At 65.6% G+C, this 55,052-nt stretch carries 62 protein-coding genes (3 of these 62 running past the window's edge); 35 read left to right on the forward strand and 27 right to left on the reverse strand.

Going from position 1 to position 55,052, the window contains the following annotated elements; genetic code table 11:
• Positions 1-11, reverse strand: partial view of a DNA mismatch repair endonuclease MutL gene (mutL, locus tag PHA81_RS10805; protein WP_273836780.1) — the 5' portion only. The gene continues 1,654 nt to the left of window position 1, outside the view; only the first 11 of its 1,665 coding nucleotides appear in the window; it begins with the start codon at positions 9-11; the stop codon falls past the left edge of the window.
• Positions 1-2,784 carry the 5' portion of a DNA mismatch repair protein MutS gene (mutS, locus tag PHA81_RS10810; protein WP_273836781.1) on the reverse strand. 6 nt of this gene lie to the left of the window's left edge, so 2,784 of the gene's 2,790 nt are visible here — the first part of the coding sequence; its start codon is at positions 2,782-2,784; its stop codon lies off the left edge, out of view. The genes mutL and mutS overlap by 17 nt, the downstream gene beginning before the upstream one ends.
• Before the next feature lie 82 nt (positions 2,785-2,866).
• On the opposite strand from mutS, the gene PHA81_RS10815 reads away from it, so the two are divergent.
• The gene (locus PHA81_RS10815; RefSeq protein WP_273836782.1) at positions 2,867-3,469 is read left to right on the forward strand and encodes a GNAT family N-acetyltransferase; all 603 of its coding nucleotides are present in this window, start codon (positions 2,867-2,869) and stop codon (positions 3,467-3,469) included.
• 9 nt (positions 3,470-3,478) lie between these two features.
• Here PHA81_RS10815 and PHA81_RS10820 read toward each other — a convergent pair whose 3' ends face one another.
• The 4 genes from PHA81_RS10820 to PHA81_RS10835 all read right to left on the reverse strand — a co-directional run bounded on the left by PHA81_RS10820 (position 3,479) and on the right by PHA81_RS10835 (position 7,129).
• A complete protein-coding gene (locus tag PHA81_RS10820; RefSeq protein WP_005043806.1) occupies positions 3,479-3,973 on the reverse strand; it encodes a GNAT family N-acetyltransferase in 495 nt (164 codons plus the stop codon).
• Positions 3,974-4,051: 78 nt separating this feature from the next.
• Entirely contained in the window at positions 4,052-4,696 is a 645-nt protein-coding gene (locus PHA81_RS10825) for a metal-dependent hydrolase (protein ID WP_273836783.1), read from the reverse strand.
• A gap of 136 nt (positions 4,697-4,832) precedes the next feature.
• On the reverse strand, positions 4,833-5,183 hold the full coding sequence (locus PHA81_RS10830) for a PqqD family protein (RefSeq protein ID WP_273836784.1): 351 nt from the start codon (positions 5,181-5,183) through the stop codon (positions 4,833-4,835).
• 5 nt (positions 5,184-5,188) lie between these two features.
• A complete protein-coding gene (locus PHA81_RS10835; protein WP_273836785.1) occupies positions 5,189-7,129 on the reverse strand; it encodes an oligopeptide transporter, OPT family in 1,941 nt (646 codons plus the stop codon).
• A 141-nt stretch (positions 7,130-7,270) separates the two neighbouring features.
• Here PHA81_RS10835 and PHA81_RS10840 point away from each other — a divergent pair, with 141 nt between their 5' ends.
• The gene (locus PHA81_RS10840) at positions 7,271-7,981 is read left to right on the forward strand and encodes a helix-turn-helix domain-containing protein (RefSeq protein WP_273836786.1); all 711 of its coding nucleotides are present in this window, start codon (positions 7,271-7,273) and stop codon (positions 7,979-7,981) included.
• A gap of 211 nt (positions 7,982-8,192) precedes the next feature.
• Here the strand turns inward: PHA81_RS10840 and PHA81_RS10845 are convergent, their stop codons facing one another.
• Positions 8,193-8,696 (reverse strand): hypothetical protein, encoded by a 504-nt coding sequence (locus PHA81_RS10845; protein WP_273836787.1) that lies wholly within the window; start codon positions 8,694-8,696, stop codon positions 8,193-8,195.
• 154 nt (positions 8,697-8,850) lie between these two features.
• Between PHA81_RS10845 and PHA81_RS10850 the strand changes: the two genes are divergently transcribed.
• The gene (locus tag PHA81_RS10850; RefSeq protein ID WP_273836788.1) at positions 8,851-9,408 is read left to right on the forward strand and encodes a sugar O-acetyltransferase; all 558 of its coding nucleotides are present in this window, start codon (positions 8,851-8,853) and stop codon (positions 9,406-9,408) included.
• A 49-nt stretch (positions 9,409-9,457) separates the two neighbouring features.
• On the opposite strand, the gene hmgB is transcribed toward PHA81_RS10850, so the two are convergent.
• From hmgB to PHA81_RS10870, 4 genes are all read right to left on the reverse strand, one after another.
• The gene (hmgB, locus tag PHA81_RS10855) at positions 9,458-10,792 is read right to left on the reverse strand and encodes a hydroxymethylglutaryl-CoA synthase (protein ID WP_273836789.1); all 1,335 of its coding nucleotides are present in this window, start codon (positions 10,790-10,792) and stop codon (positions 9,458-9,460) included.
• A gap of 105 nt (positions 10,793-10,897) precedes the next feature.
• Positions 10,898-11,674, reverse strand: a complete 777-nt coding sequence (locus PHA81_RS10860; RefSeq protein WP_273836790.1) for a helix-turn-helix domain-containing protein — start codon at positions 11,672-11,674, stop codon at positions 10,898-10,900.
• Positions 11,671-14,118: an MMPL family transporter gene (locus tag PHA81_RS10865; RefSeq protein ID WP_005043830.1), complete on the reverse strand. Its 2,448-nt coding sequence runs from the start codon at positions 14,116-14,118 to the stop codon at positions 11,671-11,673. The genes PHA81_RS10860 and PHA81_RS10865 overlap by 4 nt, the downstream gene beginning before the upstream one ends.
• Before the next feature lie 10 nt (positions 14,119-14,128).
• Complete coding sequence (locus PHA81_RS10870) at positions 14,129-17,131, reverse strand: hypothetical protein (protein ID WP_273836791.1); 3,003 nt, start codon at positions 17,129-17,131, stop codon at positions 14,129-14,131.
• Between the two features lie 222 nt (positions 17,132-17,353).
• Here PHA81_RS10870 and PHA81_RS10875 point away from each other — a divergent pair, with 222 nt between their 5' ends.
• Positions 17,354-18,406 carry a hypothetical protein gene (locus tag PHA81_RS10875; RefSeq protein ID WP_273836792.1) on the forward strand — a complete coding sequence of 351 codons (1,053 nt, stop codon included), beginning with the start codon at positions 17,354-17,356 and terminating at the stop codon, positions 18,404-18,406.
• 64 nt (positions 18,407-18,470) lie between these two features.
• Complete coding sequence (locus PHA81_RS10880) at positions 18,471-19,250, forward strand: NAD(P)-dependent oxidoreductase (protein ID WP_273836793.1); 780 nt, start codon at positions 18,471-18,473, stop codon at positions 19,248-19,250.
• Positions 19,251-19,330: 80 nt separating this feature from the next.
• Here the strand turns inward: PHA81_RS10880 and PHA81_RS10885 are convergent, their stop codons facing one another.
• Positions 19,331-19,753: a universal stress protein gene (locus PHA81_RS10885; protein ID WP_273836794.1), complete on the reverse strand. Its 423-nt coding sequence runs from the start codon at positions 19,751-19,753 to the stop codon at positions 19,331-19,333.
• 152 nt (positions 19,754-19,905) lie between these two features.
• On the opposite strand from PHA81_RS10885, the gene PHA81_RS10890 reads away from it, so the two are divergent.
• Positions 19,906-20,331, forward strand: coding sequence for a helix-turn-helix domain-containing protein (locus PHA81_RS10890; RefSeq protein WP_005043842.1), 426 nt, complete (start codon positions 19,906-19,908; stop codon positions 20,329-20,331).
• A 211-nt stretch (positions 20,332-20,542) separates the two neighbouring features.
• Positions 20,543-20,962 (forward strand): hypothetical protein, encoded by a 420-nt coding sequence (locus PHA81_RS10895; RefSeq protein WP_273836795.1) that lies wholly within the window; start codon positions 20,543-20,545, stop codon positions 20,960-20,962.
• A 3-nt stretch (positions 20,963-20,965) separates the two neighbouring features.
• Here the strand turns inward: PHA81_RS10895 and gvpO are convergent, their stop codons facing one another.
• Both gvpO and gvpA read right to left on the reverse strand, forming a co-directional pair.
• Positions 20,966-21,472: a gas vesicle protein GvpO gene (gene gvpO, locus PHA81_RS10900; protein WP_005043846.1), complete on the reverse strand. Its 507-nt coding sequence runs from the start codon at positions 21,470-21,472 to the stop codon at positions 20,966-20,968.
• A gap of 126 nt (positions 21,473-21,598) precedes the next feature.
• Complete coding sequence (gene gvpA / locus PHA81_RS10905) at positions 21,599-21,931, reverse strand: gas vesicle structural protein GvpA (protein WP_273836796.1); 333 nt, start codon at positions 21,929-21,931, stop codon at positions 21,599-21,601.
• A 154-nt stretch (positions 21,932-22,085) separates the two neighbouring features.
• Between gvpA and PHA81_RS10910 the strand changes: the two genes are divergently transcribed.
• Genes PHA81_RS10910 through PHA81_RS10955 form a run of 10 tightly spaced genes read left to right on the forward strand, consistent with a single transcriptional unit; the run spans position 22,086 to position 27,392 of the window.
• Positions 22,086-22,715 (forward strand): GvpL/GvpF family gas vesicle protein, encoded by a 630-nt coding sequence (locus tag PHA81_RS10910; RefSeq protein ID WP_273836797.1) that lies wholly within the window; start codon positions 22,086-22,088, stop codon positions 22,713-22,715.
• Position 22,716: 1 nt separating this feature from the next.
• Positions 22,717-22,968 (forward strand): gas vesicle protein GvpG, encoded by a 252-nt coding sequence (gvpG, locus tag PHA81_RS10915; RefSeq protein WP_005043852.1) that lies wholly within the window; start codon positions 22,717-22,719, stop codon positions 22,966-22,968.
• Positions 22,965-23,438: a gas vesicle protein GvpH gene (gvpH, locus tag PHA81_RS10920; protein WP_273836798.1), complete on the forward strand. Its 474-nt coding sequence runs from the start codon at positions 22,965-22,967 to the stop codon at positions 23,436-23,438. The genes gvpG and gvpH overlap by 4 nt, the downstream gene beginning before the upstream one ends.
• A gap of 1 nt (position 23,439) precedes the next feature.
• Complete coding sequence (locus PHA81_RS10925) at positions 23,440-24,015, forward strand: hypothetical protein (RefSeq protein WP_273836799.1); 576 nt, start codon at positions 23,440-23,442, stop codon at positions 24,013-24,015.
• 15 nt (positions 24,016-24,030) lie between these two features.
• On the forward strand, positions 24,031-24,519 hold the full coding sequence (locus PHA81_RS10930) for a hypothetical protein (RefSeq protein ID WP_273836800.1): 489 nt from the start codon (positions 24,031-24,033) through the stop codon (positions 24,517-24,519).
• Between the two features lie 3 nt (positions 24,520-24,522).
• Complete coding sequence (locus tag PHA81_RS10935) at positions 24,523-25,491, forward strand: hypothetical protein (protein ID WP_273836801.1); 969 nt, start codon at positions 24,523-24,525, stop codon at positions 25,489-25,491.
• Positions 25,484-25,984 (forward strand): gas vesicle protein, encoded by a 501-nt coding sequence (locus PHA81_RS10940; RefSeq protein ID WP_273836802.1) that lies wholly within the window; start codon positions 25,484-25,486, stop codon positions 25,982-25,984. Before PHA81_RS10935 ends, PHA81_RS10940 begins: the two co-directional genes overlap by 8 nt.
• On the forward strand, positions 25,971-26,294 hold the full coding sequence (locus PHA81_RS10945) for a gas vesicle protein K (protein ID WP_005043861.1): 324 nt from the start codon (positions 25,971-25,973) through the stop codon (positions 26,292-26,294). The genes PHA81_RS10940 and PHA81_RS10945 overlap by 14 nt, the downstream gene beginning before the upstream one ends.
• Positions 26,287-27,126, forward strand: a complete 840-nt coding sequence (gvpL, locus tag PHA81_RS10950) for a gas vesicle protein GvpL (RefSeq protein ID WP_005043863.1) — start codon at positions 26,287-26,289, stop codon at positions 27,124-27,126. Before PHA81_RS10945 ends, gvpL begins: the two co-directional genes overlap by 8 nt.
• Positions 27,123-27,392, forward strand: coding sequence for a gas vesicle protein (locus PHA81_RS10955; RefSeq protein ID WP_005043866.1), 270 nt, complete (start codon positions 27,123-27,125; stop codon positions 27,390-27,392). Before gvpL ends, PHA81_RS10955 begins: the two co-directional genes overlap by 4 nt.
• A 35-nt stretch (positions 27,393-27,427) precedes the next feature.
• On the opposite strand, the gene PHA81_RS10960 is transcribed toward PHA81_RS10955, so the two are convergent.
• Positions 27,428-27,763, reverse strand: a complete 336-nt coding sequence (locus PHA81_RS10960; RefSeq protein ID WP_273836803.1) for a hypothetical protein — start codon at positions 27,761-27,763, stop codon at positions 27,428-27,430.
• 106 nt (positions 27,764-27,869) lie between these two features.
• Between PHA81_RS10960 and PHA81_RS10965 the strand changes: the two genes are divergently transcribed.
• The 3 genes from PHA81_RS10965 (at position 27,870) to PHA81_RS10975 (ending at position 29,090) form a co-directional block, all read left to right on the forward strand.
• Entirely contained in the window at positions 27,870-28,322 is a 453-nt protein-coding gene (locus tag PHA81_RS10965) for a hypothetical protein (protein ID WP_273836804.1), read from the forward strand.
• 43 nt (positions 28,323-28,365) lie between these two features.
• A complete protein-coding gene (locus tag PHA81_RS10970; protein WP_273836805.1) occupies positions 28,366-28,623 on the forward strand; it encodes a hypothetical protein in 258 nt (85 codons plus the stop codon).
• A gap of 194 nt (positions 28,624-28,817) precedes the next feature.
• Positions 28,818-29,090: a hypothetical protein gene (locus tag PHA81_RS10975; RefSeq protein WP_273836806.1), complete on the forward strand. Its 273-nt coding sequence runs from the start codon at positions 28,818-28,820 to the stop codon at positions 29,088-29,090.
• A gap of 16 nt (positions 29,091-29,106) precedes the next feature.
• On the opposite strand, the gene PHA81_RS10980 is transcribed toward PHA81_RS10975, so the two are convergent.
• The 6 genes from PHA81_RS10980 to PHA81_RS11005 form a co-directional block, all read right to left on the reverse strand.
• Entirely contained in the window at positions 29,107-30,030 is a 924-nt protein-coding gene (locus PHA81_RS10980) for an EamA family transporter (RefSeq protein ID WP_005043880.1), read from the reverse strand.
• A gap of 29 nt (positions 30,031-30,059) precedes the next feature.
• A complete protein-coding gene (locus PHA81_RS10985; RefSeq protein WP_273836807.1) occupies positions 30,060-31,493 on the reverse strand; it encodes an oligopeptide/dipeptide ABC transporter ATP-binding protein in 1,434 nt (477 codons plus the stop codon).
• A complete protein-coding gene (locus PHA81_RS10990; protein WP_273836808.1) occupies positions 31,490-32,764 on the reverse strand; it encodes an ABC transporter ATP-binding protein in 1,275 nt (424 codons plus the stop codon). The genes PHA81_RS10985 and PHA81_RS10990 overlap by 4 nt, the downstream gene beginning before the upstream one ends.
• On the reverse strand, positions 32,764-33,780 hold the full coding sequence (locus PHA81_RS10995; protein WP_273836809.1) for an ABC transporter permease: 1,017 nt from the start codon (positions 33,778-33,780) through the stop codon (positions 32,764-32,766). Before PHA81_RS10995 ends, PHA81_RS10990 begins: the two co-directional genes overlap by 1 nt.
• Positions 33,777-34,766, reverse strand: coding sequence for an ABC transporter permease (locus tag PHA81_RS11000; protein ID WP_273836810.1), 990 nt, complete (start codon positions 34,764-34,766; stop codon positions 33,777-33,779). Before PHA81_RS11000 ends, PHA81_RS10995 begins: the two co-directional genes overlap by 4 nt.
• An 82-nt stretch (positions 34,767-34,848) precedes the next feature.
• Positions 34,849-36,561, reverse strand: a complete 1,713-nt coding sequence (locus PHA81_RS11005) for an ABC transporter substrate-binding protein (RefSeq protein WP_005043890.1) — start codon at positions 36,559-36,561, stop codon at positions 34,849-34,851.
• Positions 36,562-37,215: 654 nt separating this feature from the next.
• On the opposite strand from PHA81_RS11005, the gene PHA81_RS11010 reads away from it, so the two are divergent.
• From PHA81_RS11010 to PHA81_RS11030, 5 genes are all read left to right on the forward strand, one after another.
• The gene (locus tag PHA81_RS11010) at positions 37,216-38,310 is read left to right on the forward strand and encodes an endonuclease/exonuclease/phosphatase family protein (protein ID WP_273836811.1); all 1,095 of its coding nucleotides are present in this window, start codon (positions 37,216-37,218) and stop codon (positions 38,308-38,310) included.
• Positions 38,311-38,800: 490 nt separating this feature from the next.
• Positions 38,801-39,421 carry a hypothetical protein gene (locus PHA81_RS11015; RefSeq protein ID WP_005043897.1) on the forward strand — a complete coding sequence of 207 codons (621 nt, stop codon included), beginning with the start codon at positions 38,801-38,803 and terminating at the stop codon, positions 39,419-39,421.
• 167 nt (positions 39,422-39,588) lie between these two features.
• Positions 39,589-41,091: a trehalose-6-phosphate synthase gene (locus tag PHA81_RS11020; RefSeq protein WP_005043899.1), complete on the forward strand. Its 1,503-nt coding sequence runs from the start codon at positions 39,589-39,591 to the stop codon at positions 41,089-41,091.
• On the forward strand, positions 41,081-41,959 hold the full coding sequence (otsB, locus tag PHA81_RS11025) for a trehalose-phosphatase (protein WP_273836812.1): 879 nt from the start codon (positions 41,081-41,083) through the stop codon (positions 41,957-41,959). Before PHA81_RS11020 ends, otsB begins: the two co-directional genes overlap by 11 nt.
• Positions 41,960-42,099: 140 nt before the next feature.
• Positions 42,100-42,303, forward strand: coding sequence for a hypothetical protein (locus tag PHA81_RS11030; protein ID WP_005043902.1), 204 nt, complete (start codon positions 42,100-42,102; stop codon positions 42,301-42,303).
• Between the two features lie 80 nt (positions 42,304-42,383).
• Here PHA81_RS11030 and trxA read toward each other — a convergent pair whose 3' ends face one another.
• Positions 42,384-42,653: a thioredoxin gene (trxA, locus tag PHA81_RS11035; RefSeq protein ID WP_005043905.1), complete on the reverse strand. Its 270-nt coding sequence runs from the start codon at positions 42,651-42,653 to the stop codon at positions 42,384-42,386.
• A gap of 142 nt (positions 42,654-42,795) precedes the next feature.
• On the opposite strand from trxA, the gene PHA81_RS11040 reads away from it, so the two are divergent.
• The 5 genes from PHA81_RS11040 (at position 42,796) to hisE (ending at position 45,538) form a co-directional block, all read left to right on the forward strand.
• The gene (locus tag PHA81_RS11040; RefSeq protein WP_005043906.1) at positions 42,796-42,954 is read left to right on the forward strand and encodes a preprotein translocase subunit Sec61beta; all 159 of its coding nucleotides are present in this window, start codon (positions 42,796-42,798) and stop codon (positions 42,952-42,954) included.
• A gap of 35 nt (positions 42,955-42,989) precedes the next feature.
• Positions 42,990-43,583 (forward strand): pyridoxal 5'-phosphate synthase glutaminase subunit PdxT, encoded by a 594-nt coding sequence (gene pdxT, locus PHA81_RS11045; RefSeq protein WP_273836813.1) that lies wholly within the window; start codon positions 42,990-42,992, stop codon positions 43,581-43,583.
• Positions 43,584-44,106: 523 nt separating this feature from the next.
• Positions 44,107-44,640, forward strand: coding sequence for an FxLYD domain-containing protein (locus PHA81_RS11050; protein WP_273836814.1), 534 nt, complete (start codon positions 44,107-44,109; stop codon positions 44,638-44,640).
• A 116-nt stretch (positions 44,641-44,756) separates the two neighbouring features.
• Positions 44,757-45,218: a bifunctional nuclease family protein gene (locus tag PHA81_RS11055; RefSeq protein WP_273836815.1), complete on the forward strand. Its 462-nt coding sequence runs from the start codon at positions 44,757-44,759 to the stop codon at positions 45,216-45,218.
• Entirely contained in the window at positions 45,215-45,538 is a 324-nt protein-coding gene (gene hisE / locus PHA81_RS11060) for a phosphoribosyl-ATP diphosphatase (RefSeq protein WP_005043913.1), read from the forward strand. Before PHA81_RS11055 ends, hisE begins: the two co-directional genes overlap by 4 nt.
• Before the next feature lie 6 nt (positions 45,539-45,544).
• Here the strand turns inward: hisE and PHA81_RS11065 are convergent, their stop codons facing one another.
• A complete protein-coding gene (locus PHA81_RS11065) occupies positions 45,545-45,898 on the reverse strand; it encodes a DUF5518 domain-containing protein (RefSeq protein WP_005043916.1) in 354 nt (117 codons plus the stop codon).
• Positions 45,899-46,022: 124 nt separating this feature from the next.
• Between PHA81_RS11065 and PHA81_RS11070 the strand changes: the two genes are divergently transcribed.
• Positions 46,023-46,970, forward strand: a complete 948-nt coding sequence (locus tag PHA81_RS11070; RefSeq protein WP_005043919.1) for a GTPase — start codon at positions 46,023-46,025, stop codon at positions 46,968-46,970.
• A gap of 49 nt (positions 46,971-47,019) precedes the next feature.
• Positions 47,020-47,397 (forward strand): hypothetical protein, encoded by a 378-nt coding sequence (locus PHA81_RS11075; protein ID WP_005043922.1) that lies wholly within the window; start codon positions 47,020-47,022, stop codon positions 47,395-47,397.
• A gap of 17 nt (positions 47,398-47,414) precedes the next feature.
• Here PHA81_RS11075 and PHA81_RS11080 read toward each other — a convergent pair whose 3' ends face one another.
• The gene (locus PHA81_RS11080) at positions 47,415-48,857 is read right to left on the reverse strand and encodes a hypothetical protein (RefSeq protein WP_273836816.1); all 1,443 of its coding nucleotides are present in this window, start codon (positions 48,855-48,857) and stop codon (positions 47,415-47,417) included.
• A 107-nt stretch (positions 48,858-48,964) separates the two neighbouring features.
• Here PHA81_RS11080 and PHA81_RS11085 point away from each other — a divergent pair, with 107 nt between their 5' ends.
• A complete protein-coding gene (locus PHA81_RS11085; RefSeq protein ID WP_273836817.1) occupies positions 48,965-49,444 on the forward strand; it encodes a cupin domain-containing protein in 480 nt (159 codons plus the stop codon).
• A gap of 51 nt (positions 49,445-49,495) precedes the next feature.
• Here the strand turns inward: PHA81_RS11085 and PHA81_RS11090 are convergent, their stop codons facing one another.
• Positions 49,496-50,467: an ROK family protein gene (locus PHA81_RS11090; protein WP_273836818.1), complete on the reverse strand. Its 972-nt coding sequence runs from the start codon at positions 50,465-50,467 to the stop codon at positions 49,496-49,498.
• An 87-nt stretch (positions 50,468-50,554) separates the two neighbouring features.
• Between PHA81_RS11090 and PHA81_RS11095 the strand changes: the two genes are divergently transcribed.
• Positions 50,555-51,292, forward strand: a complete 738-nt coding sequence (locus tag PHA81_RS11095; protein ID WP_273836819.1) for an SDR family NAD(P)-dependent oxidoreductase — start codon at positions 50,555-50,557, stop codon at positions 51,290-51,292.
• On the opposite strand, the gene PHA81_RS11100 is transcribed toward PHA81_RS11095, so the two are convergent.
• Positions 51,293-51,868, reverse strand: a complete 576-nt coding sequence (locus PHA81_RS11100) for a hypothetical protein (RefSeq protein WP_273836820.1) — start codon at positions 51,866-51,868, stop codon at positions 51,293-51,295. It lies immediately after the preceding gene.
• A 131-nt stretch (positions 51,869-51,999) separates the two neighbouring features.
• Between PHA81_RS11100 and uvrA the strand changes: the two genes are divergently transcribed.
• On the forward strand, positions 52,000-54,942 hold the full coding sequence (uvrA, locus tag PHA81_RS11105) for an excinuclease ABC subunit UvrA (protein WP_273836821.1): 2,943 nt from the start codon (positions 52,000-52,002) through the stop codon (positions 54,940-54,942).
• A 30-nt stretch (positions 54,943-54,972) separates the two neighbouring features.
• On the opposite strand, the gene PHA81_RS11110 is transcribed toward uvrA, so the two are convergent.
• Positions 54,973-55,052: the end of an NAD-binding protein gene (locus PHA81_RS11110; RefSeq protein WP_005043938.1), read on the reverse strand. 1,081 nt of this gene lie beyond the right edge of the window; the window shows 80 of its 1,161 coding nt (coding positions 1,082-1,161); its start codon lies beyond the right edge, outside the window; it ends in the stop codon at positions 54,973-54,975.

Below are 55,052 nucleotides of genomic sequence, written 5' to 3' on the forward strand. Positions count from 1 at the left end.
ATTCTCGTCATCGAGTCGGCGTTTGAGCCCGTCGAGCCGGACGAGCGCCTCCACGGGCGTCGTCTCGGCGATCCGTAGGCTCCGTAGTTCGGCTACGATCTCGGCGCGGATAGCGGCTTCGTCCCGGTCGGTTTCGGCCGCGGAATCGGCGTCGGCACGGCCGCTGCTGTCGTCCGCTTCACCACCGTGGCCGCCGTCAGCAGGGCCGCCGTCATCGTGGCCATCTCGCTTGTCGTCTCCACTCGGTCGATCCCGGCCGGCGGTCCCCGCCACGAGGTCGCGTGAGCGCTCGACGACCGGATCGGGAACGCCCGCCATCCGTGCGACGTCGACCCCGTAGGATGCCGAGGCGGCCCCCTCGGTCACCGTGTGAAGGAACGTCACCTCGCCGTCGGTTCGATCGGCGGCGAACTGGAGGGTCTGGACGCCGTCGAGCTCCGCGGCAATCTCTGTGAGATCGTGGTAGTGCGTCGCAAATAGCGTGGTCGCACCGATCTCGTCGTGGATGAACTCCGTCACCGCTCTGGCGATCGCTTCGCCGTCGGTGGTGCTGGTCCCCCGACCTACTTCATCGAGGAGGACGAGCGAATCCGCGGTCGCGCCGTGGAGGATGTCGGTGAGTTCGCTCATCTCGCGCATGAACGTCGACTGGCCGCCCGCGATGTCGTCGCTCGCGCCGACTCGTGTGAACACTCGGTCGACGATCGGGAGGCGTACCTCCTGGGCCGGCACGAAACTCCCCATCTGGGCGAGGATCGCGATCAGCGCGATCTGGCGCATGTACGTCGATTTCCCCGCCATGTTCGGCCCGGTCACGATGGCGAACGGTTCCTCGCACAGGTCGGCGTCGTTCGGCACGAACTCGGCGTGGCGTTCGACCACCGGATGCCGGCCGTCGCGGATCGCGATACCGTCGTTGCCGAATTCGGGCCGGGCGTAGTCGTTCTCGACGGCGATGTCCGCGAGCGTACAGAGCACGTCGAGGGTCGCGAGGTGGTCGGCGAGGTGCTGGACGCGGTCGGTTTCGGCGGCGATCTCGTCCCGGATGTCGGTAAAGAGCTGGTGTTCGCGCGAATCGGCGCGCTCGGCCGCACCGAGGATTTCGTCCTCGCGGCGCTCGAGTTCGGGCGTGTAGAACCGTTCCGAATTCTTGAGCGTCTGCCGGCGGGTGTACTCGTCGGGGACGGCATCGAGGTTCGCGTTCGTGACCTCGATGTAGTAGCCGTGGACCTCGGTGTGACCCACCGACAGCGAGTCGATCCCGGTCCGCTCGCGTTCGCGGTCTTCGAGGCTCGCCACCCACTCGCGGCCCTCGCGTGCGGTCGACCGGAGATCGTCGAGATCGTCGTCGAACCCCTGCGCGATGACGCCGCCCTCGGTGATCTCGGCGGGGGGTTCGGCTTGAATCGCGCGACCGATCAGTCCCCGGATGTCGTCGAGCCCGTCGAGTCCTTCTCGACACTCCACGAGCAGATCGGACTCGGCATCCGACAGCACCTCTCGAAGCCGTGGCACGACGTCGAGCGTCGTCTTCAGCGCGCGGAGGTCGCGGGCGTTCGCCCGGCCGCGCGAAACGCGCGCCACGAGTCGCTCGATGTCGTACACTTCCCGCAGGAGTTCGCGGGCCTCCTCGCGGACGAGCGATCCGTGCGTCAACTCCTCGACGGCGTCGAGGCGTGCCTCGATCACCGCCTGATCGAGCAGCGGACGACGGAGCCAGTGGTCGAGTTCCCGTCGCCCGAGCGCACACGTGGTCTCGTCGAGCACCGCCACGAGTGTGTGGTCGTCGCCGCCCGCCCGGTTCTCGAAGACGTCGAGGCTCCGGAGTGCGGTCGCGTCGAGCCCCATGCGCTCGCGCGGATCGTACCTGGTGAGTCTGGTGACGTGGCCGAGTTCGCCCTCGGCGACTTGGGTGTGCTCCGCGTAGTCGAGCAGCGCGCCCGCGGCCCGGATCTCGGCATCGCACTCGAACACCGCCTCCGGGTTCGGTGCGTACGACGTGACGCGCTCGCGAGCGGTCTCGGGCTCGAACGCCGCCGCGTCGTGTGGCGTCACCATGCCGTCGATATCGAAATTCCCGTCCGAAATCTCCGGCGCGAGCACGACCTCCGCGGGAGCAAGCCTGTCGAGCTCGTCCTGAATCGTTCCCTGCGAATCCGAACTCGTGGCGCGGAACTCACCGGTCGAGACATCGACGAACGCGACGGCGTGGGTCGTTCCCGACGGTTCCACATCACCATTTCCGCTCGCTTTCGCGCTGGTTCCGCCATCGGTTTCGGTGGCAGCCGCTTCGTCCGCTGTTGGCTCGGCTGTCGTGTCGTGTGCCCCGCCCGCTGTGTCCGCTGCGTCCGCTCGCGCGAGGCAAGCGACGTAGTTGTTGCCGGGCGCGAGCAGTTCGTCCTCGACGACTGTCCCGGGCGTCACGACGCGGGTGACGGCCCGATCGACGACGCCAGTGGCCTCGTCGGCGTCCTCGATCTGCTCGGCGACTGCGATCCGGTAGCCCGCATCGAGGAGCGTTTCGACGTACGTCGCCGCGTTGTCGATCGGGATGCCCGCCATCGGGTAGGTTCCCGTGCTGTCCTCGCGCTGGGTAAGGGTGATCTCGAGTTCACGCGAAATCGTCTCCGCCGCCCCGCAGAACGCTTCGTAGAAATCGCCCATCTGAAAGAGGAGGAGTGCGTCATCGTACGCTTCGCACAGCTCGACGTACTGCGTCATCATCGGGGTGAGGTCCTCGCGACTCGCCGTCATCCCTTCCGGCGGTCCGAGCGCGGCATCCATACTCGCCCGCGGAACGGCATCGTACAAAGACTTGCGGGTGATCTCGGTGAACGCTTTTGTTCCGGGGATCTCATTTCGAATCATGTTCCCCGAGCGCATCGAAACCGATCGACTGGTACTCGAACGTCTGTGTCACGAGAACATCGATCTCCAGGCGTTCTATCGCATCTGTTCGGACGCTGATGGTAGTGCGGAGATGGACGAGGTCACCCAGTACATGCCGTGGGAGCCCCACACGACGATCAACGAATCGAAAGAGTTCCTCGATGGGGCGGAAAAGCGGTGGAACGAAGACGAGAGCGCGGACTACGCCATTCGTCCTGCCGACGGCGAGGACGGCGCGGGCGAGTTCGCCGGCGTCGGCTCGCTGCATCCCGACTGGGATCGGCGTACCGGCGGCCTCGGGACGTGGCTCCGCAAGCGCTTCTGGGGCCGTGGCTACTCGGGCGAGCGCGCGGCGGCGCTGATGGAACTCGCCTTCGAACGCCTCGATCTCGAAGTGGTCGCGGTCACCCACCACGCCGACAACGAGAAATCCAAACGAGCGATCGAGAAGTACATCGAAGCCCACGGCGGTCGCTGCGATGGTCGTCTGCGGAACTGGGTGCCCTATGGCGACGAGGTGGCCGACGAATATCGCTACACCATCACGCAGGCGGAGTACCGCGAGGCGACCGGGGACTGAGATAGTGGGCTAATCGAGGTCGCGCGCGACGAGATTGCCCCACGGCTCGAACCCCTCGCGTCGATAGACGCTCGCCGCACGGTCGTTTTTCGTTCCGACGTCGAGCGCGATCCGGTCGACGGGGAGATCCTGAGCGCGAGCGCATTCGTACGCCGCCGCGAGGAGATCGTCGGCGAGCCCCGTCCCGCGGGCGGACTCGCGAACGTAGAGTTCGTTCAACACCGCGGCGTCCCAGATCATCGCGAGGTCTTCGGGGAGGACGAAAACGTAGCCCGCGAGCCCGTCCTCGTCGCTCGATTCGGCGACGGTCACACAGTCGGCGTCGCGTTCGACACAGCGATCGACCCATGCGAGGTACCGCTCGCGGTAGTCCTCGGTGAGTTTCCCGTCGTACGTGTCGGCTTTCTCGCCCGCACCCAGCCCGCCGAGTTCGCGCTCGAACGCCGCCTTGCACTCCCAGAGTTCCGCTGCGTCGCGGTCGGGGTCGTACGGTCTGTGGTTCATACGCGGCGTTCGTCGGTCGGGGAGATACGGGTTCCGACAGCGCGGCCGGCACGGCGAGACTGTCGACCGAAACCGTGCTCACCGCCGCTCCCACAGCCGGGCCGCGAGGACGAACACGCTCGTGACGATCAACAGGAGCTGCCAGCCCGACTGAGCCACCGGGAAGACCCGCTCGACGTTTTCCGGTTCGGCTCCCCGCGTGGGGTCGATTCCGGAGTTGATGTGGACCTGCTCGGTGGAGCCACGTGCGGCCTCGGCCTCCCCACCACCGAGTTCGACGAACGTCTGGACGAGTCCACGGTTGTTCGAGAACAGCAGTTCGCCCGAGAGCGCGTAGAACTGGTCGTGGATCGGATAGAAGAGGTTCACGCCACCACCGACGAGATCGAGACCGATGGCCGCGAACGCGACCGCAGCGACGCTCACCCACGCGATTCGCGCACTGCGAGCGTGCCACCGCCTCCGGACGAACGACGTCTCACGAACGCGGGTGTCGTAGTAGAGCAGCGCCGCTATCCCGAGAGGGAGCAGGAGGGTGTGGAGCACGGAGCGGTGGCCGCCCGGGATCAGAAATCCCGCGGAGGCATCGAGATCGGGAACGATCGTCACCGCGAACACGATCGCGACCGCACGGGCGTCGAAGGCGTCGGCGAGCAACCCGGCGGCGAGCAACCCGGCGGCGAGCAGTCCCGCGAGCGCGCAGTGGACGACCGTCGATGGCACGGTCGGGGTTCGGCGCACCGGCGAATAGTCCTTCCGCCGGATTCGCTTCGCTCGCCACACTGGGGGATGGCACAGCAACCGTCCCGGAGCAGTCCACTTCCGTTCGTTCCGTGTTCGGTTCGCCGAGCGGCCGTACTCAGGCGTCCGCGTACCGGATCAGATCGAGTTCGGCCAGCTGTGCCAGGAAGTACGACAGGGTGTCGCCGACGGGTTCGATGCGCTCGTCGGAGACGGTCGCAGCGAGCTCCTCGGCGACCTCCGCAACCGTGGTGTCCCCGTCGCAGTGACACCAGACGACGCTACCGGCCGCATCGAGCTCGAGTTCGCGCTCGGTCGGCGTATCGAACAGGTCGAAGAGGAGCTCGTCGACGCGATTCCGCGGCTGGCGCGGCCGCTGAATCGTCACTTTTCGACTGCCGTCGACGCACTCGCAGTCCCAGTCCTCGGTCGTGCGGATCGGCGTCGCGGTCGGGGAACGCTCGGACACGGTGCTCAGTAGAGCTCCTCGACGTCGCCCGTGTCCTTCGCCCCGCGGAGCGTGCTCGCGGCGATGAACGCGAGGAGTCCCCCGATGGCGACGACCCCGAGCCACAGCGAGAGCTGATCACCGACGCCCACGGGGAACGGGATCGTTCCGCCACTGCCGATACCGAGGATACGGATCGCGCCGACGACGATCCCCATGATCGCCTCGCCGGCGATCAGGCCTGCGGCCACGATACGACCGTTGAGAGTGGCGCGCTCGGTCGCTTCCTCGTCGCCCGTTCGCTCGACGTAGCGGGTGACGAGCGCTTTCAGCACGCCGCCGAGGAAGATCGGCGTCGCCAGGCTGATCGGGAGGTACATCCCGACCGCGAACGGCAGTACTGGAACATCCATCATGATGAGGACGACCGCGAACGTCGCACCGATCAGCACCATCCCCCAGTTCGCGGTCCCGCCGAGGACGCTCTCGGCGATCAGCGCCATCAGCCCGGCCTGCGGTGCGGGCAGGGTCTGGCTCCCGAGACCGTAGGCCTGGTTGAAGAACACGAGGATCCCGCCGGCGAACAGCGCCGACAGCCCGATCCCGATGAGCTGGGCGATCTGCTGTTTCCGCGGCGTCGCACCGAGGAGATAGCCGGTTTTGAGGTCCTGTGAGGTATCGCCGGCGACCGCGGCGGCGATCGCCACGACCGAGCCGGTGGTCAACACGATGACGGGGTCCGAGACACCGGTCGAGCGGAGCACGACCGCGGCGATCAGGATCGTCGCGACGGTCATCCCCGAGACGGGGTTCGACGAGCTCCCGACGACGCCGACGAGATACGACGACACCGCGACGAACAGGAACGCCGCGATCACCGCGATGACCGCGCCCAACAGCCCGACCTGAACCTGTGGCACGACGACGAGCAAGATCGCGACGATGGCTGCGCCGACGACGACGATCGCCATCGGGAGATCGCGGGCGGTGCGTTTGCGGTCGGTGTCGCCGTTGAGGCCCTCGCTGAACTCCGCGCCCGCGAGCCGGACGGCATCGACGATCGTCGAGCGCATCGACGCGATCGCGTACAGCCCGCCGACGATCATCGCGCCCGCCCCGACGTAGCGGACGTAGCTGCTCCAGACCGCGTTCGCCTGCTCGAACAGCGTCCCGCCGGCCGCATCGGGGGGGACCATCCCGCCGGTGACGAGCAGCGGGATCAGCATCATCCACGAGACCAGCCCGCCGCCGAGGATGTACGCCGCGATCCGTGGCCCGATGATGTAGCCGACGCCGACGAGTGCCGGTGTGAAATCCCCGCCGAGCGCGAATCCCCGGGTGTTCGTGACCGTGAACGCACCCTCGATCGTCGTCCGGATCACGCCCCAGATGTCCGCGAGCGCCATGTAGACCGCGCCCACGATGAACCCCAACGAGACGAACCGGACGCCGCGCCCGCCCTGCTCGCCCGCCTGAAGGACGTCCGCGCAGGCGGTCCCCTCGGGATAGGGAAGCTCTTGGTGCTGATCGACGATGAGATAGCGCCGCATCGGGATCATGAACAGCACACCGAGAACCCCGCCGAGCAGCGAAACCGTCGCCGTCGTCACGATGTCGATCGACTCGCCGAGGAAGGCCACGCCCGCCAGCGAGAAGATCACGCCCGCAGTCAGCGACGAGCCGGCCGAGGTCATCGTCTGGACGATGTTGTTCTCGAGGATCGTCCCCTCGATCCCGATGCGTGAGAGGCCGTAAAACAGCCCCATACTGATGACCGCCGCCGGAATGGAGGCGCTGATCGTCAGCCCGGCACGCAGCCCGAGATACGCGTTCGCCGCCATCAGAACGACGTTGAGCATGAGCCCGAGCACGACCGCCTTCACCGTGAGTTCGGTCGTGCTGCTGTCGGCTGGAACGTACGGATCGACACCCGTCGTCTCCGCGGATGTGCCACTCTCCCGTGCCATATAAAACTACGACCGACTACCTTCCGGGATCGGGAAAAGATTGCGCAATCGCTTCGCTTGCGGGCGATTACCGTGTCTCAAAACAACGTCCATCCACCACGATGGCGATAGCTTTTTTTAACTGAACGGAGCGTAGGCTGTATGGCCGAGCCCGGACCGCGTCGCGAGCTCGCCGGGAAGATCGCTGGCGACGTGGTGCTGAGCGACGATCCTGGGGCGACGATCCGCAAATGGCGAACGGATTTCGACGTCTCCCAGACCGCGCTCGCCGACCAGCTCGACGTCTCGGCGTCGGTGGTCTCGGACTACGAGAGCGGTCGGCGACAGAGTCCGGGGATCAACATCGTTCGTCGGCTCATCGAGGCGCTGCTCGACATCGACGAGGCCCGCGGCGGCGAGCATCTCCGCCAGTACGCCCGCGTTCTCTCGGCGGGGTTCGAGGGCGACATCGTCCGCGATCTCCGGGAGTATCCCACTGCAGTCGGACTGGAACGGTTCTACCGCACGATCGGCGCGACCGAAGTCGTCGCGGGCACCCACGACACCGTCGCGGGCCACACCGTGATCGACTCGATCGAGGCGATCACTCGACTCTCCTCCGAGGAGTTCTACCGGCTCTACGGCCAGAGCACGAATCGCGCGCTGGTGTTCACCGGCGTCACGCGGGGCGAGTCGCCGCTGGTCGCGCTTCGGGTCGTGACCCCGACCCCGAACGCGGTCGTGCTCCACGGGCTCGGTACGGAGGATCTCTGGGAGCACGCCCCCGCGCTCGCCCGCGCCGACGGCTTCTCGCTCGCGGTGTGTGACGGCGACCTCGACGGGATGCTCGATACGCTCGCGGAGTTTCCGTAACTATCGGGAGTAGCGGAACTGTGTTGATTCCTTATATAATATATTGATGGGTTGTCGGAGTTGATATGTGAGATAAATATAACCCTCCTGCATACCGCTCGTGTTCATTGGGGCTCCGATATGCAAAATCTGGAAAGTAATTCTCGCCGCACACTGTGGTGAATCGATCCGGAACGGTATCTGTTTGAGGATTGGTAGGGTGAACCCGATCTCAGGAACCATCCATCTCCGTAGCTGAATTGATCTCGATACCCGCATCTCTGAACACTGGAAGGATGCGTTTCAATGGTTCTTCATCAGCTAACCACGGTGCTGACAAGGAAACGTTGCGAGCCTTTCGCTCCCCACCTTTCTCATACGCGATAGCAAGAGTCGGCCGACGAATTCTCCCGCTCTTTTGGTAAACAACCATCTCAACTGATTCTCGTGGGATAGTTTTCTCCGTGGTGATGTGTGGCCTGAAGACGTTATTGATCACAAACCCGATCCCAAACCAAAGTGCTAGTCCCACCGCACCCAGAACTATCCCTGGTCGTATGATCGGGTCATTGAGGATAACACCTAGCCCGCCAATGACGACGGCGACTATCCAGGCCCCCGTGATGATTTTGCTCTGCTGATAGCACCGTTTCACCGCTTTCCGGAACGATTTGTCGATATGTATGGATTCATCCGTAATCACGAGGTGTCCACCGGCAACTGGTAATCGTTCCATTATCGGACATACCGACCGGCAGTTGAAAAACCTACCAGAAGGCGAAATCAAACAATAGACAGGCGATACCAAGGTGACGATAGCAGTAGTTTCGACACCGTCACGGACAGTTCACCCAGCTATTTCTGCCGACAGTGAGAACGAAGAACGATCGATGCCCACCGAGAAGACGAAGATGCTGGACGGCGAGCCCTACGACGCGAGCGATCCCGAACTCGTGGCCGAACGCGAGCACGCACGAACACTCACCCGACAGTACAACGCAACCGACGAGACCGACCACGAACGGCGAAACGAGCTCCTCGACGAACTCCTCGGCTCTGTGGGCGAGGACTGCCACGTGGAACCACCCTTTCGGTGTGATTACGGCGACAACATCCACGTCGGCGAGAACTTCTACGCGAACGTCGACTGCGTGGTGCTCGACGTCTGTCGCGTCGAGATCGGTCACAACTGCCTGCTCGGGCCGGGCGTTCACGTCTACACCGCAACCCACCCGATCGACGCCGCCGAGCGAGCCGAGGGACTGGAATCCGGCGAGCCGGTCACGATCGGCGACGACGTCTGGATCGGCGGACGCGCGGTGATCGATCCCGGCGTCACGGTCGGCGACGGTGCAGTGGTCGGCTCCGGTGCAGTCGTCACCGAGGACGTTCCCGCCGGTGTTGTGGTCAAAGGGAACCCAGCGGAAATCGTGACAGAACTCGACTGACCCGGCGGCAGTTCGACGTCTGGCCGTTCGTCGGCGCGAGACAGGATCGCTACTCGACGTAGCGGTAGGTTCGCTCGTTCATCGGTCCCTGGCCGTCGCGGACGAACTCGCCGCTGGGTGTCGTGAGCGCGTCGAACTCGTCGTCCTTCGCGTGGTTGTGGGCGTCGTGGATCTCCTCGTACTCCTCGAAGGAGATGTCGCGCCGGTCGTCGAGCTGGTCGTCGATGTCGAGCGCGTCGAGCTCTGTCTCCCACTCCTCTTGGACGGTCTCGGTGTGGATCTCGGCCTGCGCGCCGCTGCCGTACGATCCCACGAGAAGGCGCTCGCCCGTGGCGTCGATCCCGTCCTCTCGGGCGCGACGGAGCGCGCTCAGGCGGGCGACGTGGACCGAGCCAGTGTACCAGTTGCCGACGTGGCGCGCGATGTCGAGCGTCGGCTCGATCGCTTGATCGTACCACTCGCCGTACTGCTCGGTTTCCTTGAGCGCGTCCATGTACTCGCGGACTGCGTCGCGGTAGCCCGATTCGTCGTCGAACTCGTCGGGAAGGGGCTGGCGGCCGATCGCGGGTTCGAGGTCGTCCTCGATCGCGGTGCCGCGGGTCATGTGGCGGTAGCCGAGCAGCGCGGCCTTCCGGACCATCCCCGGGAACGGGGTGTGGAAGGGGACGTACCGGAACTCCTCGGAGTAGACCCGGCCCGCGACCGACTCGTAGTCCTCCAGGGCCTCGCGCATCCGCGCGAGGTAGACCTGTACCGAACGTTTGCCGTCGACGCTGGGGAACTGCTGGTTCGGCTTGAGGAAATCGGTCTCGTCGGCGCTGCCGAACCCCTGCTCTTGGCTGAGCGCAACGAGATCCGGGTCCTCGCTGATGAGCATGGCGACCGCACCCGCACCCTGGGTTGCCTCGCCGGCGTCGCCGCGAGCGTAGAGCGCGGTGTCGGTGGCGATCACCAGCGCCGCCCGACCCCGGTTCCGATCGGCGCGGATCCAGTTGTAGGCGTCGTCGAGGCTCTGGGTGCCCGAGATGCACGCGAACTTCCGCTCGCCCTTGTTGGCGTGGTGGAAATCGCCCTCGTACACCGCTTCGAGACAGCCCGCGATATAGGTCGAAACGGGTTTGGAGTTGTCGAACGCGCTTTCGGTGGCGACGTCGATCCGGCCGATGTCGTCGGGTTCGAGCCCCTTGCGCTCCATCAGCCGGTGGGCGGCGTTCGCGCCCATCGTGACGATGTCCTCGTGGACGTCGGGGAACGAGCTCGCGTGGAGCCCGAGGCCTTTGGTGTACTTTCCGGGGTCTTCGTCCATCGCTGGCGCGAACGTCTCCGCGAGGTCGAGCCGGAGCTTGCCCGCGTGGATCTCCATTGCGTCGATACCGACGGTCATGTCCCCCGACTGGGAGGGGTGTCTATATGGATTTGTCGACTCTAGAATCGACGATCGTCGACAATTGAAAGATAAACCGACCGAAATCGGCTCGGCCGTCGTGGTTCACCGCTCTGTCTCTTCTTGTAGATGTCTGTCGAACCAGACGTCGAGCATACTGACCAGCACTGCGGCGAAGCCGGTCTCGGCGCTCCAGATCGCGGCCTCGTGATCCTCCAGGTCCGGACCGCCGTGGACGCTGAGCAAGAGCGTGTCCGCGTCCACGACGAGGACGCGCCCGCTGCGCTGGTCTTCGGGCGCGTCGGGCGCTGCCCGCACCGTCACGTCCGCGGTGTCGACGAACCGTTCGCGAACTACCTCGTTCGCGCTCACCGCCGTCACGTCGACGCCGCGATCGGCCGCCGCGCCCAGCGCGTCGAGAACGCCGTCGTCGAGCATCGAGGGAGCACGGATGCCGTGCACCACGCGATCATCGGCTCCCGCGACGAGCTGTTTCACTCGATCGGCGATGGTGTCCCGGCCGCGCACCGTCCAGATGTCTTCTTGGGTTTCGGCCTCGGCGGTGCGCTCGCTCCGTGCGGTCTCGATGTACTCGAACGCCCGCTCCTCCTCGCGTTCGAGGCGCTCTCTGAGTCGAGTGCGTGCCTCCTCGATCCCGACCGCGCGGTACTGGATCGGGTTCGACTGCTGGATGTCGATGAGACCACGCTCGGCGAGGTCCTCGGCCGCTCCGTAGACCTGCGAGCGCGGCACCTCGGTGAGCTGGGCGACGTCCCGAACGGTTCCAGAGTCGACTCGCTGGAGCGCGATGAACACCTGGGCCTCGTAGTTCGAGAGGCCGAGGCGTTGGAGCGCCGCAACCGCGTCGTCGTGGTCGGTCACGCGAACCGCCCCCAGACCACGATCACCGATGGCGTGACCAGGATCGAAGCGACGTACGCGAAGAAGATGGTCAGCGCGAGCACCAGCCCGAACTGGCCGAGGATCGGTGTGATCGCCAGCGCGAGCACCCCGATCCCGGTCGTGGTGGTGAGCATGCTTCCCGTGAGCGCGCCGCCGGTCCCGCGAACGGTCTCTTCGAGCGCGGGAAGGACTTCCTCGTCGTACTCGTGGTACTCGTCGGCGAAGCGGTGGACGAAGTGTGCGGAGTAGTCGATCCCGAGCCCGATCGCGATCGAGAGGATCGTCGCCGTCAGCGCGTTGAGCGGGATCCCGAACAGCCGCATCGATCCCGCGAGCAGCGCGACCGAGACGAGGATCGGTGCGAGATTGACGAGGCCGAGCGACGGTCGGCCCTCGATGACGTAGTAGATGAGCACCAGGAAGATCGCCGTGACGACGAACGCCGCGATGAGGCTCTGGATCGCCGACGTGAGGATCGTCCCGGAGACTGCTTCAGTCACGATGGTCTGACCGGTCGCGGTCGCGGTAAAGCGGTACCGATCCGCGAGGTCGCGTGCATCGTTCGCGATCTCGTCATTAGCGGCGTCCGACTCGGTCGAGTAGACCACCTGTGTGCTCCGGTAGTCCTCGGTGATGTACTGGAGCGCTTGCGCTCGATAGGGCGAGTCGAGCAGCGCGTCGTAGATCGTGCCGAGGTTGTCGTCGGGTACGCCGTCGTCGTCGACGTCGTTCCGTTCGACCAGCTGTGCGAACTCGGGTGACTGCTCTGCGTACGTGTCGATCACGCCGATGATGCTCTCGGCGTCGGCCTCACGACCGCTTGCCACGATCGCGTCGGGCGGGTCCTGATTCGCGCGTTGGATCGCTTCCAAACTGTGGTCCTCGCGTAACGGCCCCTCGGCATACACCGTCACCGAACTCCCTTGGGTAGTGCTGAACCGGTCTTCGAGGAAGTTCGTCGTATCGGTCACGGTGTACTCGCCGGGCGCGAACGGCTCGGGCAGCCCCTCGACGTAGTCGGGAATCTCCTCCGGCGGGAGGAAGTCGTCCTGGGAGAAGGAGGTGTCGACGCCGGTGGCGTAGAAGCCCGAGGCCACCGAGACGAGCAGCGTCACGACCAGCAGCGCGTAGGGCGCGCGCTTTGCGGCCCCGACACCGACCAGCAGCGCACGTCCCAGCAGCGACCCTTCCGACCCGAGCGGCGAGAGACCGAACTCCGGGATGCCGTACTTCGCCCGGAGCTGGTCGGCCCACACCTTCGCCGCCGGTAGGAAGATCCCGAATATCAGGAACGTGAACACGATCCCGACCGCAGCGATCAGCCCGAACTGCCGGATCGGCTGGAGATCGCTGATGCCGTTCGCGGCGAACCCCACCACGGTGGTGCCGGTGACGATGAAAAAGGCCACCAGCAGCTGATCGGTCGCGGTCCGCATCGACTGCTTGACGTCGATCCCCTGGACGCGCTCCTCGCGATACCGGTTGATCGCGTGGATGCCGAAGTCGATCCCGACTGCGAGCAGGAGTGGCGGCACCGCGATGAGCATCTGGGAGAACGGCAGCCCGGCGAGGCCGGTGAACCCGAACGTCCAGATGATCGCCATCACGAGCGAGAGCACCCCCAGTAAGAGATCGATCGGGTCGCGGTAGGCGAACACCAGGAAGACCAGAATCAGCAGGGCGGCCGCGGGGACCACGATGATCAGCGAGTCGAAGATGATGCTGGTGAACTCGTCGGCGACGAGGCCGCTGCCGAACACCCGGATGTCGCTGTCGACGCTCCCGACGACGTCCTGCGAGCGCGTCTGGATCGGCGTCAGTGGGCTCTCGCCGCCCGTGCCCGCTGCCGACGACGAGACGCCGCCGAGAACGTCGTGCTGGACGGTCCCGATGGTTGCGGAGGCCGACGCCGACTTTCGGTTGAAGTCGTTGCTCACGAGGCCGGTGAAACCGGGCCCTTCGGCCGCGGTCCGTATCGCGGCCTCGATCTCGCCGGTGGTCGCGCCCTCGATCGCGTCGATCTGTGCGCTCGGCGTCGTGGCCCGCGGGTCGATGGTCTGGGCGACGACGCTCGCGGCGCTCGACGACCCTACTACCCGCAGTTCCTCGTGCTCGGTGAGGCGCTGTTGGGATTCGAGCATCGCCAACAGCTCGTCTTTGGCGAGTACGTTCGATCCCGATTGGATGAGCTGTGTGCTGCCGTTGCTCTCCTCGAACGTCGCCGAGAACTCCTGGTCGATATCGTCGAGCGCGGCCTGTGCGGGGCTGTCCTGGGTGAACTGGCTGGTGCCGGCGTCGGTCGAGATATTGGCGAGTCCGGCCCCGAAGACGACCGTGAGGAGCACGAACGCGATGATCACCGTGCGCGGTCGCTCGGTGATCCACTCGTCGATCCGATCGATGTAGCGCTGGTAGTCCACCATCAGTCCCGGCTCACCGCCGTGACCAGACCCAGCCGACCCCGAGCACGACGAGCAGCGCAACGAGGCCGACCGTCAGCCCGAGCGAGGAGAGGATCCCACCGCTTTCCGACGCGGTGGTCTCGACCGGCACCTCGTAGGTGTCTGAGAGCGTGGACTCGCCGTCCGCCGTATCGTACTGGAAGTCGACCGACAGCGGGTACTGACCCTCGCTCGCGTCACCGCCCGCGCTCACGTCGAAGGCGATCTGTTTCGTCTCGCCCGGACCGAGTCGCGAGATGTACGCCTCGTCACTCCCGAGCGAGAGCGGGGCGTCGACGAACGCCTTGGCGTTGGCGTTGCGGACCACGCTATCGCGGTTGTTGGTCACGTTGAGTGTCACCGTTTCCGAGGAGCCCGCACCGACGCTCGCGTTCGCGGGCTCGATCGTGAACTCGTCGCGCTGTGGCTCGATCGGCACCTGCGTGTCGAGCGTGCCGCTTCGGCGTGGATCGCCGTTCCGATTGTCGTACTCCACGACGAACGAGAACTGGCGCTGGCCCGCCTCGGCGCTGTCCGTTACCTCGACCGGGAACGAGACGTTCGCCGTCTCGCCGGCCGGCAGATTGCCGATCGCGAACTCGGTCTCCTGAGCGTTCAGGTTCTGTCCCTGGGTCGCGAGTTGTACGACCGCGTTCTGCACGTCCTGTGGCCCCTCGTTCGTGATCTGTGCGGTGACGTTGCCCTCGTCACCCACCCGGAGCGTGCTACTGGCGTTGTCGAGATCGAACGCCTGTTCGGGCTGTGGCGTGACGCCGACCGTGAACGGCCCGCCGCGGGCCGCGTCGCCGTCACCGTCGCTGTAGGACACCGACGCCTGGAACGGGTAGCTCTGCACGTCGGTCGTGTTGCTCGCGGTGGCGTTGAACGTGATCGTCCGCTGTGCGCCCGCCGGCCAGTCGCCGACGAACTGGGTCGCGTTCGCGGTTCGGCCGAAGGTGATGTCGCCGGTGAGCGACTGGAGCGAGACGGTCGCCTCGGAGGCGTTCGCACCCGTGTTTTCGAGCGTCACCGAGATCGGTCCCTCGTCGCCGACCTGCACACTCGAACTCGTCTCGACCACGTTGAAGTCGTCGGTGGATTCGCCGGGCGTGACGCCGAACGCCAGCGGGCCGGCCCGTCCCTGATCCCCGTCGCTATCGTCGTACGTTATCGAGGTCTGGAGCGGATAGGTCGCGCCGGTCGCACCCTCGGCGGCGCGCACGTCGTACTCGAAGGTCCGGGTGTCGCCCGTGTCCCAGTCCTCGACGTACCGAGTGGCGTTCGCCGACTGGCCGAACAGGATGCCACCGGAGAGTGACTGCGTCGAAACCGTGGCGTCGGTGACGTTCCTGCCGGTGTTGGTGAGCGTGACCGAGAGCGTTCCCTCCTCACCCGCTTCCACCGCGGGATCGACGGATTCGATCTCGAAGTCGTCGCTCTCCTCGCCGATCTCGACCCGCGCGTTGAGGGTCGCACTCCGCATCGGGTTCCCGTCATCGTCGTAGTACTGCACCGTGAGCGGAAGCTGGCGCAGTCCCGATTCGGCTTCGCTGTCGACGACCACGGGGAGTTCGAACCCTTCGGACTCGTCGGGATCGAGGTTCCCGAGCACGACCTGGGTCTGTCGGGGGATCACGTCGCGGCTGGCGTTCGGGCCGACCGTGAGCACCGCATCGGTCGCGGTCTCGGGGCCGTCGTTCGTGATCGTGCCCGTGATCGTACCGCTGTCGCCGACCGAGAGATCACCGTCGACGCTGCCGAGCGAGAACGACTGCTCGCCCGCGGGCGTGACGCCGAACGTCAGCGGCGCGGACTGGGCCGCGTTGCCGTCGTCGTCCTCGTAGGAGACCGTCGTCCGAACCGGGTACTCCGCCGTATCGGCCGACGGCGTGGCCTGCATCGTCACCTCGATGGTTCTGGTCTCGCCCTCGTCCCACTCGCCGACGAATCGACTGGTGGTCGGTGACTGGCCGAACAGGAGGTCGCCACTCGGCGACTGGAAGTCGACGACCGCATCGGTCGCGTCCTCGCCGGTGTTTTCGATGGTGACCGCAACGGTGCCGCTGCCGCCGACCGCCACGCTGTCGTCGACGCCGGTGACGTCGAATTCGGCGTCGGGCGAGGCGGTCTGCGCGCCGCCGCTACCGCCCTGTGCGCCGGCCGTCTGTGCGCCACTGCCCGCCTGCGCACCTGCTCCAGCCTGTCCACCGGCTTGCGATCCGCCCGCTTGGCCGCCGGCTCCGGCCGGTGCTGCACCACTCGGTGCTCCGCCGGCTTGTGCACCGCCAGCCTGTGCGCCACCGGCCGGCGCTGCACCACTTGGCGCGCTACCTGACTGCGCGCCGCCCGCTTGTGATCCGCCCGCCTGTGCGCTACCGGCTTGTGCGCCACCGGAACGTCCCGCGCCCGCTTGGGCCCCGCTGGCTCCTTGGCTGCCGGCCGTCGATGCCGTTCGAGCGGATGCACTGTCCGTTCCGCCGGCCGCCCCTCCGGTGCGCTGGCTCTGGGCTCCCGCCGCCTCGGTCGACTGTGATCCCGATTGTCCGGAGGATTGAGTAGCTTCGCCATCGCCTCCCGACTGATCGCCAGCCGCTGTCGTCGTGGTTGTTTCCGTCGTTGTTTCGGACTGTGTCGTGGATTCTGTAGTCGTCGTCTCGGTCGCTGTCGTCGTCGTGGTTGCCGTCTCCGTGGCCGCCGATTCTTCCTCCGTCGTTGTGGTTTCGGAGGCCGTCGTGGTTTCGCTCGTTCCGTTGGAACTGTTGCCACTCTCGTTTTCCGACTCCGACGAGTTGTCCGTCGACGAGTTCATGATAGCGTCCATGTCGACCGACCCGTTGTCCTCGGCCGGGTGCTCGGTGGTTGTCGGCGCGGACTCGGTGGGCGTCGCGTTGGTCTCGTTGTTCGAAGTGGGCGCGTCGTTGCTGACGACGCCGGCGACGCTCCCCTGGATCACGAGCAATCCGACGAGGAGGGTGAACACTGTCGAGCGATTCATCGGAGTCTCCATTGCTGGACGGTGGGAGACGCGGTGTTTACTGGCATCTGTGGTCTGGTGAGGTCGAAATCGCGTATCGGCTGATCCCTGCGGCAGGCTTGTATTACTTTGCTACTAACAGGGTGGAGTGATAACGACTTCGGTGTCGGAAGGCCCTCGACCACACCGCTGCCGTTCGAGGAGGGGGTGTACGCTTTTGTCGACGCGCGATCGATGGAGTGCATGGCGCTGTACGACCGGCTCGGCGACCTCGACGTGACGATCGACGACTGGGACCTCGATCGACGGGTGCGCGACACGTCGAGCGGGTTCGAGCGGGTGACGACGGTGCTTTCGCTCCACGGCGACGGCGAGGTCGGCCGTGGCGAGGACGTCATCTACGAAACCGACGAGCACGACGCGCTGATCGAGACGGCTCCCGATCTCGTGCCGACCGGGACGATGACCCACCGCGAGTTCGCCGCCCGGATCGACGAGACCGACCTCTTCTTCGGCCGCGATCTCGACCGCGACGCGTTCCGTGACTACCGCCGCTGGGGGTTCGAGAGCGCGGCGTTCGATCTCGCGCTCAGGCAGGCCGATACGGATCTCGCCACCGCGCTCGATCGGGAGTACGAGCCGGTCGGGTTCGTCGCGAGCACCCGCCTCGGCGACCCGCCGACGTTCGATCGAATCGACGATTTTCTCGACCGCAATCCCGATCTCGGGTTCAAACTCGACCCGACCTCGGAGTGGTCCGCGGACCTGATCGACCGCCTCGCCGACACCGGCCGGGTCCGCGTGCTCGATCTGAAGGGCCAGTACCGCGGGACGAGCGTGGATCAGTCGGCTGACCCCGACCTCTACGAGCGGGTGATCGAGGGGTTCCCGGAAGCGACGATCGAGGACCCTGCGCTCACCGAGGACACCCGTCCGCTGTTCGACGGACACGAAGACCGTGTTTCGTGGGACGCCCCGATCCACGGCGTCGAGAGCGTCGAATCCCTCCCGTGGGAGCCGAGCGTACTCAACATCAAGCCCTCGCGGTTCGGCTCGGTCGCATCGCTGCTCGACACCATCGAGCACTGTCGCGAACACGAGATCACGTGCTACGGCGGTGGCCAGTTCGAACTCGATGTCGGCCGCGAGCATCTCCACGCGCTCGCGTCGGTGTTTTACCCCGACAGCTCCAACGACGTCGCGCCGCGGGCGTACAACGATCCCGATCTCGCCGACGAACTGCCGACGAGCCCGCTCGCCCCGCCGACCGAACCGTCCGGACTCGGGTGGCGCTGACCGCTATCCGATCGCGGCGACAGCCGGCCGAACGGTTATGCCCGGGCCCGTTCACACGGCGCGCATGGTGAACATCGCGGTGACCGGCGCGGCCGGCAACGTCGGCCGGACGATCCTCGATGCGTTTCCGAATCACGAGGTGACGCCGCTGACCTACGAAGCGGAGGACGACATCGACGAGATCGTCTGTGACGTGACCGACCGCGAGGCGTTCGCCGACGCCCTCGCGGGCCAGGACGTGCTGATCCACCTCGCGGGAAATCCCTCACCGTACGCCGACTGGGACGAACTCCACGAACCGAACATCGAGGGGACCTACAACGCCTACGAGGCGGCGCTCGCGAACGATCTCGATCGCGTGGTCTACGCTAGCTCGAATCATGCGATCAACATGGATGACGTCGACCAGCCCGACGAACCCGAGACGATGACCGCCGACGCGCCGACGATCCATCCCGATACCCCGCCACGACCCGACTCGTACTACGGCGTCACGAAAGTCGCCGCGGAGGCACTCGGCAACTACTACGCCGACCGCCACGGACTCGAGGTGGTCAACGTCCGCATCGGCTGGCTCATGACCGCGGCGGAACTCGCCGACACCCAGACCGATCCCGACGCCACGCCGCCCGAAGACGCCGCCCGGTTCGCCCGGGCGATGTGGCTCAGCCCGCGCGACTGCCGGGACGTTCTTCGCCGAGCGGCCACAACCGACCTGCCCGAGACGCCCCTCACTGTCCACGCCGTCTCGCGGAACGACGACCGATATCTCTCGCTGACGCACACCCAGCGGGTGCTCGGCTACCGGCCACGCGACAACGCGACCGAGGCGCTGGACCGCTGACGCACGGCCGCTCGCCACCCCGGCCACACTCGACCGGTCGCCACCCGGCCGCGGTTCGGCCGGGTCGCGGTTCGAGCTACTCAGCCGATGATCGTGACCGGGATCGAGACGCTACGCGCAACGGTTTCAGCGACGCTCCCGAGGAGGAGTCGTTTCGGCCCCGAGCGGCCGTGACTCCCGATGACGACGTGATCGACGTCGTGTTCGGCGACGTACTCGGCGATCGTCTCGCCCGGTGTACCGTCCGCGGTGGTCGTCGACACCGTCGCCCCGTGCTCTTCGGCCAGTTCGGTCGCTGCCTTCCGCACGTCCTCGCTCTCCTCACGCGCTTCCTCGTACCACCGCTTGCCGAGACCGCTGCCCGTGGAGTTGTATCCCCACTCCGCCGGGTTCAGCACGTGAATCGCCGTGATCGCCGCGTCGGGATACTCGGCGAACGTGTACTCCAGTGCGCGCCGCGATCGTTCCGACCCGTCGAACGGCACCAACACCTGCTTTGCCATGTGGTGACATACGAAGAGGAACGGCAAGAAGGTGCTGCCGGCAAGGGGAGTCCGTTGCACGAGCGTCCCGGCCCCGCACGGCTGTCGGGACGCTGCCCGCAGCCAACGACAAAAGTATATAGAGTTATGACCGCATCGATCTATCCTATCGCATGAACAAGCTCGACGAAGTCGACGCCGGGGCGCTGCGTCGCACGCTCGACGAGGTCACGGACGCGAAGGCGGCGAAGCGGCTGATGGTGGCGCTGGCGTACAAGCAGGGGACCCGCGTCGACACGCTGGCCGAGTGGTACGCCATTCCGCGCTCGACGCTGTACTCGTGGCTCGATCGCTTCGAGACCCGCCCGATCGACGAGGCGATTCGGGACGAACACCGACCCGGACGGCCCCCGAAGCTCGCCGCTGGCCAGCGTGCGGATCTCGAACGAACGCTTCGGCGTGCACCCGGCGCGTTCGGGTTCGCGGAGCCGTCGTGGACGCCCGATCTCTTGCGCCGGTACGTCGCACAACGATTCGGAGTCGCGTACTCGCTCGGCCACTCGCGTCGACTGCTCCGTGAGATCCGCGAGGAGGGGTGAGACCGTCGATCGAAGCCCGGCTAGTCGCGCCGACGAGTCGCACGATCGTTCGTCGTATTCTTGGGTCGCTCGACTGCTCGTCGCCTCTCTCGTGGAACTCGTCCAACTACTTCGGTAGCCGCGACCGAGCAGTTTTCGTCGCGGAGTCCGTCGCGGTGGTGTCCTGTGTGTCGGCGTCGGGTTTATGCGCCACCGCCGTTGATACCGTTGTATGAGCGATCAGGAGCCGAGCAGCGAGACGCTCGGACGACGGGCTGGCGAGGAAATCGGGCAGCATCTCGGTGGCCTCGCGGGACGAGCCGTTGGCGAACTGCTCACGACCGGACTCGCCGGCGTCGGCGTACCGACCGGCTCCACCGGCGGCGCTGCGGCCGACACGACGACCGGCGATCGGGACGACACCACCCAACGGGACGTGGACGAGGAGAGCGAGACGACCGAAGAGCGTACCGAGAGCGATGAGAACGACGAAAGCGACACGGGGTCGGGACGCCCCGCCTCGCGTGCAGACCTCGAAGCGATATCCTATCGGGAGCTCCAGCAGCTCGCGAAGGACGTCGACGTGACCGCGAATCTCGCGCGCGAGGAGATGGAAGACCGACTCGTCGAAACGCTGGACCTCGACGAGTAAGCGCTATTCGAGCGTTTCGTCGTTGGTGTCTCCACGTCGGTACCGCCGGAGCCGGCGGTATCCTCTCACGTTGCCGTCGGCGTCGAGGTCGATTTCGTACCGCCCGAGGATGTCCTGGGTGTCTGGGATCGAGTTCCGTTCGATCACTTCCACCGTGGAGTACCAGCCGTCGTCGTCGGCCCGGACTTCGGTGATCCCGTCGAGCGGGCGGCCGATCAGGTCAGCGGCCACACTTCGGACTTGGTTACGGATGTCGATGATGCCGAGTCCGTTCCCGTTCGATCCGTCGTCGACCGACTCGTCGCCGTCACCATCTCCGCCGCCGTCACGGTCGTTTCCATCGTCCGCGACGCTGTCGAGGCGCTCGTCGATCGCCTCGGTGGCTCCGGTGCGGTCCTCACCGTCGGTTTCTTCCTCACGGATCTCCCGAAGTGTCTCCGGGTCGTCGATCTCGTCGAGCTGGGCTTCGAGTTCGTCGATGGTGTGATCGCTGGGGTCGAGGTCGGCCATTGCTATCTGTGTCTCGGGGGTTGGTAATCAATCCCGGCCCAGCACCGGCCGGCAGCACGGATCTCGATCCGAGGTGGTGTGGGAGAGGGATGAGCGGTCAGTTTGGAAGCTGGCGGTCGGCGAGCGTTACTGCTCGGCCTCTTGTTCTTGCTCTTCGCCCGTCTCCTCGATTCGGACTTCGGGTTCGTCGGGTTCGGGCTGGACCATCGGGGACGTGCCGAGCTCGAGGTCCTTCAGGTCATCGAGCTCGCCGGACTGGCTCGCCATTTCGAGCTTTGATATCTCCTTGCTGTAGTGGAGGAAGGTGTCCACCGACGCGACGACCACCCGTGCCTCGACGGTCAGGATCTCGATCCCGACGACCGACACCCGTGCCCAGATGTCGATGACGATCCCCTTATCGAGGATGCGGTCGACCACTTCTGCGAGGCTCGCCGTACTCGGTCGTTCACTTGCCATGCTTCGACTCTTCGCCGACTTCCCATATGGGTGTTGGGGCTGCAACTGCCGCTGTCTCCCGTTCTAGCGACGAACTGCCTTCCAGTGCAGGCAGCCATCTTTTAACGACTGGCGAACCAATCGCTTTGTACGGACGAACCCGTCCAGCTACCTCATGGCGAGCACACACCTCTACACGTACGGGATCACCGACGATGGCGTCGAGTTCGAGACCGAAGGCGTCGGCGACGCGACCCGCGTGTACACGGTCGAGCACGGCAGCCTCGCGGCGATCGTGAGCGACAGCGAGACGATGGAACCCGACCGAAGCGACGAGAACCTCCGGGCGCACGACGACGTGCTCCAGGAGCTCCTGTACCGCGACGGCGGTCGGACCGTGGTCCCGATGCAGTTCGGGATGGTGTTCAAGAACGCCCGCGCACTGAAAGGCGTCCTGCGCGGCGGTCGACGGGCGTTCCGGAAGGCGCTGAACGACGTCGAGGGCCACGTCGAGCTGGGACTCAAGATCCTCGCCGACGAGGGCGCGACGGTCGACCGTGAGGCGATCGTCGCAGCGGTCCAAGAACGGCTCGATCCGGTGAGCGACGGCGAGGCCGAAAACGGACTGTTCAGCGACCGACTCGTACTCAATCGGTCGTATCTCGTCGAGCGCGACGACCGGGCGGCGTTCGACGAGGCCGTCGACGCGATCATCGACGAGTACGGCGAGACCTTTACGGTCCAGTACACCGGCCCGTGGGCACCGTACAGCTTCGTCGACATCGAGATCGGGGCCAAACGGTGAGATGTTCGTCGTCGACGACCTCCTCGTGCGGCCGTTCGTCTCGCTGCTCAACGTCGTCCACGCGATGGCGATCGAGGAGCTGTACGACACCGAGGCGATCCGCGACGACATCAAGGAGAACCGGCTGCTGTTCGAGATCGGCGAGCGCTCCCGCGAGGAGTACGAGGAGCGCCGAACTCGGCTCGAACGACAGCTCGATGTGGCCGAACAGGCGCGAGAGAACCTCCAGGGGAAAGTCGAGATCAAACGATGAGTGACAAACCCACGATCCGCGGACTGATCGGCAACGCACTCCGTGATGCGCTCGAAGCGGCCGCCGACGCGGACGATGACGGGCGCGCGAGCCGAACCGGCAGCGTCACTGACGGCCGCCGCCGCGCGGAGTACGGCATTACGGTCGGTACGCTCCGACCCGGCGAGGTACCGAGCGACGCCGGAGATTCGAGCCGGGCGGCCACGCTCGAAACGACCGACACCGAGTACGCCACGAGCGTTCGGCACGCGGACGAGGGCGTGGTGGTCACGGCCGACCTGCCGGGGATCGATCCGGCGGGGCTCGCGGCCGGCGTCACCGACAACTCACGGACGCTCCTGATCGCCGACGACGACCGACTACTCACGCGGGTGGAACTGCCCGACGGCGAGTTCGCCGTCGATGGTGCGTCGTTCAACAACGCGGTTCTCGAAGTGTATCTCCACCCTGCCGGAGACAACGGACAATGACATGACGAACGATACCTCCGCTCGCACGCCCGGTCGATCGACGAACGAACGCACCGACATCTCGGGTGACACGCTGCCGACGGAACCACCGATCGTGTTGACCGACGGCGGTGAGGACGAATCCGGAAGCGATGGCGCTGAGGACGACGAAAGCGGGGACGGAACGAGTCTCCTCTACCTCGATCTGAGTGGCCTGTTCGTCGATCTGCTCGGGGTCGAGATCGAACTGAACAGGGTCGAGCTGGATCTCTCGGCTGTTGCGGGATCGGGGAACCTCCTCGGCAACCTGCTGTCGGGGGTCGCGGGCCTGCTCGACGACGTGACGGGAGCACTCGGTGGGATCGTCCCCGAAGGTGGGATCGACTCCGGCGACCTGCTGCCGGAGATCGAGGTCCCGTCGACGTCCGACGTGTTCTTCGGTGCGATCAACGTCGTCCTCGATGCAGTCCTCGACGCGCTCGGCGACGACGAAACAGCCGCCGAGGACGATGACGGAACCGACGGCGACGAGAACGATGTAGCGGACGGCGAAGATGGCGAGGGGAACGACGACGAAGACGACACCGAGGACGACTGACAGCCACGATCACCCATGAGCCAACGAGACGAAACCGCGGAAAAGATCTCGGAACTGAAAGCACAGCTCGGCTCCGACGGGGGTATGAGCGGGCTCCTCGACAGCGGTACCGACGACACTGCCGAGAGCGAGTCCGCCGAAGACGAATCGGACGCCCCGGATAGCACGGCTTCGAGCAGTGCCGATCTCCCCGAGATCGGCGAATCGGTCGGCCGAACGCTCGGCGGGCTGGTCGGTCGTCGACTGGGCGAGGCGATCGGTCGGGAGTTCGAACTCGACGAACGGATGGTCACGCTGGCGACGAGCTATCTCGACACGATGGAGGACGGAGAGGGAGCCGGGCGTCTCGTCGGGAGCTCGACCGATGAGACCGACGACGAAACCGAAGCGGACACCGATTCCTCGGAGCTACCCGAAGACCTCGACGAGCTGTCGACCGGAGAGCTCCAGTCGCTGGCCGATCAGCTGATGGACGAACTCGAAGACCGCTCGGAGGACGGATGAGCCGTGAGCGACCAGTCGACTGCCGACGGTGAGACGTCCGAGGGCGTCGAGGAGACGCTCGACGAGCTGTCCGAGACGGTCGAAAAGACGGACGAAGGCGACAGTACGGGTGACGAGACGGGAACCGATGCCCCTGACATCGACGCTCTGATCGACCGGGCGATGGGCGACGTCGAGGCGCTGCTCACCGCCCACGAAAGCGACGACCCCTTCGAGGAGGTCCGTGAGGACGTCGACGATCTCGTCGCGGTCATCGAGGAGATCGAGGAGCTCCTCGAAACGATCGATCTCACCGATCTCCCCGAGGCCGTCGATCTCTCGGAGTTACCGGCCGCGATCGAGGCGGGCGAGGTTCCCGATGCGATCGCGGAGGGCGATCCCGGCGAGGCCGTGAAATATCGCAAACTCCTCCAGATCGTCGAACTCGGCGAACTCTGGAACGCAGTCGACATCCGCGAGTTCTGGCGGAACAAACGCGAACTCGACGATGCCGCCGGCGACGTGACCGACAACGGGGACGACGAGGACGGTCCGATGGAGACGCTCCGCGAGTTCGTCGGCGATGGCGACAGCGCCGACACCGGTAGTGACGCCAGTAGCGGTGGCGCAAGCGCGGCCGCTACCGAAAGCGATGACGAACGTGCGGACATCGACGTCCCGAGCGAAACCATTCAGCAGCGGGTTCAATCGAAGCTCAGCGACGCCGTCGGGGAGTTCAGGGAGAGCTTGCTCGACACCAGAGAACGGGTCAAGGAGCTCAAAGAGGAAAACGAGGCCCGAACCGAGGACGTCGAACAGCCCGACTCGCGGAATCCGACGGCTTATTCCTCGATCCCGAGTACACGAACCGACATGAGCGGCACCACGGCGTTTTCGACGGTGCCCGAGGAGACGCGGTACTCCTCGGCCCCGAATCGTCCACGGCTCTACGGGTCGCGCCTCGACCGGGCGGCGGAGGAACACGATGAGTGAACGCGACGGCGGTCCGACACGGCGAAGCGACAGTCTCGCGGACGTGGTCGAGATGCTGCTCGACAAGGGTGTCGTGATCAACGCCGACATCGCGGTTTCGGTCGGTGATACCGAGCTCCTCGGTGTCCAGCTCCGGGCGGCGCTCGCCTCCTTCGAGACCGCCGCGGAGTACGGACTGGAGTTCCCCGACGGAACGGACATGCGTCGGGTCGAGGCGGCCTCGGACCGGACACCGGTCGAGGAACTCGACGACGAGCGCGACGAGCCGGTGATCAACGAGAGCGGGTCGTGGCTCTCCGAGCCGCCGATCACGAGCGACGAGAGCGAATCCGACGACGACGCGAAGCACCCCTCGGAGCCCGGCGTCGGTGCGAGACCGCGGATCGGCGGACGTTCCGGCGGCGAGACCGACGAGACCGAGGGCGGCAACGGTGACGAGGACGAACCGGACGAATCGGACGAAACCGCCGGGGAAAGCGATGACGAAGATTGACCTCGACGGCGACGACGCCGCCGACGGGCTGATGACGCTGGTGCTCGCGGTCATCGAGATCCTCGTCGACGCCTTGGAACGCGAGGCGATCCGCCGGATGGAGTCGGGCGAGCTGACCGACGAGGAGGTCGAGCGCCTCGGCACGCAGCTCGCGGCAGTCGAGGAGGAGATCGATCGGCTCGAAGCCGAGGCGGAGGTGTCCGAACCGGTCGACGATCTTCGGGGTGAACTCGACGAGCTCGTCACCGATCTCGTCCATCGGGCGAACGAATCCGACCGGGCCGAGCAGGGCGTGATTCGGGATGAGTGAGTCGGCGAGCGAGTTCACAACTGGCCGATATCTCTACTGTGTCGTGACCGTCGACGACGAGACGGCCACCGGTGAGCAACTCGCACGGACGGGTGTCGACGACGAACCGGTGTATCTCGTCGTCGAGGACGATCTCGGTGCGGTGGTCCACACCTGCGACGCACTCTACGACGCTGCCGATCCCGACGTGGTCCGAAAGTGGCTCCTCGATCACCAGGCGACGATCGATGCGGCGGGCGAGCGCTTCGGGACGCCGTTGCCCTTCCAGTTCGACACCATCCTGACCGGCGACGACGACCGCGTGCGCGAGTGGCTCACCGAGGAGTCGGCAACGCTAACCCCCCATCTCGATACGCTGGCGGATCACTGGGAGTACCGAGTCGAAGTCAGCCGGGACGACGCGGTTCTCGACGAGGACCTCGCGGCCGACGACGATCGACTCGCGGAGCTCGTCGATCGGATCGAGTCGGCGGGCGAGGGAACCGCTCATCTCCTCGAAACCCAGTACGAGCAGCGCCTCGACGAACTCCGCCACGAACGCCAGGCCGAGCGAACGCGGGAACTGGCCGAACGACTCGATCCGCTCGCCAGCGAGATTCGAGAGCTCTCGCCCGAGCGCACGACGACGCTCGACGACGAGGATCGTGCGAACGACACGTCCCAAGACGACAGCGAACGTACCACACAGGCCCGCGTCTCGCTGCTGGCACACGAATCGGACGCCGAGGCGATCGGCGACACGCTCGACGAGGTCGCGGCCGAGTCGGGTGTCGAGGTGCGCTTCACTGGCCCGTGGCCACCGTACACGTTCGCCCCGACGTTCGACGAATGAAACCCTCGAAACCTGAGAACGGCGCGGTGGTCGATCTCGTTGACGCGATCCTTCGCGACGGAGTCGTGCTCCAGGCCGACGTCATCATCTCGGTCGCCGACATCCCGCTGGTGGGGTTGAAACTCCGCGCCGCACTCGCGGGGATGGATACGATGACCGAGTACGGCATCTTCGAGGAGTGGGACGCGGCCCACCGACGACGCGCGCTCGACGCCGAGGATGCGGACACGGACGACGAACAGACGAACACGAAAACCGACGAATAACAGCGACACGGCGACATCGTCGTCGAACGATCGCTCTATTCGCTCGTCTCGTTCGGTGCTTGGCCGGTTTCGAGTCCCTCGCCTTCGGGAACCGTCGCGGTGTTCTCGAACGGCGTCCCGGTTTCCTTGGGTGGTGTCTGCCCCGTTTCGAGCGCTTCGCCGTCGCTGCCGGTGTCGTCACTACCATCGCTGTTTTCGCTCCCACTACTGTTACTGTCGCCGCTTTCGCCGTTGCCACCATTGGTACTGTTACTTTCGCCGTCGGTGTCGCCGCTCTCGTTGCCACTTCTGCTGGCGAGCTGTGAACAGCCGGCGAGCAACGCGAACCCAGTCATACTTCCCCAACCGGTGAGATACTGGCGTCGATCCATTATCGTATCGATCGGACCATGCAACGAAAACGTTCGGATATACGTCTCGGGACGCCGCCACCAGCCGGCGTATCGTTTAGGGGCGTCGACCGACAACCCTGCTCCGATGGCCACGACGACGTACCGCGACGTCCGCTCGATCGCGATCCACGCCGAGGACGTGGTGGCTGCGATCGAGGCGAACCGAAGCGACGACCCTCGAACGGTGCTCCGGGTGACGCCACCGTTCGACGGCCGAATGCGGGCGCGACTCCACGTCGAACACGACGGCGAGTACGCCGCAAGCGACGATCCGGACCCGATCCACGTCACGCCTTCGCGACTCGTCGCGGACCCGCCGGTCCGCCCGACGCCGGACGAGACCGCCGATCGACTCCGCGCCGATCCCGACGCGGAGTATTCCGTCGAAACTCACCACGAGCGCCACGCGGCGGCGATGACGACGTGGCGCGAGGCGCTCGCCGGATCGATCGTCGACTCGATCGTGCTCGATGGGCTGGATGGAGCCCACAGCGAATCATCCGCCCCCCACAGCGTCGGCGTGGTCGTGCTCGGCTGAGTCGTCTCGTCCGGTTTATCCGATGGCCGGGGCTATCCCATCCATGACCGACGACGCTCCATCGATCCTGAGCCACGAAGAGACAGCGATTGCCGCCGCGCTCGCCGAGGGAACCGACCCCGTGACCATCGCCGACGAGCGCGACAGCTCGGTCGCGGCGGTCGAGGCGTCGATCGACCGCATCCGTGAGAAGACCGAGCGCGCGTTCGCTACTCTCGAAGCCAGCCCGTTCGCCGCCGACCTCGCACGCGACTTCGACCCCGAGCGCCGCGCCGCACTCCGCGCCGCACTCGATGAGTGAGCAGTCCCCATACTGCTTCGGACTCGCTGGTCTCGAACCGTCGAAAAACGGCCGTGCACTCCGAAGCGGTCGTCTCGACCCCATCTATCGCTATCGAAACGCCACATTAATGTTGCTACTCTGCCACGAAAGTGCGTCAACGCTCACCATAGTATAAGTCACTCCAGTGAGATAGATCGTTCGGGGCCGTCAGTATGTCACGGAGGACCGAACGAGTGCTCGCCCGTGGGACCGGCGAGACGGACGGGGTCGACGCAACGCTCGCGTCGCTGTACGCGAACTACCGGGACGATCCCCGGACACAACCGATCCAGGCGATCGCGTTCTGGCTGGCAGTCGGACTGCCCGTCGTCACTCTCGTACTGCTCGCAACTGGACTCTCGAACGGGGCGGAAGTGGCGCTGTTCGTCGGGTTGTTGGGACTGAACGCCGTCGCGATCGTCGCCGGCCACGCCCACCGCGCCTGACGTGGCCGGTTGCGTTTCACTCGCCCGAGAGCGCCGCCCGAAGCCGAGGCCACTCTGCGGCGATCGTCCGGTGCTTGAGCAACACGAATCCCGTGAAGATCAACACGAACCCGGCGATCGTCGCCGCATCGATCGATTCGTCGAGGACGAGCGCGCCCGAGATCGCGGCGAACACCGGCGCGACGTACGAGACGAGGTTGATCTCGATGGGGCCGAGCCGATCGAGCAGATCGAAGTAGATGAGGAAGCCGACCGCGCTCGCCCCGATCGAGAGATACGCGAGCGCGGCGAGCGCACCCGGCGTGACGGTGACTGCCCCGAACGACTCGCCGAGAGCGACGCTCACACCGTGTAACAGGACTGCGCCGCCGACCATCGACCACGCTTCCATCGTTTCGATCGGAAGATCGGCAGGGATCCGACGAGTCAGCACGCTGCCGAGCGCGAACGCGAACGCCGCCGCGAACACGAGCCCCTCCGCGAGCAGGTTTCCGCCGAGGAGGTTCGCCGGGTTCGGGCTGGTCAGCACGACCACGCCGACGAGTCCGAGCAGGATGCCAGCGATGCCGGCGGTCGTGAGGCGCTCGCTGGGGAGAAACACCCGCGCGAACGCGGTCGTCAGCACGGGCGAGAGGCTGACGACGACCGACGCGGCCGCGCTGGTGGTCCCCTGCTCGCCGACGAACAGGAAGGCGTGGTACGCGGCGATCAGAAAGACCGCGCCGACCCCGACGAGCGCCCACTCGTTTCGGCTCCGGGGCAGCCACCGGTCGGTCGCGTAGACTGCGTAGCCGAGCATCATGAGACCGGCGACGTCGTATCGAAACGCCGCGAACAGGACGGGCGGGAAGTACGTGAGGCCCGCCTTGATCGCCATGAACGCGGTCCCCCACAGCCCGGCGAGGACGAGAAATGCGAGGAGGTTGCGATAGCGCACCACAGGATCTCCGCGAGGCGACGACCTGAACGTTACGCACTCGACTCATCCGCCGCCCACTCGCCCTCCTCTTCCAGGTCGGCGTCCGTGGCCTGTGCCCGCTCTTCGGGGGGTTCGAGCGGCGTGCTCTGCCAGTAGGGATGGTCGTCGATCGCCCGGAAACACGCCGCCTCGTGGTTCGATCCCGCGTCGAACCGGTCCGGATCGTCCTCGCGGCACGCCTCGCGGGCGTGGGGACACCTCGTGTGGAACCGGCAGCCCGATGGCGGATCACGTGGCGATGGCACGTCGCCCGCGAGTGCCTCGACATCGCGGTCGCGCTCGGCGGTGTTCGCGCGCGGAACGCTTTCGAGTAGCGCCTCGGTGTAGGGATGGCTCGGGTGCTCGAAGATCGGTTCCACGGGGCCGATCTCCACGATCTCGCCGAGATACATCACCGCGACGCGATCCGAGATATGCCGCACAACGGAGAGGTCGTGGGCGATGAACAGGTAGGTGAGGTCGAACTCGTCCTGGAGATCCCCCAGGAGATTCAGGATCTGGGCCTGGACGGAGACGTCGAGCGCGCTCACGGGTTCGTCGAGCACGACGAACTCGGGATCGAGCGCGAGCGCACGGGCGATCCCGACGCGCTGGCGCTGACCGCCCGAAAACTCGTGGGGGTAGCGCTCGCGCTGGGCCGCCGAGAGGCCGACCCGTTCGAGGAGGTCGGCGACGCGCTCGCGACGCAGCCGGGAGCGATCCGTTCCGACGGCGACAGTCACACCGGTATCGCTCACTGTCACGTCGTCCTCGCGGACGGAGGCGTTCACGTCCGCACGCTCCTCGATGCGTACCGTCGGTTCTTCGCCGGTGCGGTCGACGCGAACGACGAAAGCCGCCGCCTCGCTGGCGACGAGATCGCCGCCCTCGATCGTCACCGCGTCGGTATCGATTTTCTCTTCGACATCCGGGCTCTCGCTGGCGGCCACGTCCCGGCCGGCGTCCACGACGGCGACCCCGACGTCAGCTGCGGGTTTCGGCAAGCCGTGAACCCGGAGGGGCTCGGCGACGATTTCGCCGACGGTCTGGCGGGGATCAAGGCTCGAAAACGGGTCCTGAAAGACGATCCCCGCACGCCGACGAAACGCCTTTTCCTCGTCGCCGGACAGCTCCGCGACCGGTTCGCCGTCGAAACGCACGGTCCCTGCGGTCGCTTCGCGGAGCCCCAGCAGAGTTTCGCCGGTGGTCGACTTCCCACAGCCCGATTCACCGACCAGTCCGAGGGTTTCGCCGCGCTCGACCGCGAACTCCACGCCGTCGACCGCCCTGACGGCGGTCGGGTCGCGCCCGAGCAGGCGATCGAACAGCGAGTCGTTCTCGTAGTAGTGCTTTTCGAGACCGTCGACGCTTACCAGCGGTTCGTTCGATCCCACGGTCCGCGTTTCGTCCACGTCGGTCTCGTCGTGATCGAGTCGTTCGCTCATGTGTCAGTTCCTTCGTTTGATTCGTCGAAGTATTCCTCCGATAGTGCGCGTGCCTCGTCGAACTCGTGATCGGCGAGGTAGCACTTCGCGGTGTGAGCGGTCGCGCCGCCTCCTGCCCCGTTCGCTCCTGCCGCATCCGCTTCCGCTCTGTCCGCCCCCTCAGCAACGCCCGCACCGTCGACCGCGAACGATGGCGGCTTGTCGAGGCATTCTTCCATCGCTTTCGGACACCGATCGGCGAAGTAACACCGGTCGTCCATCTCCGCCGCGAGCAGGCTCGGGACGTTGCCCTCGATGGGATCGAGCCGCGGGGCAGGATCGTCGAGATCCGGGATCGATCCCAGCAGTCCCTGAGTGTAGGGATGTGCTGGACTGTCGAACACGGCCTCCAGATTACCGTGCTCGACGATCTCGCCGGCGTACATCACCCCGAGTCGATCGCACGTTCTGGCGATCACACCGAGATCGTGGGTGATCAGCACGATCGCCATGTCGAGTTCGTCCTGGAGGTCGGCGAGGAGATTCAGAATCTGGGCCTCGATGGTGACATCGAGGGCGGTGGTGGGCTCGTCGGCGATCAGGAGATCTGGCTCGCCCGCGAGCGCCTGGGCGACCATCGCGCGCTGGAGCATTCCTCCCGAGTACTGGTGGGGGTACTCCTCGGCACGCGCTTCTGGATCGGGGATCCCGACCTGGCCGAGGAGTTCGATCGCACGTTCGTGACTCTCCTCGCCGACGTAATCGCGAGTCGGAATGACCGTGCTCGCCACCATCGATCCCAATCCGAACCCCTGGGTGCGCGAGCGGGTCGAGCGCGGGTTCGCGCTCGCGCGGCGCTGGACCTCGACCGCCTCAGCGATCTGCTCGCCCACGGTGATCGAGGGGTTGAAGCTGCTCATCGGGTCCTGGAAGATCATACTCACCGACGAGCCCCGGAGCGAACGCCGGACCTCGGGGGGCACGCGCCGGAGATCCACTCTGTCCCCGTCGACGGCGTCGGGATGATCGTCGCCCATCTCGCCCGCGAGGTCGGCGTCGCGATACCAGACCTCGCCTGAGACGATCTCGCCGGGTGACTCCACGAGATCGATGATCGAGAGCGCTGTGACCGATTTCCCGGAACCGGACTCGCCGACCACGCCGAACACCTCGCCGTCGTGGACGGTGAAATCGACCGATTCGACCGCGTTGACCTGGCCCTCCTCGGTGAAGAATCGGGTCGTGAGGTCGCGAACGTCGAGCAGGGGATCGGAGCTTTCACCGCCGGCCATCACGCCCCACCTCCCTCGCCCTCGATACCGGGATCGAGCGCGTCGCGGAGCCAGTCGCCGATCAGGTTGACGCCGATCACGGTCAGCACGATCGCGATGCCTGGCATCGTCGAGATCCACCACGCGGTGGCGAGGTAGTCACGGCCCTGCGCGATATCGAACCCCCACGAGAGGTTCGCGCCCGAGAACCCGAGATACGACAGCGAGCTTTCGAGGAGGATGATCGCCGCGATCTGGATGGTCGCGAGCACCAGAATCGGGGTGATACTGTTCGGCAGCACGTGTTTTCGGAGGATGAACCGGTCGCTCGCGCCGACCGACCGTGCGGCCTTGACGTATTCGGCGTCGGTGATCGAGAGTGCCTCGCCCCGCGCGACGCGGGCGAACCACACCCAGTTGACCAGTGCGACCACGAGGATCACGGTGCCAGGCAGCGCGAACGACTCGGGCATCCCGGGAGCGAATCCGAGCGCGACGATCGGATCAGGCACTCTGACTGTCGCGCCGCCGAACAGCCCCACGAGCGCGACCGCGAGCACGAGCGACGGGAACGCGAGCATCACGTCTGCGCCCCGCATCAGCGCGTCGTCGACTTTTCCCCCATAATAGCCCGCCGATAACCCGACTGTGACGCCGAGGACGGTGGCGATCGCAGTACCAAGAACGCCGACGAGCAATGAGGTCCGTGCGCCGTAGAGCACCCGTGAGAGCATGTCGCGGCCGAGCGAGTCAGTACCAAGAGGGTGGGCAGCGCTCGCGCTGATGTTCGTGGTTTCGTTCACGATCTGGATCTCGCCGTCGACCATCTGTGAGGAGGTCTCATTGGTCTGTGTGCTGAATCCAAGGGGTGGGAGCGACGAGTTGTTGAGGTCCTGATCGAAGGGGTTCTGCGGGGCGAGTACGGGCGCGAGCACCGCCACCAGCACGACCGCGACCACGAGCACGATCCCGACTTTCGCCAGGGCGTTGCCGCGGAGTTCGCGCTGGAGGTTCCGGAGGGTGCGTGGTTGGATCATTCGTTCGCCACCTGCGGGTTGAGCGAGGCGTACAGCGCGTCAACGAGGAGATTGACGATCACGAATCCAGCCCCGATCACGATCAGCGAGCCCTGGATCATCGGCCAGTCACGCGCGTTGATCGCGTTGATTACTAAGGTACCGAGCCCGGGCCACGCGAACACCGCCTCGGTGATGACCGCGCCGCCGATCAGCGTTCCCAGCTGCAGGCCCACCACCGTGATGACGGGGATCAGCGTGTTCCGGAGGGCGTGTTTGTACCGCACGAGCGTCTCGGGCAACCCTTTCGCGCGCGAGGCCCGGATGTAGGTCTTGCCGAGCTCGTCGAGCATCCCGCTTCTGGTGAGGCGGGTGATGAGCGCGGTAAAATAGGTGCCGAGCGTGATTGCCGGCAGCGTGATGTGGGCGAGCCATGTCACGAGGCCGTCGAAACTTCCTTCGGAGAACAGCATCTCGATCGCGGGAAGAAGGCCGACGACCCGCCGACTCGTCGGGAACAGGCCGAACTGGACGGCGAGCACGAGCACCAGCATGATGCCGAGCCAGAAGTTGGGCGTGCTGATCCCCACCAGCGAGAACGTGGTCGCGCCGTAGTCGGCAGGCTGGTGGCGATGGGTCGCGCTGATCACGCCGAGCGGGATCGACAGCACGACGGCGACGATGCTCGACGCGATCGCGAGCTCGAGCGTCGCGGGCAGCCGGTTGAAGATGCGGGTGCTCGCTGCGGTGCCCGAGATGTACGAGTAGCCCATGTCGCCCTGGAGGAGATTGAGGAGGTAATCGATGTACTGGACGTATATCGGACGGTTCAGACCGAGTTCGACGGCGATCTGTTCGCGGAGCGCCTGGCTCGCGTCGAGCGGCGCGACGAACGTGATCGGGTTGCCCGGCGTGACGAAACGCAGGAGGAAGACAACGGTCACGACCCCCCAGATCACGAACACGCCCTGGAGCGTGCGCTTGAGGAGGAATCGACCGGTCGGCATCAGTGTCGCCCTCCCGCCGTCGACACCGTCCGTTCGCCGACCGCGTACCGGGGTCGTTGGCGAGGTGACTCCATTCGGGTTGTCAGTTCGTCTCGCTCATCGCGTAGGCGTTGATGCGCTCGTCGCGGCGCGCGCTCCACTCTACCCGATTGTTCACGCCGTAGACGCTGTACTGGCGATTCAGGAAGATCCACGGGGCTTGCTCGCGACAGAGCGCGTTCGCCTCTTTGAGGAGCGACGCACGCCGCTCCTCGTCGCTCGTGGACTGGGCCTCCGAAATGAGCGAGTCGAGCTCGTCGTTGCTGTAGGAGGTGAGTGCACCGTCGCTCGTCAACAGCGGAATGATCGTCTGGCTCGCGTCGAACGTGGCGTTGCCCCACCCGATCAGGTAGAAGTCCGGGCCGGTCGTGATGTCGCCGTCGGTGAGTTCGCCCGCGAGCGTGCTGAACTCGCGCTGGCTGATCCCACACGAGACGTTCGAGAGCGAGTCGATCTGGCTCACGACCGCCTGGGCGATCTCGACGTCCTTGAGGTAGCGTCCGACTGGCGTGTGGAGCGTGATCTCCGCGCCCGCAAAACCACTCTCCTCGACCAGCGACTCGGCTCGATCCTGATCTTGTGGGTAGGGCTCGACGTTGCCGTTGTACCCGACGAACCCCTCCAGGGTCGGCTGCCCCGTCGGATCGGCGAACCCCGAAAGCACGTTCTCGATGATCCCCTGGAGGTTCACCGCGTAGTTCATCGCCTGGCGGAACTGGGGGCTCGAAAACGGCTCGACGTCGTAGCGCATCGCGTTGTAGATGACACGCGTGCTCGGGACCGCGCTCAGTCCCGCGCTGTTGCTGGAACGAACCCGCTGGGCGTCTTGGGGCGGGACGTTGACTGCCACATCGGTCTCGCCCTCCAGCAGCTGGTTGACACGGGTACTCGACTCCTCAGCGGCGTTGAACGTGAGCTGTGAGATGTCGGCCGGCTCGCGCCAGTAGTCCTCGTAGCGCGAGAGCACCACGCGGACGCCCTGTTCGTAGGCATCGAGCTGAAACGGCCCGGTGCCGTTCATGTTCTGGGCGATCTCCTCCTGGGAGCGTTCCTCGACCCACGACTGCTGCATGATGTCGCCATAGGTCGCAAACGACGCGAAGACGATCGGGTTGAACCCGTCCGACATCACGTCGACCGCGCGCTCGCCGTCGACGACTTCCGCGCCGGTCACGCCAGCGAGCTGGTCGGCCTGGGGACTGGCGAATCCGACGTCCTCTTTGACGATCCGATTGACGCTGAAGGCGACGTCTTCGGGGGTGAGGTCGTCGCCGTTGTGGAAGGTGACCCCCTCCTGGAGCGTGAAGCGCACCCGCCCCTCCTCGACGCGCTCGTAGTCGGTGGCGAGCTTCTGGATAACCTTGCCCTCTGCATCGCGTGCGAGCACACCCTCGTAGGCGTGGAGCACCACGTTGTCGGTCGGCGTCTCGCGGTGGTTCTGCGGGTCGAGCGTCGACGGTGGTTGACCCTGCGTGATCGTCACCGCGAACTCGCCGGTGCCCGATCCGCCCCCGCTCTCGTTGCCACCGCCGCTTTCGTTGCCGGCTGCGGTACCGTTTCCGTCCTCCGCTCCGCCGCTGGGCGTGCTCTCTGCGGTATCGGCTCCGCCGCTGGCGTTGCCACCGCCGCCAGAACCGTTGTTGCCACCGTTGCCACCACCGCCGGAACAGCCGGCGAGCGCGGTCGTCGCTGCCGCGCTCCCGGCGAGCGCGAGGAAGCGCCGCCGGCTCGTCGAACGATCGTCCGTGTCAACCATGTTCCGCACATTGGCGCATCGTGGTATATATGCTACGGTAGGGGTTAACAGCCCTACTGGTCCAACTTCTGTTTTCTCACTGGCGTCTCAAGCGATACACCGAACGAAAGCCAGTTCCGGCGTTCATAGAGCGGATATGTTCGTGACCTAGTACGGCTGACACTGCCGATTATCGATCGAAAAGGGTTATTTTCATTTCCACAACGAGTGGTGCACTCTTGACCAGGGTCTTGGTCGACCGACGGAGCCGCTTGGAGCGTTCTCGATGAAAAACACCGAATGCGCTGACGAACTCCGTAGCGGTCGTTTCATGGCGATATCGAAGTACCCGTGCTCGATGACCGTAGTGACTGTCTCGTAATACTACACACTCGATTCTATTCTAGCCGAGGGTCCGGCGTTCGCTGACGGGCGATTTCCCGACACACGGGGAACTCACTTGCCGAATCAACGGTTCAAGAACAGCGCTCCTGTCGTTTACCGCAATCCCAGTCATTATGGATTGGGGCCTGCAGACTCCGGAGTGTGTCATCATATACCGATCGGCGAGGCTTTCTGAAAGTCGCAGGCTCGGTCGCCGCATCATCGACTCTCATCGGAACAGCGAACGCAGCGGGCCGAGGAAGCGGCACTCGATACGCGGCGTTCAACGTTGTGGACCTGAACACGGAGCAGGTACAACAGAAGGGCGACGAACAAGCCGCTGCTGCCGCTCGTGTGATTCAGGAGATCGACCCGGACGTCATCGTCGTTAACGAACTTGCCAACAACATCCAAAAAGCGAGAGTTGCAGACGGCGTTCCTACGGAGAAGACGAACATCCAAGCGTTCGTCGACAACTATCTCAGTGAACCACAGCATCGAACCCTCGACGGGATCGAGTATGAATATACGCTCCAACCGACCAGCAACACGGGCGTCCTTCCCGAGGAGCCGTACGACTTCAACAAGGACGGCACCGCCGGCGAACGCCCGGGTGATGCGTTCGGGTTCGGTGTCTTCCCCGGCCAGTACGCGTTCGGGATCGCAAGCAAACATCCGTTCGACGAGGCTAACATCCGGTCGTTCCAGAAGTTCCGCTGGACCGATATGCCCGGGAACCTGATTCCGCTCGCGGGTGAGGCCGGGGTCGATACGGATGGCATCTACCTGACGGAGGCCGAGACGGATGTCTATCGACTCTCCTCGAAAACCCACATCGATGTCCCGTTCGAGGTAGACGGTGGGACGGTTCATGGACTGTTCAGCCACCCGACCCCGCCCGTCTTCGACGGCCCGAACAACTTCAACGGGCGGTGGAATCACGACGAGGTGCGGTTCTTCGCGGATTACGTCGCCGGGGCGGACTACATCCACGACGACAGCGGGAGGAAGGGTGGACTCGCGGACGACGCCTCGTACGTCCTGATGGGCGATATGAACGCCGGTCCGGGGGATGAACCACTCGATCCGGCGACGAAGTACTTCATCGAAAACGACGATTTCACCACCCGACGTCTGCCGACGAGTCCGGGTGGCGCACAACGAGGCAACCCGTACGCGACCGCCACCTTCGATGCCAGACCGAAAGTCGATTGGGTCCTTCCGTCGCCGGATCTCTCGTTGCGGTCGTCCTCAGTCGTCTGGCCGAGCAAGAACGCATCCAAACGCGGGCTCGGCGAGGCCGTCGACACTGCGTCGGACCACCGGATGGTCTGGGCAGATATCGACAACCGGCAGCGAGGGGCCTCCGGACGACCATCACGATAACCGATTCGACCATCCGTTCACCGTCCAATACTGGAACGATTCTATACCGCGTCCGGTGGATATCCGCTGAAGCACGTCGGTTGCTCCGCCACTTCTCTTCGCTACGGCTCTGCTGGAGCAACTATGTCGGCGATCTGAGAAAAATCCGCCTCGCACTACTCCACGGTGTTCCGGATCGAGAATCACGTCGTCCGAATCCTGCATATCGAGTCATCGATCGAACGATTTCGATATGCAACGCCGAGGCTCATCCCTCCGATCTCGTGTCCGCGATCGAAGATGCGCTGGACGAACGCAAGCCAGTCACCGCCTGTGGTCCGGGTGGTCACCCGAGCAGAACACCTTCGACGAATCGATGTACAAAATCCGGTGATCAGGTGAATCAAAACGGGCGGCGAGCACCCGTGACACACTGATCCCGCACCCCCGGGCGTCGTCGACCGGCCCCAGCAGCCCGTACTGTTAAGGTTGCGTGTGTGATAGCGTTAGCATGGCCGCCTACGGCCGGCCGACCCTCCGGGATCTGTTCGACGACTCGCCCACCCCCCACATCGCCCACCCGCCGCGGACCCACCATCGGGAGTTCTACGTCGCCACCGACGGGTCCTTTCGCGCCGCGGGTGGCGGCCTCGGCGTCGTGATCGAAACCCGCGACGGCGAGCGCGTCGCACGGCTCTCGATTCCCGACGACCCGCCGGACAACAACGTCGCCGAGTACCGCGCGCTCCACCTCGGCCTCGACGTGCTCGCCGCGCGCACGCCGCCGGGGACCCGCGTGGGCGTCCTCGTCGATCACGATGCGCTCGCGGCGAACGCGAACCGGACTGTGCTCGCCGCCCGCCGCTCGGACTGGCGCACCCACCCGGTGTCGGTCCCCGCGGATTCGCGCCACCACTGGCGCGGGATCCGGGCACGCCTCCGGGAGTTCGGGGCGTGTCGCGTGGCGCGCATCCAGAGCGGCGAGAACCCCGCCCATCCGCTCGCCAACGCTCCAGACCAGTACGGCCACGTCAACGACGAGACCAATCGGTGTGTGCGCCCGATCCCAGCCGTCGACCGCCGCGAGGAGGTCCCACCACCCTCGCGTGCCGATCGCCCCGCCAGCGATTGAGGCGGCGTCGCTCCGTGACCGGGTTGCCGGCGTCGGACCGATACGGCGACGCTGTCGGTCGTTGGCCCGGCAAATGCAACCCCCGAGCACAACCGAGCGGCCCATGAACCTATAAGAGATGCGACCGAAGGGAGGGACACGAATGCGAACGGGAGTGGGTACATCGTATGGCGGTTGACGCCGGTGGTACGGACGGGCCCCCGCCCGTCGCCGACGACCTGATCCTCGTCTCGAACCGCCAGCCGTACACACACAGCTACGAGCACGACGACGCGGGCGAGCGGACCATCAGTGTCAACCGGCCCGCCGGCGGGCTCACGGCCGGACTCGATCCCGTGATGCAGGAGACCGACGGGACGTGGGTCGCGTGGGGCGACGGCGAGGCCGACGCCGACGTCACCGACGAGAACGGTGAGGTCCGGATGCCGCCCGAGTCCGAGGCCTACACCCTCAAACGCCTCTGGCTCTCCGAGGAGGAGGTCGAGGGCTACTACTACGGCTACAGCAACCGGGTGCTCTGGCCGCTGTGTCACGGCGGGACGATGAAGACCGAGTACGTCGAGCGGTTCTGGCAGCGCTACCAACAGGTCAACGAGCGCTTCGCCGAGGCGGTCGCGGAATCGGCGAGCGACGATCCCCTCGTGTGGTTTCAGGACTATCACTTCACGCTCGCGCCGCGCGCCGTGCGCGACGCGCTCGACGACCCCTTCATCATGCATTTCTGGCACATCACGTGGCCCGGCTGGGACACGTTCCGGGCGTGCCCGCAGGGTCAGCAGCTGCTGGAGGGGCTCCTCGGGAACGATCTCTTGGGGTTCCACGTCGAGCGCTACTGCGAGAACTTCCTCGACTGCGTGGATCGGGCCTTGGAGGACGCCTTCATCGACGAGGAGGGCGGCCGGATCAACTACGAGGGTCACACTACTACTGTTCGAGCGTTCCCGCTCGGGATCGACGCTGAATCGATCCGTGAGGAGAGCGCGGCCGCCGACGCGTCGTTCGAGGCCGACATCCGCTCGACGTACGACATCGGTGCCGACACGACGATGATCGTCGGCGTCGACAGGCTGGATTACACCAAGGGGATCGTCGAGCGCCTCGAAGCGCTCGAACGGCTCTGGGAGACCGAACCCGAGTACCAGGGGACGGTGACGTACGTCCAGAAGGCGAGCGAGAGCCGGTCGTTGATCCCCGACTATCAGGACCTCCAGCAGAACGTCCGGGAGACGATCGAGCGGATCAACGACCGCTTTGGAACCCCGGACTGGCAGCCCGTGGTCTACATCGACGAGTTCATCCCCCAGTCCGAGCTCTGCGGGCTGTATCGCTACTCCGACGTCATGTTGGTGAGCGCGGTCCGGGACGGGATGAACCTCGTCGCGAAGGAGTACGTCGCGGCGCAGGTCGACGATGACGGCGTGTTGGTGCTCTCGGATCAGGCCGGCGCGCACGAGGAGCTCGGCGAGCACGCGCTCACGATCAACCCCTACGACACCGAGTCGTTCGCCGACACCATCCAGCAGGCGCTCGCGATGGCTCCCGACGAGCGCCGCGACCGGATGGCCGCACTCCGCGAACAGGTCGCCGCGCACGACCTTTACGCGTGGATGGACGACGTGTTCGCGACCGCCCGCGACCTCCGCGAGCAGCGCGATCACGATGGCGGGTGAGTCGACCCGCGGTGACGGATCCGAAGAGAGCGTCGGGAAAAACGCCGGCAACGACGGTCGTCCGCCGGCGCTGTTCGACGGCGGCGAGCCGCTCGCGACGATCGCCGATCGGCTCGCCGCCGCCGACGGACTCTCCTTCTGTACGGACTTCGATGGCACGCTCTCGGCTATCGAGGAAGACCCCGACGCACCCGAGATTTCACCGGAAAACCGCGAGATGCTCCGGACGCTCCGCGATCACGACCGGGTCCGGGTGGCGGTCATCAGCGGCCGGGAGCTCGCCGACCTTCGATCGCGCGTGGGGATCGAGGGGATCGCGTACGCCGGCAACCACGGTCTCGAAGTGTTCCACGACGGCGAGACGACCGTGCATCCGGTGGCGAACAAACGCCAGCACGATCTCGAACGCATCGTCGACGACCTCGACGACCGGCTCGCGGACACCGACTGTTTCGTCGAGGACAAATCGGTGAGCGCGACGATCCACTACCGCGCGGCCCCCGAGCGGGCCGAGGCGGTCCAGAACGCAGTCGAGGAGACCGTCGATCGGATCGCGCCGGGCGGGTTCGAGCGCTCGACCGGTAAGGAGATCGTGGAGCTCACGCCGGCGGTCGCGTGGGACAAGGGCGCGGCGCTCTCGCTGTTGACCACGGATTTCGAGGGATGGCTCCCGATCTACGTCGGCGACGACACCACCGACGAGGCGGCCTTTCGCGAACTCGGCGAACGGGGAATCGGCATCCACGTCGGTACGGGTGAGGACACCGCGGCGGACTACCGGATCGACGACCCGCCAGCGGTCGAGCGGTTGCTCGACTGGTTCTGTACTGAGGGGCTCGCTGCGATCGATCGATCGTCGTCTGCCTAGGACGATCCGCTGGCCTCCTCGCCGTCCGCACCCGGCGGACACACCGACGGAGGGAGTGGCTGTCGTCGGTCGAGGACCGAGTACCCTCACCGGCACGCGCCGCCCGGAGACTTATGTCCTCAGCAGTCGATAACAGTTGTATGGGACTCTCGGACCTACTCACGTCGAAGCGATCGGGCCTTGTCAGCGCGGTTTCGATGCTGGTTGAGGCCGGGCTGGCGCTGTACCGTGGTGACAAGAAGATCGCGGCGCTCCTGTTGGGCGCGGCCGCGCTCGCGTACCGCTGGAGCTTCGTCGGGGCGATCGCTGAGATCCTCATCCGGGCGTACCAGCGGCTCCGATAGCCACACGCATCGCTCGTCCTCCAGTTGACCGATAGAACAGGGCTGATTCGTGACGACTCGGCGCTTACCGATCGTCAGTTCTACGCGCCGGCTTTCTCGATCGCGGTTTCGAGTTCGTCGCGCTGAGTCACGCCGATGAACCGCTCGACCACGCCATCGTCGTTCTCGATCACGAGCGTCGGCAGCGAGCGTACCTGGTACTCGTTGGCGACCTCCTGATCGGCTTCGACGTCGATCTTCTCGAACTCGACGTCACCGTTCAGATCCTCTTCCATCTCCTCGAGGATCGGGTCCTGTGTCTTGCAGGGGCCACACCAGTCCGCGTAAAAGTCTTTCAACCGAACAGTCATGCGTTCCCGCTAAGGTAGGCGTGCCGCGCGCATAAGCGTTTCCCACCCGTGCGTTCCGGTCGCCCTCGCGTCCGTCCACACCACCCGAGCACGCCGCGGCACACGACGAAAGGCTTAGGCCCGCGGCTCGCGGAGGAGAGATATGAGCAGCGGCGAGAACTCCGGCGGACTGATGTCGAGTGCGGGTCTGGTCAGGTACTTCGACGCCGAGGACCGGAACGCCATCCGAGTCGATCCGAAGACCATCGTTGCGTTCGGTGTGGCGTTCGGCGTCCTGATCCTCGTGCTGAACGTGCTGTAACGCGGCACCGTCCTTTCTGCCTTCCACACCTCTCCATGACTCTCACAGCCGGCGTGATCGCGGTCCAGGGCGACTTTCGGGAGCACGCTGCCGCCATCGAGCGCGCGGCGCGCGCCCACGGCGAGCGCGTCGAAACGGTCGAGATCCACACCGCGGGCACTGTTCCGAAGTGTGACCTCCTCCTGCTCCCCGGCGGCGAGTCCACTGCCATCTCGGCGCACCTCCATCGCGAGGGGATCGCGGCGGAGATCGAGGCCCACGTCGCGGCCGGCAAACCCCTCCTCGCGACGTGTGCGGGGCTGATCGTCGCCGCCGCCGATGCGGGCGACGACCGGGTCGACACGCTGGGGTTGATCGACGTCACCGTGGATCGCAACGCCTTCGGCCGCCAGCGCGACAGCTTCGAAACCCATCTCGACGTCACAGGATTGAACGAACCGTTCTCGGCGGTGTTCATTCGAGCACCACAAGTCGCGTCGGTCGGCGACGCGGACGTGCTCGCGTCGTTCGACGGTCATCCCGTCGCGGTCCGTGATGGACCGGTTGTCGGGACCGCGTTCCACCCCGAGCTCACCGACGACGCGCGCATCCACGGCCTCGCCTTCTTCGAGACGGTCCCTGTTCAATAGGCAAAGCCACAATCGAAGCAACTCATCCTCGGTACGTCGATGATTGGTGAACTCGCGATATCCTCCTACACGGCCGTATGAAGAGAGTAGCATATCTATCAAAATGCTGAAACAACACCATTATGATACTGCCATAAGACGAAAATGTATGCAACGGCGAAAATATTTGGCAAGCATAGCAGTCCTCACCAGCGGGTCAGTTCTCGCGGGCTGCTCAGGTGGCGACGGTAGCGGAGGGAACAATTCAAGCCAAGGGAACGGTAGCACTACCACATCCGCCAACGAAGATACTCCCACCGAGACTTCGACTTCCACTACCTCTGAAGGAACCGACAGCGAAGCAACCGCGGAGGCAACTGACGCGACGACCGATACTACTGGCGAGACCTCCACTGAGGGTGAGACTACTACGGAATCAGCGACCGAAACCGAGACGCAGACCCAAACCGAAACCTCGACGCAAACTTCAACTCAAACGTCTGGTGCTGTCGAAATAGCCAATTCGGAGATCGTTGAGGGTGATATGGAGACGGGGATCACCGCGGAGGTAACGAACACCGGTGATACTCGCCTTTCGTACATCGAGGTTCAGGCAGCGTTCCGGAACGAGGCCGGGGACATCCTCGATACCAATTACACGAACGTGGTCGGACTCAAAAGTGGACAGACCTGGGAAGCGTACGTGTCGTATCTCGGCGACGAAACCGTTGCCGACGCCGAACTCGAAGTGGCGGACACCACCGCCGGAGAACTCGCGCCGCCGCCCGAGGGTGTCGAACTCATCGAGGATAGTTTGGAGCCGCCCGAGGACGAGTTCGGGTCCCCTTCCGTCGTCGGACGAGCCGAGAACGGTAGTGACAGTTCGGTTGACTATCTTCAGGCTATGGTTTCGTTCGTCGCCGAGAACGGGAATTTGCTGAGTTCCGGCTCGACGAACGTCTCGAATCTACCCGGTGGCGAAACCTGGCGGTTCGAGGTGGAGTATCTCGCAATCAGTCCGAACAAACCGGACGAGCCGAGCGACTATACCGTCACTCTGACGACGTCGATACAGTAACCCTCTCCCGAACATCTCCTTCCTGATCTGGTGGCCGACTGGCGAGACTGTCGATGGGGCCTGGGTTCCACCGCCGGCAGTGACAGACTTTTCATCGCGCGCCACGTCGAAGAGCTATGCACGCCCACATCGACGCGGTCCGTGTCGCGGGCACGCCCTCCGGGCCGGTCCCCGTCGTGCTCCTCGCGAGCGACGGCGAGCCCGACCTCTTGCCGATCTTCATCGGGTTCAACGAGGCGACCGCGATCGCCCGTGGTCTCGACGCGATCGATATCGGCCGGCCGCTGACCCACGATCTCCTGCTCGACGTGGTCGAGGAATTGGGTGGTCGGGTCGACCGCGTGGTGGTCGACGCGATCGAGGAGAGCGACGAGGGTGGCGGGACCTACACCGCGAACCTCCACCTCGATACACCGCGCGCGGACGCCGTGATCGACGCCCGGCCGAGCGACTCGCTCGCGCTCGCCGCGCGGACCGGTGCCGATATCGAGGTCGATCCGAGCGTGTTCGACGAGGGCGGTCGACCGCGCGAGACCTTCGAGGAGCTCCAGGACATCCGCGAGGTGGACGAGCTGTGAGCGACGATCGCACTGCCACTGACACGAAACCGGCCGAAGAACCCGTGCTCGACGAGCTGTTCGCGGTCATCGAAGAACGCCGGGACACCCTCCCCGAGGGGTCGTACACGGCGTCGCTGTTCACCCACGAGAAGGGTGAGAACGCCGTGCTCGAAAAGCTGGGTGAGGAGAGTACGGAGCTCGTGCTCGCGGCGAAGGACGACAACCAAGAAGAGCTTCTCCATGAGAGCGCCGACATCGTTTATCATCTGCTCGTGTTGCTCGCGATGAAGGATGCGGACGTCGCGGATCTGCGCGCGGAACTGCGCGAACGGCGGTAGCCCCGCTCAGAGGAGTCCGGCGATTGCCCCGCCGATCGCACTTTCGAGCCCCGAAACGATCGCGACGACCAGCCCGACGAGGAGCGCGCCGCCGCCGAGCAGCCCGCCGAGCGGGCCACCGGCGAGGCCGGCACCGATCGTGATCGCGATACCGAGGACGATTGCGAGCACGATCCCGCCGATCGATCCCGCGAGGAAACCGTGCCACGCGCCGTTCCCGATGCCGCCACCGGCGATGTAGCCCGCGACGAACCCCGAAATGATTCCGGCGACGAGCGGGCCGATCCCGATCGGCGCACCGACGATCCCGAGCACGATGTGAACGAGAAATCCGATCCCGACCGCACGCCAGTTCGTCATATGGGGAGTAGTCGGTGTCGTGGTATATCTGTGTCGGCGACAGTGAGTGCGGGCAATGGGATCCTACCTCGGCCGCTCGCCGCCGACTGACGCGTTTTTACGTTCGTACGTGCTATCGCCGGCCATGATTTTCGAGGATCTGCCGACGACGCCCACCGCGGAGGAGCTGATCGACCGGGCGTTCTCGCGGGCGACGCGGGCGGGTCGGGCGAAATCCGGGCTTGAGGCCCAGCAGTCGATGCTCCAGACCGCGGCGAACGTGCTTTCGGACAATCTGGAACACGTCGTGACGAGCTGGCCGGATTTCGACACCGTCGAGCCCTTTTACTACGAGCTCGCCGACTCGCTCGTCGATGTCGATGCCGTTCGACAGAGCCTCTCGACAGTCGGGTGGGCGAGCCAGAAGACCGACGAGATCAAAAACGAGTATCAGGGCCGGCTTCGCGGCGACACCGAGACCGCGCGCAAGCACAGAAAGCAGGCGTTTGCCCGGCTCGCGGACGTGGTGGAGGACGTCGCCGACGATCTCGATCGCCTCGGCGAGGCGCGCAACGATCTCCGCGCGCTCCCCGACATCCGCCCCGACGAGCCCACGATCGTGGTCGCGGGCTTTCCGAACGTCGGCAAGTCCTCCTTTGTCAACCACGTCACGAACGCCCGCCACGAGATCGCGTCGTACCCCTTTACTACTACCCGGGTCGGCGTTGGCCACCTCACCCGCGACCACATCCGCTACCAGCTCGTCGACACTCCGGGACTACTCGATCGCGACTCGGGCAAACGCAACGACATCGAGCTCCAGGCCGAGAGCGCGCTCACTCATGCTGCTGACTGCGTGCTCGTGTTCGTCGACGCGAGCGAAGCGTGTGGCTATCCGCTTACCGACCAGCACGCGCTCGAAACCGCCGTCCGCGAGCGCTTCGACGTGCCGGTGCTCACGGTGTGCTCGAAGGCCGACCGCTCGCGCGATCTCGACGCCGATCACTACCTGAGCGTCGAGGAAAGCGAGGGGATCGAGGAGCTGATCGACGCGGCGGTCGACGCGATCGGCTACGAACCCGACCTGCCCTGACGACGGCCCCAACCGCGACGTTTTCACCGCCAGCCGCCGAACTGCCGCCATGCACTTCGATCAGCGTACCCAGCGCGCGCTCGCCGACGCGGGGCTCTCGACCGACGAGGTTCGTGCGGCGAGCGAGGCGGTCGTCGCGGCCACGAACGACGCTGCCGACGAGCTGGAGACCTTTTTCGACGGTCTCGATACGGTCTACTCCGACATGGACCAGGCCCACAGCGCAAGCGAGTTCCCCGAGCACGGCGTGGAGTATCTCGATCTGTTCACCCACGCCGACGACATTCGGGGCTATCTCAGGTTTGGGACGTGGGGCGTCCCGGTCGAAGGTGGGCGCGTGCTCACCGAGGACGTGGTCGAACTCTCGCTTGGGCCCACGATCCACGATCGGGTGCGCTTCGCGGCCGATCGCGACGCGCTGCGGTAACCTGACCACCCGCTCCGCTACCGCTTTTTCGACTCGTCGTTCTGGCGGAGATATCGCCACGCTGCGAGTCCGACGCCGCCGATTGCCGCGGGTACGCCGAACCCTGGTCCCGCACCAGCGCTCTCCCCGTTAGTGGTTTCGTTGCTCGCTGTTTCGGCCCCGTCTGCCGAACCAGTCGTCGCTGGCGTGGAGCCGTTCGCGGTCGCTGCGTTGCGGTCCGTCGTCGCTTCGGTAGTCGATTCCGGTACCGGGCCGGCGCGGTCGGGGAACGTGTAGAGATCTGCCTGGGGAAGCTCGCCGTACTGGTTCCAGCTACAGCCCACGAAGAACTCCCCGGGGACCGCGAGCACGGTCGCCCAGAAGCTCGTGTCCTCGGTCCGTCGCCAGGTGGCGATCTCCTCGGGATTCGCGGGATCGCTCACGTCGTGGATCTTCACGCCGCCGCGGTACCACGACGAGTAGAGCCGGCCGTCGGCGAGATCGAAGTTGTGGGCGGTGGTCCAGAGGCCCCCATAGCTCGGGGCCGGTGTCGGTGGGGCGTCGATCGTGGCGAGCTCTTCGGGATTCTGCGGCGATTCGATGTCCCAGAGCGTGATCCCGCCCGGTCCGCCCTCGCCCTCGACGGCCCACGACTCGACCCCGACACCCATGACGGCGGCGTCCTCGTCGACGGTCACGTAGTGTGAGTTGCCCGGCGGGACGAGCTGTGCACGCCGGAGCGCCTCGCCCGAGAGCGACGCGAGTTCGTCGGGCGCGAGCCCCCCGATTCTGGTGATCGCGGTCGGATTCGACGGGTCACGCACGTCGACGAGCCACGTGCCGGCGTCCCAGTGGGCGATGTAGGCTATTCCGTCCTGTACCCAGATGTCGTGGACCGTCGCGGGAAACAGAGGAATCCCTCCCCAGTTTGGCTCGTCGAGGATCGACCACCGGCCGACGCGCTCGGGGTCGTCGTTCGCGATGTCGACGATCGTCATTCCCACCGTTTCGCCGTCGAACTGCGAGAGGTACGCCCGTCCATCCGTGAGAAAGGCGTTGTGGATGGCGTAGTCGGTCTCGTGGACCGCGACTCGCTTCGGGCTTGCGGGATCACTCACGTCGTAGAGCACCATCGCGTTGAGCCCCGCACCCGGGTTCGCCGGACCGACCACGATCAATCGGTCGCCATCGAGTTTGGCGTCGCGGATGTCCGTGAGGGGGCCGTTCTCACGGTCGGCGAGCAGGCCTCGGCGGTCGGCGAGCACTCGCGGATTTTTCGGATCGCTCAGATCGACGACGCCGAACCCGGTCGTGGCGGCGAGAAAGGCCGTCCGGCCATCGTCGCCCACGACGACTTCGGTCACGCCGTCGAGCGGGATGCGCCCGAGCGGTTCGTACGCCGGCTGTGCGGTTGAGCGCCGGGCGACGGCCGGCAGCGCGAGCGTCCCGGCCGCAGCGCACAGTAGATCCCGGCGTCGCATACGCGGTCTTCGGTCCAAAACGGGTATGGGTTGTGGTTCCGGCGACCCGCCGACTTCTCTCGAATCCGGAGAGGGCTTTTGTTCATCCCGGCGGTACTGTGGCTCGCATGGAGAAGATTGCCATCGACGAGGCGGCAGGGAGCGAGATGGGCGACGCCGATCGACGCAGCCTGTCGGAGCCACTCGACACCGCGGATCTCGCCATGAATCACTACGCGCTGGAGCCCGGCGAGGCGTTCTCGGGCGGGCTCCACGCACATCTCGATCAAGAGGAGGTGTTCTACGTTCAGGAAGGGACCGCGACGTTCGAAACCAAGTCCGAGGCCACTGCCGACAGCGATCTCGTCGAGGTGACTGCCGGCGAGACGATCCGTTTCGCGCCCGGCGAGTTCCAACAGGGCCGCAACGAGAGCGACGAGCCCGTGGCCGCACTGGCACTCGGGGCACCGAAGGAGTCGACGGAAGGGCGCGTGCCTCAGCCCTGTCCCGAGTGTGGCGAAAGCGACGTGCTCGCGATCACGATGACCGACGACGGGATGGGGCTCGAATGCCCCGAGTGCGGCGCGGCGATCGACGCCGACATCTGATCCGATAGCGCTGACCGGCCGCATCGCCGGTCCTGCTGATTCTGTCGGTTTTCACCCGCGGTGATCGGCCGGATCGCCCGTCCCGCCGGTGAGCGCGCTCGCGAGCGCGCCCCGAACCACGACGTCGTCGCCGAACTCGGTGAGTCGGACCTCGGGGACGTTGGTCATCACGAGATCGTCGAGCCGGTCGCGGATCGGATCGACCACGAGTTCCTCGTTGTTGAGCGCGACCGCCCCACCGACCGAGATCACGAGCGGCGCGTAGGCGTGGACCACGCCCGCCACGCCCATCGCGTTCCACTCCGCGAGGCGCTCGACGACCCGTTCGGCGAACGCGTCCTCGCGGGCGTGGGCGAACACGTCGACGGCGTCGAACCCTTCCTCGTCGATCGGGAGGGCGGTCGCGGGTCGGTCGGCGTCGTTCCAGAGCAGTCGTGCGTACGCCGGGATGTTCGCGCCGGAACAGTACGCTTCCCAGTGACCGTCGTGGCCGCAGCCACAGGTCAGCCGTCCCTCGGGATCGACGGCGTAGTGGCCGACCTCGCCCGCGTTGCTGTCCCACCCTTTGAGGACGGAGCCGTCGACGGTGACGCCAGCCCCGATCCCGCTCGAAATCGTGAGATACACCATGTCGTCGGGGTTGCGCTCGGCGTGATACCGCTCGCCGATCACCCCCGCGGCGACGTCCTTGTGGAGGTGGACTCGATCCGAGTCCACGAGGTTCGCGATCGGCCCGGTGAGCGGGACGGTGTCGACCGCGATGTTGGTTGGCTCGACGATTCCCTCGGTGGGGTCGAGCCGGCCGGCGGCGGCCACCCCGACCGCCTCGATCGCCCCCGGGGACGCGTTCGCCGCCAGACACGCCTCGCGGAGACAGTCGAGTATCGCGTCGGTGACCGGGAGCCCCGTGGAGAGATCGGGTGGGACCGGCCGCTTGTCGCTGCCGCGGATCTCGCCGTCAGCGTCGGCGACGACCGCGCGGACGTTCGTCCCCCCGAGATCGACGCCGGCGTACCTCGCCATACGTCGGCAACGCCGCTCCTCGTCTTAACTCATCGGCATTGGGCTCGCACCGGCGGATGGAAGCCCCCTGGGGACGAACGTGGCCACATGATCGATCCCGATCTCGCCGGTCGAACGGCGCTCGTCACCGGCAGCGCGAAAGGCGTCGGCCGCGAACTCCTGCTCGCGCTCGCTGACTGCGGTGCGTCGGTCGCCGTCCACTACAACACCAGCGCCGACGCCGCGAGCGAGGTGGCCGACCGCGCCCGCGAGCACGGCGTCGACGTCACGACCGTCCAGGCCGACGTGACCGACCCCGACGCCGTCGACGACCTCTTTTCCGCCGTCGAGAACGATCTAGGGAGCGTGGACGTGCTCGTGAACAACGTGGGTGCGTTCGCGCCGATCCACTGGGAAGAGATCGATTTCGAGACGTGGAACCGGGTACTCGAAACCAATCTGAACGGGACCTACCTCTGCTCGAAGCGCGCGCTGGATGGAATGCGCGCGGCCGAGTGGGGCCGGATCGTCAACGTCGGCTACGCGAGCGCCGACCGACTGCTCGTCAGCCCGCAGAACTTCCCCTATTTCGTGGCGAAGGCGGGCGTCCTGATGTTCACTCGGATGCTCGCTGCCGACACCCAGGACGAGGGAATCACGGTGAACGCGGTCTCGCCGTACGTCGTCGAGAACTCCGACGTATTTCCGGACAGCCTGCCTCGTGGGCGATCGGCGTCGTTCGAGGACATGTGCCAGGCGATGCTGTTCTTCCTCGAAGACGACAGCGACTACCTGAGCGGCCAGAACGTCGCGGTCGACGGCGGGTGGCGGCCCGAGCGGGTCTAACTAGTTCCCCTCGATCGCGTCGATCACCATCGCGGCCGCGACGATGGCTTCCTTCGGGACGTCGCTCGCGTCGTCGATTCGGACGACGTACTCGTCTTTCAGCGAGAGCTTGCCCTCGATACTTCCGACATGATCGCCGTCGGCATCGGTGATCTCGTATTTATGAGGGAGGATCGAGAAGACGTCGCTGAAGTACCGAAGTGCCTCGACGAGCGTGCTCTGTGAGGTGATCTCGGCGATGACCGACTCGGTATCCGGATCCCGAATCTTCCATCGATCGGTGAGCAGCGTGTAGTTCTCGTCGAGAACGACCACCGGCTCGTCGGTCGCGTCGTCGGTGAGGGTGTAGTTGCCCGCGACGTCGAGGATCCCGCCGGCTTTCACGGTGAAGACGGGATCGCCGTCCGGCCCTACGAACGGGAACTCCTCTTTCATCTTCAGCATCTTCTGTTTGCCCTGGAGCACGAGCTCCCCTGCCGAGTCGTACGCCCGGTACTTGTTCCGAAACAGCGACTGAACCACCCGGTACTCGTCGCCGGTCAGCTCGATCCCCGCAAGGGCGTCGGTGCTCGCCATACGCTCGCCTCGGCGACGACCATCAAATACGTATCGGAGGGGCTTCATCCGATCCGTTCGTGAACGGGGCAGTCGCTGTGATTCGGGCCGCGACCGACAAGGTTTCACCGTCCGCGCCCCCACCGAAACCAATGAGTAAGGACGTCATCGAGGTCCGCGGCGCGGAAGAACACAACCTGAAAGACCTCGACGTCACCATCCCACGCGAGGCGTTCACGGTCGTCACTGGCCTCTCGGGCTCGGGCAAATCCTCGCTCGCCTTCGAGACCGTCTACGCCGAAGGCCAGCGCCGATACATCGAGAGCCTCTCGGCCTACGCCCGGAACTTCCTCGGCCAGATGGACAAGCCCCAGGTCGAGAACGTCGAGGGGCTCTCGCCGGCGATCTCGATCGACCAGAAGAACGCCGCCAACAACCCCCGCTCGACGGTTGGAACGGTCACGGAACTCCACGACTATCTCAGACTGCTCTACGCTCGTGTCGGCACGCCACACTGTCCGGAGTGTGGCCGCGAGGTCGGCGAGCAGTCCGCCCAGCAGATGGTCCGACGGATTTTGGAACTCCCCGAGGGAACCAGGGCGAAGATCGCCGCACCGGTCGTCCGCGACCAGAAGGGAGCCTTCGAGGACCTGTTCGACGAGCTCGTGAGCGAGGGCTACTCACGCGTCGAGGTCGACGGCGAGACGTTCGATCTCGCGACCGATCGACCGGACCTCGACGAGAACTACGACCACACCGTCGACGTGGTGGTCGACCGCGTGAAGATCGCCGATGACGCCCGCTCGCGGATCACCGACAGCGTCGAGACCGCCCTCGAAGAGGCCGACGGCGTGCTCAAAGTGTTCCTGCCCGACCCACCCGCCGAGGCCGACATCGGCGGGTCGACGGCGCGAGCGACCGGCGACCTCGCCGGTGAAACCGACGAGCGGTCGGTCGTCGAGTTCTCCGAGGCGCTCGCGTGCACCCACTGTGGGATCGACATCTCCGAGATCGAGACCCGATCCTTCTCGTTCAACAGTCCGCACGGGGCGTGTCCCGAATGCGAGGGAATCGGCGAGGCCAAGGAGGTTGACGAGGAGCTCGTGATTCAGAACCCCGAAAAACCGCTTCGCGAGGTGTTCGAGCCGTGGAGCTACTCCCGATCGTACTATCAGACGCGACTCGATGCCGTCGCGGCCCACTTCGGACTCTCGCTCGATACGCCGTTCGCCGATCTGGACTCCGACATTCAGGAAGCGTTTCTGTATGGTACGTCCGAGCAGGTGGTCTTCGAACGGCGGACGAAAAACGGCACCCGGCGGAAGGAAAAACGGTTCGAGGGCGTGATCCCCAACCTCGAACGCCGCCACGTCGAGACCGAGAGCTCGGGCACGCGCGACCACATCGAGAAGTTCATGGCGACCACGACGTGTCCGGCCTGTGACGGGACCCGGATCAAGCCCGAGAGCCGCGCCGTTTTGATCGACGACACGCCGATCACCGCAGTCAATCGGCTGTCGATCGGCGATGCGCTCGCGCACTTCGAGGGGATGGAGACCGACATGACCGAGCGTGAGCGAACCATCGCCGAGGAGATCCTGAAGGAGATCCGCGCCCGGCTCGGGTTCATGTGCGAGGTCGGGCTCGAATATCTCACGCTCGATCGCCAGGCGGCCACCCTCTCTGGCGGCGAAAGCCAGCGCATCCGGCTCGCCACCCAGATCGGTTCCGGACTCGTCGGGGTGCTTTACGTGCTCGACGAGCCCTCGATCGGACTCCACCAGCGAGACAACGACCGACTCCTGAACACCTTGGCGGAGCTCCGCGACCTCGGCAACACCCTGCTCGTCGTCGAACACGACGAGGAGACGATGCGCCGGGCCGACGAGGTCATCGACATGGGGCCTGGTCCCGGCAAGCGCGGCGGCGAGGTCGTCGCCCAGGGCCCAGTCGAGGAGATCGAACGCGCCGAGAGATCGATCACGGGCGACTATCTCAGCGGTCGGAAGGCGATCCCGGTGCCCGAGGAACGCCGTGAGTCCGACGACGAACTCGTGATTCGGGGCGCGCGCCAGCACAACCTCGACGATCTCGACGTGTCGATCCCGCTGGGATGCTTCACCGCGATCACCGGCGTGTCGGGCTCCGGGAAGTCGACGCTGATGCACGACGTGCTCTACAAGGGGCTCGTGCGCGAGATGAACGACAACCGCTCCGTCGATCCTGGCGAGCACGATGCGATCGAGTACGACGGGATCGAAACTGTCAGGTTGATCGATCAGTCGCCGATCGGCCGGACGCCGCGCTCGAACCCCGCGACTTATACTGGGGTGTTCGATTACGTCCGCAAGCGCTTCGCCGAGACCAAACTCGCCAAACAGCGTGGCTACGAGAAGGGCCGCTTCTCGTTCAACGTCAAAGGCGGCCGGTGTGAGGCCTGCGGCGGCCAGGGCACGGTCAAGATCGAGATGAACTTCCTCTCCGATGTTCACGTGCCCTGTGAGGAGTGTGGCGGTGCGCGCTACAACGACGAGACCCTCGACGTGACGTTCAAGGGGAAAACCATCGCGGACGTGCTCGACATGTCGATCGAGGAGGCCTACGACTTCTTCGAGGCCGACACCAGGCTCGAACGCCGGCTCCAGCTCCTCCGGGACGTCGGGTTGGGCTACATGCGACTCGGTCAGCCCTCGACCACCCTCTCCGGGGGCGAGGCCCAGCGCGTCAAACTCGCCGAGGAGTTGGGAAAGAAACAGACCGGCGACACGCTCTATCTGCTCGACGAGCCCACGACAGGGCTGCATTCGGCCGACGAGCGCAAGCTCATCGACGTGCTCCAGCGCCTCACCGACAACGGGAACTCGGTCGTGGTGGTCGAACACGAACTCGACCTCGTGAAGAACGCCGATCACGTGATCGACCTCGGCCCCGAGGGCGGCGAACACGGGGGCGAGATCGTGGCGGCGGACACGCCCGAGGCGCTGACTGGTGTCGAGGACTCTCACACTGGGCGATACCTCCGAGATCTGCTGCCTGGCGTCGACCTGGAGGGGCCGCGAGCGGAACGCCGCGTCGGGGCCGCTGGCGACGACTGACGTTCCCCTTGCGGCACGTCCCGTCGTCGATCACTCCTCGACGAGCCGCGCCACGGCGTCGTAGACATCGCTCCGGTCCAGCGCGGAGCGCACGAGCAGCTGGCCGCCGA

It is taken from the genome of Halococcus sp. PRR34 (assembly GCF_028617175.1).
Classification (GTDB): Archaea; Halobacteriota; Halobacteria; order Halobacteriales; family Halococcaceae; genus Halococcus; species Halococcus salifodinae.

Excerpts from the sequence above, each read along its gene's own strand:
- PHA81_RS10910 (WP_273836797.1), top strand. The coding sequence starts at position 22,086 with ATGGCGAGCACACACCTCTACACGTACGGGATCACCGACGATGGCGTC.
- gvpH (WP_273836798.1), top strand. The coding sequence starts at position 22,965 with ATGAGTGACAAACCCACGATCCGCGGACTGATCGGCAACGCACTCCGT.
- PHA81_RS11090 (WP_273836818.1), bottom strand. The coding sequence starts at position 50,467 with ATGGCGAGGTACGCCGGCGTCGATCTCGGGGGGACGAACGTCCGCGCG.
- PHA81_RS10820 (WP_005043806.1), bottom strand. The coding sequence starts at position 3,973 with ATGAACCACAGACCGTACGACCCCGACCGCGACGCAGCGGAACTCTGG.
- PHA81_RS10850 (WP_273836788.1), top strand. The coding sequence starts at position 8,851 with ATGCCCACCGAGAAGACGAAGATGCTGGACGGCGAGCCCTACGACGCG.
- PHA81_RS10940 (WP_273836802.1), top strand. The coding sequence starts at position 25,484 with ATGAGTGAACGCGACGGCGGTCCGACACGGCGAAGCGACAGTCTCGCG.
- PHA81_RS10965 (WP_273836804.1), top strand. The coding sequence starts at position 27,870 with ATGGCCACGACGACGTACCGCGACGTCCGCTCGATCGCGATCCACGCC.
- PHA81_RS11030 (WP_005043902.1), top strand. The coding sequence starts at position 42,100 with ATGGGACTCTCGGACCTACTCACGTCGAAGCGATCGGGCCTTGTCAGC.
- PHA81_RS11000 (WP_273836810.1), bottom strand. The coding sequence starts at position 34,766 with ATGCCGACCGGTCGATTCCTCCTCAAGCGCACGCTCCAGGGCGTGTTC.
- PHA81_RS10840 (WP_273836786.1), top strand. The coding sequence starts at position 7,271 with ATGGCCGAGCCCGGACCGCGTCGCGAGCTCGCCGGGAAGATCGCTGGC.
- PHA81_RS10815 (WP_273836782.1), top strand. The coding sequence starts at position 2,867 with ATGTTCCCCGAGCGCATCGAAACCGATCGACTGGTACTCGAACGTCTG.
- uvrA (WP_273836821.1), top strand. The coding sequence starts at position 52,000 with ATGAGTAAGGACGTCATCGAGGTCCGCGGCGCGGAAGAACACAACCTG.
- PHA81_RS10890 (WP_005043842.1), top strand. The coding sequence starts at position 19,906 with ATGAACAAGCTCGACGAAGTCGACGCCGGGGCGCTGCGTCGCACGCTC.
- PHA81_RS10865 (WP_005043830.1), bottom strand. The coding sequence starts at position 14,118 with ATGGTGGACTACCAGCGCTACATCGATCGGATCGACGAGTGGATCACC.
- PHA81_RS10870 (WP_273836791.1), bottom strand. The coding sequence starts at position 17,131 with ATGAATCGCTCGACAGTGTTCACCCTCCTCGTCGGATTGCTCGTGATC.
- otsB (WP_273836812.1), top strand. The coding sequence starts at position 41,081 with ATGGCGGGTGAGTCGACCCGCGGTGACGGATCCGAAGAGAGCGTCGGG.
- PHA81_RS10945 (WP_005043861.1), top strand. The coding sequence starts at position 25,971 with ATGACGAAGATTGACCTCGACGGCGACGACGCCGCCGACGGGCTGATG.
- PHA81_RS11065 (WP_005043916.1), bottom strand. The coding sequence starts at position 45,898 with ATGACGAACTGGCGTGCGGTCGGGATCGGATTTCTCGTTCACATCGTG.
- PHA81_RS10845 (WP_273836787.1), bottom strand. The coding sequence starts at position 8,696 with ATGGAACGATTACCAGTTGCCGGTGGACACCTCGTGATTACGGATGAA.
- pdxT (WP_273836813.1), top strand. The coding sequence starts at position 42,990 with ATGACTCTCACAGCCGGCGTGATCGCGGTCCAGGGCGACTTTCGGGAG.
- PHA81_RS11100 (WP_273836820.1), bottom strand. The coding sequence starts at position 51,868 with ATGGCGAGCACCGACGCCCTTGCGGGGATCGAGCTGACCGGCGACGAG.
- PHA81_RS11020 (WP_005043899.1), top strand. The coding sequence starts at position 39,589 with ATGGCGGTTGACGCCGGTGGTACGGACGGGCCCCCGCCCGTCGCCGAC.
- PHA81_RS11095 (WP_273836819.1), top strand. The coding sequence starts at position 50,555 with ATGATCGATCCCGATCTCGCCGGTCGAACGGCGCTCGTCACCGGCAGC.
- PHA81_RS11015 (WP_005043897.1), top strand. The coding sequence starts at position 38,801 with ATGGCCGCCTACGGCCGGCCGACCCTCCGGGATCTGTTCGACGACTCG.
- PHA81_RS10835 (WP_273836785.1), bottom strand. The coding sequence starts at position 7,129 with ATGGCACGGGAGAGTGGCACATCCGCGGAGACGACGGGTGTCGATCCG.
- PHA81_RS11075 (WP_005043922.1), top strand. The coding sequence starts at position 47,020 with ATGCACTTCGATCAGCGTACCCAGCGCGCGCTCGCCGACGCGGGGCTC.
- PHA81_RS10875 (WP_273836792.1), top strand. The coding sequence starts at position 17,354 with ATGGCGCTGTACGACCGGCTCGGCGACCTCGACGTGACGATCGACGAC.
- PHA81_RS10995 (WP_273836809.1), bottom strand. The coding sequence starts at position 33,780 with ATGATCCAACCACGCACCCTCCGGAACCTCCAGCGCGAACTCCGCGGC.
- PHA81_RS10925 (WP_273836799.1), top strand. The coding sequence starts at position 23,440 with ATGACGAACGATACCTCCGCTCGCACGCCCGGTCGATCGACGAACGAA.
- PHA81_RS10880 (WP_273836793.1), top strand. The coding sequence starts at position 18,471 with ATGGTGAACATCGCGGTGACCGGCGCGGCCGGCAACGTCGGCCGGACG.
- gvpL (WP_005043863.1), top strand. The coding sequence starts at position 26,287 with ATGAGTGAGTCGGCGAGCGAGTTCACAACTGGCCGATATCTCTACTGT.
- PHA81_RS11080 (WP_273836816.1), bottom strand. The coding sequence starts at position 48,857 with ATGCGACGCCGGGATCTACTGTGCGCTGCGGCCGGGACGCTCGCGCTG.
- hmgB (WP_273836789.1), bottom strand. The coding sequence starts at position 10,792 with ATGACCGTCGGTATCGACGCAATGGAGATCCACGCGGGCAAGCTCCGG.
- PHA81_RS10970 (WP_273836805.1), top strand. The coding sequence starts at position 28,366 with ATGACCGACGACGCTCCATCGATCCTGAGCCACGAAGAGACAGCGATT.
- PHA81_RS11085 (WP_273836817.1), top strand. The coding sequence starts at position 48,965 with ATGGAGAAGATTGCCATCGACGAGGCGGCAGGGAGCGAGATGGGCGAC.
- PHA81_RS10955 (WP_005043866.1), top strand. The coding sequence starts at position 27,123 with ATGAAACCCTCGAAACCTGAGAACGGCGCGGTGGTCGATCTCGTTGAC.
- PHA81_RS11005 (WP_005043890.1), bottom strand. The coding sequence starts at position 36,561 with ATGGTTGACACGGACGATCGTTCGACGAGCCGGCGGCGCTTCCTCGCG.
- PHA81_RS11070 (WP_005043919.1), top strand. The coding sequence starts at position 46,023 with ATGATTTTCGAGGATCTGCCGACGACGCCCACCGCGGAGGAGCTGATC.
- gvpG (WP_005043852.1), top strand. The coding sequence starts at position 22,717 with ATGTTCGTCGTCGACGACCTCCTCGTGCGGCCGTTCGTCTCGCTGCTC.
- PHA81_RS10975 (WP_273836806.1), top strand. The coding sequence starts at position 28,818 with ATGTCACGGAGGACCGAACGAGTGCTCGCCCGTGGGACCGGCGAGACG.
- PHA81_RS11050 (WP_273836814.1), top strand. The coding sequence starts at position 44,107 with ATGGAGACGGGGATCACCGCGGAGGTAACGAACACCGGTGATACTCGC.
- PHA81_RS11055 (WP_273836815.1), top strand. The coding sequence starts at position 44,757 with ATGCACGCCCACATCGACGCGGTCCGTGTCGCGGGCACGCCCTCCGGG.
- PHA81_RS10985 (WP_273836807.1), bottom strand. The coding sequence starts at position 31,493 with ATGAGCGAACGACTCGATCACGACGAGACCGACGTGGACGAAACGCGG.
- gvpA (WP_273836796.1), bottom strand. The coding sequence starts at position 21,931 with ATGGCAAGTGAACGACCGAGTACGGCGAGCCTCGCAGAAGTGGTCGAC.
- PHA81_RS10930 (WP_273836800.1), top strand. The coding sequence starts at position 24,031 with ATGAGCCAACGAGACGAAACCGCGGAAAAGATCTCGGAACTGAAAGCA.
- trxA (WP_005043905.1), bottom strand. The coding sequence starts at position 42,653 with ATGACTGTTCGGTTGAAAGACTTTTACGCGGACTGGTGTGGCCCCTGC.
- PHA81_RS11040 (WP_005043906.1), top strand. The coding sequence starts at position 42,796 with ATGAGCAGCGGCGAGAACTCCGGCGGACTGATGTCGAGTGCGGGTCTG.
- PHA81_RS10895 (WP_273836795.1), top strand. The coding sequence starts at position 20,543 with ATGAGCGATCAGGAGCCGAGCAGCGAGACGCTCGGACGACGGGCTGGC.
- PHA81_RS10885 (WP_273836794.1), bottom strand. The coding sequence starts at position 19,753 with ATGGCAAAGCAGGTGTTGGTGCCGTTCGACGGGTCGGAACGATCGCGG.
- PHA81_RS10960 (WP_273836803.1), bottom strand. The coding sequence starts at position 27,763 with ATGGATCGACGCCAGTATCTCACCGGTTGGGGAAGTATGACTGGGTTC.
- PHA81_RS10990 (WP_273836808.1), bottom strand. The coding sequence starts at position 32,764 with ATGGCCGGCGGTGAAAGCTCCGATCCCCTGCTCGACGTTCGCGACCTC.
- gvpO (WP_005043846.1), bottom strand. The coding sequence starts at position 21,472 with ATGGCCGACCTCGACCCCAGCGATCACACCATCGACGAACTCGAAGCC.